Source organism: Nocardia carnea NBRC 14403 (assembly GCF_000308515.1).
Taxonomy (GTDB): domain Bacteria; phylum Actinomycetota; class Actinomycetes; order Mycobacteriales; family Mycobacteriaceae; genus Nocardia; species Nocardia carnea.
This window is the reverse complement of sequence record NZ_BAFV01000051.1, coordinates 56,099-113,769: the sequence shown is the minus strand read 5'-3', so window position 1 is coordinate 113,769 and position 57,671 is coordinate 56,099. Positions and strand designations below refer to the sequence as shown.

The window sequence follows — 57,671 nt, the reverse complement described above, 5'->3', positions numbered from 1 at the left end:
GCGCAGTGACGCTTCGACCTCAGCGGTACCGCGGGTCTTGAGCCCACAATCCGGGTTCACCCAGAGCCGTTCGGCGGGAACGGCTTTCAAAGCCGCCCGGAGGGCGGTGGTGATCTCCTCGGTGCTCGGCACCCGGGGGGAGTGAATATCGTAGACACCGGGGCCGACCCCCGCAGCGAAGCCGGCGGCATTCAGGTCGTCGAGAACCTCCATATGCGACCGTGCAGCCTCGATCGAGGTCACATCCGCGTCCAGGCCGGCGATCGCATCGATCACCTCACCGAATTCCGAGTAGCACAGATGGGTGTGGATCTGGAGGGAATCGGCGACCCCGGAGGTCGCCAGCCGGAACGCGCCGACCGACCATTCCAGGTAGTCCGGCTGGTCGGCGGTGCGCAGGGGCAGCAGCTCGCGCAGTGCCGGTTCGTCCACCTGGATGATCCGGATGCCCGCGTTCTGCAGGTCGACGGTTTCGTCCCGGATGGCCAGCGCGACCTGGCGCGCCGATTCCGCGAGCGGCTGGTCGTCGCGGACGAAGGACCAGGCCAGGATGGTGACGGGTCCGGTGAGCATGCCCTTCACCGGTTTGCCGGTGAGCGATTGGGCGTAGCCGATCCAGTCGACCGTCATCGGTGCGGGCCGGGAGACGTCGCCGAACAGGATCGGCGGGCGCACGCAGCGGGTGCCGTAGGACTGCACCCAGCCCAGTTCGGTGGCCGCGAAACCGTCGAGCTGTTCCGCGAAGTACTGCACCATATCGTTGCGTTCGGGTTCGCCGTGCACCAGCACGTCGAGCCCGAGCTGCTCCTGCAGGGCGATGACCTCGGCGATTTCCGCCCGCATCCGGCGCTCGTATTCGGTCCGGTCGATCTCGCCCTCGCGGAGCTCCGCCCGGGCCAGCCGGATCGCGGTGGTCTGCGGGTAGGAGCCGATCGTGGTGGTGGGCAGGGCAGGCAACTGCAGCCGGTCCTGCTGCAGGGACCGGCGCTGAGCGGCCGGGCCACGTTCGGTGGCGTCCGGGCCGAGAGCGGCCAGGCGGGCCCGAACCCGGGAGTCGGCGATTCGCGGATCGGACCGGCGGCTCGCGATCGCGGCGCGGGCCTGCGCGAGTTCGGCCGCCACGGCCTGGGTTCCGGTGTTCAGCCCCGCGGCCAGCACCCGGACCTCCGCGACTTTTTCGGTGCCGAAGGCAAGCCAGGAGCGCAGCGCTTCGTCGAGGTGTGTTTCCACGGCGAGGGTGTAGGGCACGTGCAGCAGGGAGCACGAGGTCGAAACCGCGACCGATTTCCCACTGCCGAGCAGCGTGGCGAGGGTGGACAGGGCGTGGTCCAGGTCGGTGCGCCAGACATTACGGCCGTCGACGACACCGGCGACCAGCGTTTTACCCGCCAGAGCAGGAACGGCGGCCGCATCGTCGACCGTACCGCCGGCGACCAGGTCGATCGCGAGTCCTTCCACATCGGTTCCGGCGAGGGCTCCCAGCGCGGGTCCGGGGCTGCCGAAGTAGGTGGCGACCAGGACGGCCGGGCGGTCGGCCGGTTCCGTCAGCTCGGCGTAGACCTGCCGGACCACCGCGAGTTCCTCCGCGGTGAGGTCGGTGACCAGGGCGGGTTCGTCGAGCTGTACCCAGGTCGCGCCCGCCGCGGCGAGCAGTCCGAGCAGGTCCCGGTAGAGCGGGACCAGCTCACCGACGCGGTCCAGTGCGGCGGTGCCCACCGATTTCGAGAGTTTCAGGAAGGTGATCGGGCCGATGACGACCGGACGCGCCGGAACACCGAGTTCGATCGCTTCGCGCAGTTGCGCCAGCAATTCGCCGGGGTGCAGCGAGAAGGCGGTGTGTGGACCGATCTCGGGGACCAGGTAGTGGTAGTTGGTATCGAACCATTTGGTCATCTCGAGTGGTTCCACCGAATCCGTACCGCGGGCCGCGGCGAAATAGCGGTCCAGCGGGTCGGCGATATCGGCGACCCGCGGCGGCAACGCGCCCAGCAGTGCGGCCGTATCGAGCATCTGGTCGTAGTAGGAGAAGGTGCCGACGGGGATCGAATCCAGGCCCGCGGCCTGGAGCTCGGCGTACTGGTCGCGGCGCAGGGCCCGCCCGGTCTCGTGGAGACGGCCGGCGTCGATACGCCCGGCCCAATAGGATTCGGTCGCGCGTTTGAGCTCCCGGCGCGGCCCCACCCGGGGCAGGCCGAGAACCGTTGCGGTGAACGGATTGTGCGAAATAGCAGTCACGGTGTTCTCCAGTGCTGACGTTCGACCGGCCATCGCCTTACGCGGGTGCACGGACACCACTGAAAACCCGGACCGCCGCGCGCGGCGGGAGCGTTTCAGCACTGGTGGACCGCGGCGCCCAATCCTCGAGGCGGTGGCCACCGGATACGGCGTACCCGGTACAACCGGCAGGTCTTCGGACTCGCGGGCTCCGGCCCATCGGCCGACCTACTGGCCGTCGCTTCCCGGGCTGTGCGCCCAGTGCTGATGACGGCGTTCGTTCTCGCTCACCGCTGCGGGACAGTTCCGGATTTCCACCGGATTCCCTCTCACCCGCTCGTTGCGGGTTTCGACGCCGGGGCGATCGTCCGGGGCTCCGGGTCGACCGGCCGGCGAACCAGCTGCGTCATCCACCATAGCCCGCCCGCCGTGCCGAGCGGCCGCGCCCGCCGATACGGCGCGCGGCTCCCGGCTTGCCGAGCGGTGTGTTGCCCTGCTGCGAAGATTGCCCGGAGTTGGCCCACTGCGGGTAACCGCACAATCGCCCGTGGTCGCCGGTGAGATGTGACGGCAGGGTGACCAAGGTTTCGCAACCGTGCAATGCCCCGTTGTGAAGATTCTGCGAAGTGGACTTCGGTGTCGATCCTGGATGTGGCGCCGGGTACGTTGGGTCAATGTTCTCGAAAGTCTTGGTTGCCAACCGCGGCGAGATCGCCATCCGAGCCTTCCGCGCGGCGTACGAGCTCGGTATCGGAACGGTTGCCGTCTTCCCGCACGAGGACCGCAATTCGGTCCACCGCCTGAAGGCGGACGAGGCATACGAGATCGGCGAAGAGGGGCATCCCGTCCGGGCCTATCTCTCGGTCGACGCGATCATCGAGGCGGCCAAGACCGCCGGTGCCGATGCGATCTATCCGGGATACGGGTTCCTCTCCGAGAATCCGGATCTGGCTGCCGCCTGTGCGCGCGAGGGAATCACCTTCATCGGTCCGTCGTCCGAGGTCTTGGAGCTCGCGGGTAATAAGGCGCGGGCGATTGCGGCGGCGAAGGCGGCCGGGTTGCCGGTCCTGAATTCCAGTGCGCCTTCCGCGGATGTCGGCGAACTGCTCGCGGCGGCCGAGTCCATGGAGTTCCCGGTTTTCGTGAAGGCCGTCGCCGGTGGTGGTGGTCGCGGTATGCGCCGGGTGCAGGCGCGTGAACAGTTGCGGGAGTCGATCGAGGCGGCCTCGCGGGAGGCCGAATCCGCGTTCGGCGATCCGACGGTGTTCCTGGAGCAGGCGGTGGTCAATCCCCGTCATATCGAGGTGCAGATCCTGGCCGATACCCACGGCAATGTGATGCACCTGTTCGAGCGGGACTGTTCGCTGCAGCGGCGGCACCAGAAGGTGATCGAGCTGGCGCCCGCCCCGAATCTGGATCCCGAACTGCGGGACCGGATCTGCGCCGACGCGGTGGCGTTCGCGCGGCAGATCGGTTACAGCTGTGCGGGTACCGTCGAATTCCTGCTCGACGAACGCGGGAACTATGTCTTCATCGAGATGAACCCCCGGATCCAGGTCGAGCATACGGTGACCGAGGAGATCACCGATGTGGATCTGGTGCAGTCGCAGCTGCGGATCGCGGCGGGGGAGAGCCTGGACGATCTGGGCCTGAGCCAGGACAAGGTGACCATTCGCGGCGCGGCGCTGCAGTGCCGGATCACCACCGAGGACCCGGGGAACGGTTTCCGCCCGGATACCGGCCGGATCACCGCCTACCGCACGCCCGGCGGTGCCGGGATCCGGCTCGACGGCGGCGCGAACCTCGGCGCCGAGATCGGCGCCTATTTCGATTCGATGCTGGTGAAGCTGAGCTGCCGCGGCCGGGATTTCCCGGCGGCGGTGGCCCGGGCGCGCCGCGCGCTGATGGAGTTCCGGATCCGTGGTGTCACCACCAATATCCAGTTCCTGCTGGCCGTGCTCGACGACCCCGATTTCAAGGCCGGGCGGGTTACCACGTCGTTCATCGACGAGCGTCCCCAGTTGCTGTCCTTGCGCGAACCCGCCGACCGCGGCACCAAGATCCTGAACTATCTGGCCGATGTCACGGTGAACAAACCGCACGGGGCGCGCCCGACGGCGGTGTATCCGCACGACAAGCTGCCGGCGATCGACCTGTCGGTACCGCCGCCGGATGGCTCCCGGCAGAAGCTGCTGACCCTGGGCCCGGAAGGGTTCGCGCGAGCCCTGCGTGAACAGAAGGCCGTGGGCGTCACCGACACCACGTTCCGGGACGCCCACCAGTCGCTGCTGGCGACCCGGGTGCGGACCAACGGCCTGCTCGATGTGGCGGGGCACGTCGCCCGGCTCACCCCCGAACTGCTCTCGGTCGAATGCTGGGGCGGCGCGACCTACGATGTGGCGCTGCGCTTCCTGTACGAGGACCCGTGGGAGCGGCTGGCCGCCCTGCGTGAGGCCATGCCGAATATCTGCCTGCAGATGCTGCTGCGCGGCCGCAACACCGTCGGCTACACGCCGTATCCGGAGCGGGTGACCCGGTCATTCGTCGCCGAGGCCACCGAAACCGGGATCGATATCTTCCGGATCTTCGACGCACTCAACAATGTCGATCAGATGCGTCCGGCGATCGACGCGGTCCGCGAAACGGGTACCGCGGTGGCCGAGGTCGCGCTGAGCTACACCGGGGATCTCAGCGATCCCGACGAGAAGCTCTACACCCTGGACTACTACCTGAAACTGGCCGAGCAGATCGTCGACGCGGGCGCGCATGTGCTGGCGATCAAGGATATGGCCGGTCTGCTGCGGGCCCCGGCGGCGGCGAAACTGGTGACGGCGCTGCGCAGCAATTTCGATCTGCCCGTCCATGTGCACACCCACGACACCCCGGGCGGTCAGCTCGCGACCTATCTGGCGGCGTGGCAGGCCGGCGCCGACGCGGTGGACGGTGCCTCCGCGGCGATGGCCGGCACCACCAGCCAGCCGGCGCTCTCCGCGATCGTCGCGGCCGCCGCGCACAGCGAGCACGACACCGGCCTGAACCTGGGCAATGTCTGCGATCTGGAGCCCTACTGGGAGGCGCTGCGCAAGGTGTACGCCCCGTTCGAGTCGGGGCTGCCCGCCCCGACCGGACGCGTCTACACCCATGAGATCCCGGGCGGCCAGCTGTCCAACCTGCGCCAGCAGGCCATCGCGCTCGGCCTGGGCGACCGCTTCGAGGAAGTGGAGGCGAAATACGCCGCGGCCGACCGGCTGCTGGGCCGGTTGATCAAGGTGACCCCGTCGTCGAAGGTGGTCGGTGATCTCGCGCTGTCGCTGGTCGGCTCCGGTGTCGAGGTCGACGATTTCGCGGCCGATCCGGGTCGCTACGACATCCCCGATTCGGTGATCGGTTTCCTGCGCGGCGAACTCGGGACCCCCGCCGGGGGCTGGCCCGAACCGTTCCGGGAGAAGGCCCTCGCCGGACGCAGTGCCGCCAAACCGGAGACGCCGTTGACGGCCGCGGACGAGGCCGGGCTGGCGGGCACCTCGCAGGAGCGCCGCGCGACTCTCAACCGGTTGCTGTTCCCCGCGCCCACCGCCGAATTCCTCGCTCACCGCGAGAAGTACGGCGATACCACGGGACTGTCGGCGAATCAGTTCTTCTACGGCTTGCGGCACGGCGAGGAGCACCGGGTTCAGCTGGAGAAGGGCGTCATCCTACTGATCGGGTTGGAGGCCATCGCCGAACCCGACGAACGCGGTATGCGCACGGTGATGTGCATTCTCAACGGGCAGCTGCGCCCGGTTTCGGTCCGGGACCGGTCCATCGCCAGTGAGATCCCGGCCGCGGAGAAGGCCGATAAGAACAATCCGCACCATATCGCCGCGCCCTTCGCCGGTGTCGTCACCCTGACCGTCGCCGAGGGCGATCGGGTTGCCGCGGGCGATACGATCGCGACCATCGAGGCCATGAAGATGGAGGCCGCCATCACCGCGCCGCGCGGGGGAGTGGTGGGCCGGGTGGCCATCACCCAGGTACAGCAGGTCGAGGGTGGTGACCTGCTGATCGAACTGGGCGGACGCGAATCCGAATGACCCGGATCGTCGCCGGAACGGCAGGCGGTCGGCGCCTGCGGGTGCCGCCCGCCGGGACCCGGCCCACCTCGGACCGGGTACGCGAGGCGCTGTTCTCCTCGATCGAGGCCCGGATGGACCTGGACGGGGTCCGGGTTCTCGATCTCTATGCGGGGTCGGGTGCGCTGGGGCTCGAGGCGTTGTCCCGCGGCGCCGAGACCGCGTTGCTGGTCGAATCGGATCGGCGGGCGGCGGCGGTGCTGCGCGGCAATATCTCGGATCTGGGGTTGACCGCGGCTCAGGTCCGGGTCGGTGCGGTAGCGCAGGTGCTGGCGCAGGCCGGTGCGGGCGATTTCGATCTGGTCTTCGCCGATCCGCCCTACGATCTGCCCACCGCGGCCGTCGAGGGGGATATCGGCGCGCTGGCGGCCCACGGCTGGCTGGCCGAGGACGCGCTGCTGCTCATCGAACGATCCATCCGTTCGGCGGAGATCGCGTGGCCCGCGGGTTTCGCCGGGCGCGCGCCGAAACGGTACGGGGAAACCCGGATCGAGTCCGCCGAATACATCGGCACCGGCACGGTGGATTCCGCCCTACCTGCTAGCGTTTGAGCCATGGCAGGAGCATTGTGCCCGGGCTCGTTCGATCCGGTGACCAACGGCCACCTCGATGTGTTCCGCCGGGCGGCGGCCCAGTTCGACGAGGTCGTCATCACGGTCAATGTGAACAAGAAGAAGCAAGGCATGTTCAGTGTCGAGGAACGCATCGAAATGTTGCGCGACGCTACCGCTGATCTGCCGAACATCCGGGTCGCGTCGTGGGCCGGCCTGACCGTCGATTTCGCCCGGGAACAGGGGATCTCCGCGATCGTCAAGGGTCTGCGCGATGCCGGTGACTTCGGGTACGAACTGCAGATGGCGCAGATGAACAAGAAGCTCGCCGGGGTGGATACCTTCTTCATCGCCACCAACCCGGCGTTCAGCTATCTGTCCAGCTCACTGGTCAAGGAAGTGGCGGCCTTCGGCGGCGATGTCAGCGATATGCTGCCGCCGCTGGTGCACAAGCGCCTACTGGACCGGCTCGCCGAGCGCGCCGGCTGATTCCTCCCGGGCGGCGCTCACTTCCCGTGCCCGCCGTAGTGGCCCGAACACCAGGCCGCGCAGGGCCAGGAAACGCAGACCGCCCACGGCGGCGCTGATTGCCAGTACGGCCGCGGCCTGCGCCGGTTCGGCCATTGTGGGAGCGAGAACTTCCAGCGCGGCGAGGGCCGCCGTGCTGATTCCCAGGCCCAGCAGCGCCAGGCCGCCGCCCTCCCATTGTGCGGTGAACCAGCCCACCCGCTCGGCTGCGTGGAAGGTGAGGCGGCGGTGCAGTTCATTGGCCAGGATCGTGCTCACCACCGAACCGGCAACATTGGCCAGCAGGGTGCCGGCGCCGGTCAGGCTGAGGAAGAGCAGCACGTAGGAGATATTGCTCAGACCGCCGACCAAGGCGAACCGGATCAGCTGCGGAAATGCCCGGTCGCCGCGCAGATACCGGAGCAGGCGCCGCTGCCAGGCCACCGGGTCGATCTGTTCCGGCCATTCGATATCCAGGTCCCCGGCGGACAGTGCCCCGGACGAGGGCAGCTGCAGGATGGTCATGGGCGGTTCCGATCGGGCAAGGGTCAGGTGGTCCATCGCGGCGCGATGCGACTCCCTACGAATTTAACACCAAGCGGAGACCGCGTCTCCAGTTGATCCCCGGAAGTCTGTGGATATCCCCCTGGAAGTAGCGACACACCGAAAGTGGGCTCGGCTCAGCCGACGGGCCGGGGCACACTGGGAACGGCGTGATATTTCGCCGATCGTCAGCAGGAGGGCACTGAGCATGTACCGGGTATTCGAGGCGCTCGACGAACTGGTCGCCATAGTCGAGGAGGCACGCGGGATACCCGCGACGCGCAACTGCATCGTCCCGCGTCCGGAAACGCTCGACCTGCTCGACGATGTGCGTGATGCGCTGCCGGCCGAGATCGACGATGCCCAGGATGTGCTCGACCATCGCGACAAGATCGTCGACGACGCCCGCGGCCTGGCCGAGGAAACCGTCCGTAGCGCCGACGAGCAGGCCACCACCACCGTGGCCGACGCCCGCGCCGAGGCCGACCGGATCCTCGCCGAGGCGAAAGCGCATGCCGACCGGATGGTCGCCGAGGCCACTGCGCATGCCGACCGGATGGTCGATACCGCCACGAACGAAGCTCAGCGCCTGGTCGCCGACGCCAAGGCCGAATACGAATCGGTCACCGGCCGGGCCCGTGCCGAAGCCGACCGGATGACCGAGGCCGGCCGGGCATCTTACGATCGCTCGGTGGCCGACGGCCAGGCCGAACAGCGGCGCCTGGTGGAGGAAACCGAGGTCGTGCGGACCGCGCACGCGGAATCGGCCCGGCTGATCGATACCGCGCAGGCCGACTCCGACCGGATGCGCGCCGATTGCGACCACTATGTCGACAGCAAACTCGCCGAACTCGAAGAGACTCTCGGCGGCGCCCTGCGCACCGTGGGCCGCGGCCGCCAGCAGTTGCGCAACGGTTCGGGGGTACCGGACTACGCGGCGGAGTTCCGCCGCTAGCCACCGGACGATTTTGCAGGTAACCGCCCGTTTCGCGTACTGTGGTGTGGTTGCCCGCCGGAATCCGGCCAGTACCTGATACCCCGAACGACCCAGTGGAGTGTTCTTCGATGCCTGCCGATACAACCGCGCGCTCGCGTTCCGGTGCACACCGTGCACACGACGCGGGTTTCGTGCTGGATGTCCGCAGCCTCGGTCGCGCCCCGGGATCCATGCGCGAACTGCGGCGAACCGTCACCACCTCCGAACGGCTCGGCCTGGACCTGATCGCCGTACCGGCCGGTTCCGAGGTCGAGCTGGATCTGCGTCTGCAGTCGGTCTCGGAGGGGGTGCTCGTCACCGGAGCCGTCACCGCGCCGGTGGCCGGTGAATGCTCGCGCTGCCTGGAACAGTTCACCGATTCGGTCGAGGTCTCGCTGACCGAACTGTTCGCCTACCCGGACAGCACCACGGATCAGACCGCGTCCGACGACGAGATCTACCGGATGGACGACGACCTCATCGACCTCGAACCCCTGATCGTCGACCAGCTCGGCCTCGAATTACCGCTGCAGCCGCTGTGCACTCCCGACTGCGCGGGACTGTGCCCGGAATGCGGGGTTCGGATGGCGATTGCAGGATCCGATCACGGGCATGAGATACTGGATCCCCGCTGGGCCGGGCTGGCGAAATTCGCCTCCGGATCGCCCGGCAGCGGCAGCCCCGACAAGGGTGCGGCCACCGGAGACCATTCCGCAGACATTGCACGTAACAGCACAGAGGAGAAGTAGTCGTGGCCGTTCCCAAGCGCCGGATGTCCCGTTCCAATACCCGGTCTCGGCGCAGCCAGTGGAAGGCCGTTGCGCCTACGCTGATCACCTGCCCGAACCGGGCCTGCGGTCAGAAGACCCCGCCGCATATCGCGTGCCCCTCCTGCGGTACCTACAAGGGCCGCCAGGTCGCCCCGGCCGTCTGATCCCCGGTCGACCATTGACCGCGGGCAAAGACGAACCCGGCGAGCGGCCGGATCAAGCGAGTTTGCTCGCCGCCCTGGGTGTCGAGATACAGCCCGAGCTGCTTCGTCTCGCATTGACCCATCGCTCGTACGCGTACGAAAACGGTGGGCTGCCGACCAATGAGCGGCTCGAATTCCTCGGTGACTCCGTCCTCGGACTGAGTATCACCGAACGGCTCTATCACGAGCACCCGGAGAAATCCGAGGGCGAACTGGCAAAGCTGCGCGCGAGTGTGGTGAATATGCACGCACTCGCCGAAGTGGCGCGAAAGCTGGGCGAGGGCGGTCTGGGTACGCATCTGCTGCTCGGCAAAGGTGAGGAACTCACCGGCGGCCGGGACAAACCCAGCATCCTGGCCGACGGGATGGAGTCGCTGCTCGGTGCCGTGCATCTCGAGCACGGTATCGATGTGGCGCGTGAGGTCGTGTTGCGGCTGTTCGCCGAACTGCTCGAACGCGGTCCACGGATGGGCGCCGGACTGGATTTCAAGACCAGCCTGCAGGAACTGACCGCCGAGCGCGGTCTGGGCGTGCCCAGCTACGAGATCACCTCCACCGGGCCCGACCACGACAAAGAGTTCACCGCGACCACCGTGATCGCCGGCGATGCCTACGGGCAGGGGATCGGACGGTCGAAGAAGGAAGCGGAGCAGAAGGCGGCGGGCGCCGCCTACCGCGCATTGACCGGCGAATCCTGAGGTGCCCGAGCTTCCCGAGGTCGAGGTCGTTCGCCGCGGCCTGGCCGAACATCTGTGCGGCCGGACCGTGGAATCGGTCACCGTCACGCATCCGCGTTCGGTGCGCCGGCATGTGGCCGGTGCCGCCGATATGGCGGCCCAGCTGACCGGTCTGACGGTGGACGCGGCCCGGCGCCGCGGTAAATACCTGTGGCTGACCTTCGACGAACCCGCAGGTGATCCTGCTGACATCGCGCTCGTTGTCCACCTGGGGATGAGCGGGCAGATGCTGGTGCAGCCGGCCGGCGCGCCGGTCGAGAAGCATGCGCATATCCGGGCGACCCTCGACGACGGCCGGGAGTTGCGGTTCGTCGATCAGCGCACCTTCGGTGGCTGGGTGCTGGCACCGCTGGTGGAGGTGGACGGTGCTCTGCTGCCCGATCTGCTGGCCCATATCGCCCGCGATCCGCTCGATCCGCGTTTCGATGCCGAGCGGGTGATCGCCGTGCTGCGGACCAAGCAGGCCGAGATCAAACGGGTACTCCTGGACCAGACCGTGGTCTCCGGTATCGGCAATATCTACGCCGACGAGGCACTGTGGCGGGCGCAGGTCCACGGTGGCCGGACGGCGGCCGGACTCACCCGTCCGGTGTTGCGGCGGCTGTTGAGCGAGGCCGCGGCGGTGATGAACGATGCGCTGGCCGCGGGCGGCACCTCGTTCGACGCACTGTATGTGAATGTCAACGGCGAATCCGGCTATTTCGAGCGAGCCCTGGCGGTGTACGGGCGCGGTGACCGGCCCTGCCCGCGCTGCGGTGCGGTGATCGTCCGGGAGAAGTTCATGAATCGCTCGTCCTTCTCGTGTCCCCGGTGTCAGCCTCCGGCGCGCCGCCGCAAAACCACGGTGTAGATCTCTCGCGGCGGCGCCCGGCGACGGGTTACGGTTTTCTCGGCCAAGATCGTCGACCGGTCGGCCTGGGAAGGACGCCATGCGCAAGCTCACCTACTTCGTCGCCGCCACGATCGACGGGTTCATCGCCACCGAAGACGGTGCCGTCGATTTCTTCCCGGTCGGCGGCGACCACAGCCGCACGATCACCGCGCAGTATCCGGAGACCGTGCCGTCCGAAGTACGGCGGACACTCGGTATCGGCGCGCGCAACGCCAACTTCGACACCGTGATCATGGGCCGCAGAACCTACGATTTCGGGGTGCGCACCGGGACGACCAATCCGTACGCGCATCTGCGCCAATTCGTGGTGTCCACCACGCTCACCGCACCTCCCGATCCGGCTGTGGAACTCATCGGCGCCGACCCCCTGGCCCGAGTGCGTGAACTCAAACGCGAGCAAGGCCCCGGCATCTGGTTGTGCGGCGGCGGTCGGCTGGCCGAGGAGCTGCTGCCCGAGATCGATCAGATTTTCCTCAAACTGCATCCGATCGTGCTCGGGCGGGGACGGCCGCTGTTCGGCAGTGGTCCGCGACTGCCCGAGCCCCTGGAATTCCGTGTCATCACCAGCCAGGTCTTCGACGACGGGGTGGCCTTCGTCAAGTACGGAAAGGCCCGCTGACCGGTGTCCGGCGACGCGCCCGAAACCACCGGACGGCCCGCGCCGGGGCCGGTGGCGGCGTTGCGCGAAATCGGGTTCTGGCTCGAACGGGGTCGCGAGAAAACGCATCGGGTCAAGGCGTACCGGCGGGCCGCCGATATCGTCGCCGGTCTCGGCGACGAGGAGATGCGGCGGCGCCGGACAGCCCGGAATTGGCAGGAGCTCGCCGGGATCGGCCCGAAGACCGCGGCCGTGATCGAGGAGGCCTGCGAAGGCGTCGTCCCGGGGTACCTCGCCGAGTTGCGGGCCGCGGCGCGGCCGATCGGAGCCGCGGGCGCCGAGCTGCGCACGCGGTTGCGCGGTGATCTGCACACTCATTCGGACTGGTCCGACGGGGGAAGCCCGATCGCGGAGATGATGGGTTGTGCGGCTGCTCTCGGACACGAGTACTGCGCGCTGACCGATCATTCACCGCGGCTCACCGTCGCGAACGGTCTTTCCGCGCAACGGTTGCGCCGCCAGCTCGACGTGGTCGCCGAAGTGAACGCCGAACTGGCCCCGTTCCGGGTACTCACCGGAATCGAGGTCGATATCCTCGACGACGGCAGCCTCGACCAGGACGCCGATCTGCTCGCCGAACTCGATATCGTCGTCGCCAGCGTGCATTCCCGGCTACGCGACGACCGCGACACGATGACGCGGCGCATGGTGTACGCGGTGGCGAACCCGCATGTGGACGTCCTCGGGCACTGCACCGGACGGCTGGTCGAGGGCGGGCGGGGGACGCGGCCCGAATCGGATTTCGACGCCGAGATCGTCTTCGAGGCCTGCCGCCGCTACGGTACGGCGGTCGAGATCAACAGCCGGCCGGAGCGGCAGGATCCGCCGGAGCGGTTGATCCGGCTCGCGCTCGAGATGGGATGCGAATTCGCGGTCGATACCGATGCCCACGCGCCGGGGCAGCTGGACTGGCAGGGGTACGGGTGTGCCCGCGCTGTGGCCTGTGAGGTCGCGCCGGACCGGATCATCAATACCCGGTCGGTGGACGAGCTGTTGGAATGGACGCGGTCGGGCGGCGCCTGAGCCGCTGATAATACGTGTGCCTGGGTCGCCGACCATTCGGTCAGGTGTCTTGGAGGCCTTGTGGCCGAGCTGCGTGGCCTGTCGGTGCCGACCGCGATAATGCTCCGTATGCGGGAATTGTCACTGCGCACCTTGAACCGGACCCTGCTGGTACGCCAGCATCTGGCGGCCCGGACGGACCTCACGCCCTACGAGCTGATCCGGCATCTGGTCGCAGTGCAGGGGCAGGAACCGAATTGGCCTTATATCGGGGTGTGGTCGCGGTTGGCGCGGTTCGATCATCAGGAACTCGCCGCGCTGATGCACGACCGGAAACTTGTCCGGTCCACCACGATCCGGCGCACCGTACATCTGAGCACGGCGGAGGATTTCCGCTGGTTGCGTCCTACAGTTCAGGCGTATATCGCGGGGGCGCTCAATACCGCCTACTACCGCGAGGAGATCGACGGTATCGAGTTGTCCGAGTTGGCCGCGGCCGGCCGGGAAGTGCTGGCGGGCCGGCGGATGTCGCGCGGTGACCTCGGAAGGCAACTGGCCGAGCGTTTTCCGCAGCGCCATACGCGCAGGCTGGCGGAGGCGGTCGAGGTACTGGTGCCGATGGCGCACGGGGCCGAAACGGGGGAATGGGGGCGTTGGCGCAACCGTTATGTCACCGTCGGGCCCGCCGAGGAGTGGATCGGCGCACCGCTGGGTCCGGCCGATCCGTCGACGATGATCATGCGTTACCTCGCGGCGTTCGGCCCGGCGAGCGTTGCCGATATCCAGGCCTGGTCGGGTCTCACCCGGCTCGGCGAGGTCGTCGAGCCGCTGCGTCCACAGCTGCGGGTGCTGCGCAGTGCTGAGGGAGCGGAACTGTTCGATCTGCCCGACGCACCGCTCGCCGATCCGGAACTGCCTGTGCCGGTGCGTTTCCTGCCCGCATTCGACAATGCGCTGCTGGGTTACCGGGACCGGCGGCGGATCATCGCCGAGGAAGACCGGCGGCGGACCTCCCGGGAGGCCTCGGCCGGGGTTCCGGTGTATCTGGTGGACGGTTTCGTGCACGGCAGGTGGTCGCTGCAGGATTCGGCACTGCACATCGAGCCCTGGTACGGGTTCACCGCGGACCAGCGCGCGCTCGTCGAGGAGGAGGCCCGGCGGCTGCTGGCATTCGTTACCGACGACGGTGCCGGGGATATCGTCGTCGCCGGCTGAGCGAGGTCAGGGCGTCGGGTGGGTGGTGGTATTCCGCTGGGCCCCTTCGATTTCCGGTCATGTTATCGGCGGAGCATTTCCGGTGGATCGATCGCCCAGACCCTCGATAGATGAGTTGGCCGGCGTAGAACACCTCCTAACCGCCACGGCATCAGGTGTTCCGCGTCGGGGTGCACCGGCGGTCCGGTGCTGTGGAGTCCGCGCCCGCGCTGAAAGGGCGAGTGTCCGGGAGGCGAATCCGCGCGGTGAACGGCGTATCGATGCCGAGGCGCGAACACATCCGCCCGACGGTCGATGACGCTCTGGTGAATGGTGTGCGAACACCCGCCGGGCCGAGGAGATTTCGCCGTACGGTTGGCCGAAGATTGGGACAAATAGCGCGATTCGGGGTGGTAGCGGCCGGTGGGTGAACTTCTGTTCGGTTTTGTGCTCCCGGTCGCCGGTATCGCGATCCCGGTGGGCGCCTTCGTCTGGGAATTCGTTTTCGTCGGCCGGAAGCGGCTCGGCTGGCGGGTGCAGATGGATACGCCGGTCACCGGTGAAGCGGAATCCGGGCACGCCGGGGCCCTGCGACAGTTACGGCAGACCGCCGAGGGGGCCGAACGTAACCTGCAGGATCTGTCGGTGGTGCTGGTCCGGATCGAAAACCACGGCGCCACCACCATCGATGCCACCGACTATGTGACCGGACAGAACGGCCAGGCCGGATTACATCTGCACTTTCCGCAGCGGCGGGTGATCGGGATGGCGGTCACCGAGCTGAGCAATCCGGGGCTGGCCGTCTGTTTCGAACCGGATTCGGGCTTCGGTCACCGTGAACTGGCGGGCCAGGATATCGGTGTCATCGATCTGCCGAAGGTCCCGCTGAACCGGTCGGACCACTACAAGATCCTGGCGACCCTGGAACGGACCGCCGGCACCGGCGACTACCCCGAGCCCACGATGCAGGGCGTGGTCACCGGCGGCGGGATCACCAAGACCCAGGGCCGTTCCGGGGCGTCGCTGCTCATGCTCGTGCTGATCGGGTTCCTGGTCACCGTCATCGCGGCGATGACGGTGCTCGATATCGTCGAATCCGAGGCCGCGCCGAGTGGTTGCGCCACAGGACGGCTCACCGTGGTGGGTTCGACCGCCTTCGCGCGGGTGGTCGAGGAGGCGGGCGAACTCTACGAACGTACGTGTCCGGGTTCGGATATCAGCTACGAATTCGAGGGCAGTGAACGCGGGATGACGCGGGTCGACGACGCACGCGGTGCCGACGGCACGCTGCTGGCGATCGGTGATGCACCCAAGGGCGCGGACTTTCCCGCATTGGTACAGCGGCCGCTGGCGCTTTCGCTGTTCACCGTGGTCGTGCACCCGGAAACGGGGGTCAGCGATCTCACGGTCGAGCAGATCCGGGATCTGTTCCTCGGCAGGGTCACCAACTGGCGGGCAGTCGGCGGCGCCGATCTGCCGGTGCGGGTCGTCAATCGCTACGCCGGATCCGGGACCCGCTGGAATTTCGAGACCCGGTTGCTGGAGACCGGGCAGCCACCGGAACCCGGTATCACCTGCAACGAGCTCGCGCGCAGCAGCGAACCCGGGCGCTGCCAGACCTTGACCACCGGCGATGTCCTCGGCGAGGTCGCCGGGATACCGGGCGCTGTCGGATACAGCGAAGCCGCGGACGCCGCGGATACCGCAGGCCTGGTGCGCGTGACAATCGGTGGCCGGCCTGCGACGCGAGAGGCGGCGGGGGAGCAGAGCTACCCGTTCTGGGGCGTGGAGTACGCGTACTCCTACGGCGATTTCGCGCCCGGATCCATCGGTGCGAGCTTCGTGCGCTTCCTGCTGCGGGAGGGCGGTCAGGACGTAATCCGCCGCTACGGGAATCTTCCTTGTGCGGAGCTTGCCGATACCTCGCGATGTCACCCGTATCGGTGACCAGGAGTGCGGTCCGCGTGTGATCAGGGGGCTGAATTCCCGGCGTAAAGATCGCGCAAGCAACGGGTTTCCGGGCTGTCCGGAGGGGTAGTTTTCCAGCGCATCGCCCGTGAGTACGGAAGGACTGCCATGTCCCTGCTGACACCGACGTTGATCGCCGGATTCATCGTCGGTCCGCTACTGCTGCGGCTTCTCGCCGTGATGCTGGAGGACCGGCCGAAGCGGCCGGTCCGGGTGACTGCGCGGCGTTCGCGCCGGGGCTGATCCGCGCCGGTCACGGACGGGTGCGCGCGGCTCGGACGGTGGGTGGCAGGATCGCAACCATGGCTGATGACACCACCACTGCGGCCGCCGCCGCGGCGCCGGCCGGCGCACCCTCGGGCCCGACCACACTGTGGGTGGAGCGTACGGGGACCAGGCGCTATACCGGGCACAGTTCACGCGGCGCGGAGGTTCTGATCGGGTCCGAAAGCGTTCCCGGCGTGTTCACACCCGGTGAACTCCTGAAGATCGCGCTGGCCGCATGCTCGGGGATGAGCTCGGATTTCCCGCTGTCGCGCCGACTCGGCGACGACTACGACGCCACGATCCGGGTTTCCGGTGCCGCGGACCGCGAGAACGAGGTGTATCCACAGCTGGACGAGGTATTCGAACTCGATCTGAGCGAACTCGACGATGCCGCCCGCGAGCGGCTGCTGGTGACGGTGCAGCGAGCGATCGACAAGGTGTGCACCGTGGGCCGGACATTGAAGGCGGGTAGCAAGGTGACGCTGTCCTTCGAGATCGATACCGTCGACTGATCATGGCGGGCGATACGGCGGGGCAGCAGTCGGCGAACGATCCGGTGCGGCTCAGCGCGTGGGTGCACGGATACGTGCAAGGCGTGGGTTTCCGCTGGTGGACCCGTTCGCGGGCATTGGAGCTCGGGCTCACCGGGCATGCCACCAACGCGCCCGACGGCAGGGTGCACGTGGTGGCCGAAGGGCCACGCCGCGTGGTGGCCGAGCTGTTGGCGCTGCTGCGTTCTCCGGCGGCGCCCGGCCGGGTGGATCTGGTGGTGGAGAACTGGGAGCCGGTCCGGGGCGGGTTGCAGGGTTTCGTGGAGAGATAGGGGCTCGTCGGCTGCTCGGCTGGGGGTGCTTTCCGGGCCGGTGCTGCTGCCACATGGGTGAGCGGCCGATGGCCGAGTCCATGTGGTGGCCCCTCCGCGCGGTGGCCGAGCTGTTGGCGCTGCTGCGTTCTCCGGCGGCGCCCGGCCGGGTGGTTCTGGTGGTGCAGAACTGGGAGCCGATCCGGGGCGGGCTACAGGGTTTCGTGGAGATAGGGGCGGTCGGCTGCTCCGCGAGGCGGTGCTTGCCGCGCCGGCCCTGCCGCCACATATGTGAGCGGCCGGGGCCTCCGTCGGGCACAGCGTCGACCCCGTACGTCGATTGTGGTGCCGGGGATCGCTTGCCGCTGCTCCTGCTGTCCATGGCCGGGCCTGTTCGGATCATTCCGAGGTAGCGGGTGTGTGTCGGACAGAGGCCCGAACCCCCTTGACATTCCACAGTGGGAGTAGCACTCTGGTTTTATTCCACAGTGGAGTGTGGTCTGATGTGTAAGGGGAGCGCTATGGAGATCTCGGCGGGCATCCGCGCCTCGGATGCCGAACGTGATCGATTCGTGCGGGAGCTGGGCCGGCATCTGGGCGACGGCAGGCTGGATCTCGCCGAATACGACGAGCGGGTAGCGCAGGTGTACCGGAGCGCGACCCGCGAGGAACTGCAGGGTGTGCTCGCGGACCTGCCCGAGTTGAAGGCGCCCCCCGGCCCGGACTCGTCCCCGCGGCGATCGCGCTCGCGGTTCCCGATCTGGCAGCGGATCGAGGGCAGCGCGTGGCTGGGTGTCAGTGTGCTGGTACTGGTGATCTGGGCGGCGATCTCGCTGGGCGTCGGAGCGTTCACCTACTTCTGGCCCATATGGGTCATCGGCCCGTGGGGCGCCGTGCTGGCAGTGCGCGCGGCAACCGGAATCGAGGCCGGCAGCTGCCATCGCCGAAAGGTATAACGCCCGGTAGCCTCGGTGGTATCCGGTCGGCGGAACCACCGGGCTACGGTGCGGGCCGCTCTCGGCAACCACACCGCCACCACCCGCTGCCGATCGGCCACCTCCGGTGCGCCGGATGGGTTTATCTCGCCGCGGGCCTATAGCATGGCTGATCGGCCTGAGCGAGGCGGACAGTACGTGGAGGCGGAAAGGGTCGTCGGCGTTGCATCTGAAGAGCTTGACGTTGAAGGGGTTCAAATCCTTCGCGTCCGCGACGACACTGCGGTTCGAACCCGGCATCACCTGCGTCGTAGGTCCGAACGGTTCCGGTAAATCCAACGTCGTCGATGCGCTCACCTGGGTGATGGGCGAACAGGGCGCCAAAGCATTACGCGGCGGCAAGATGCAGGATGTCATCTTCGCCGGTACCTCCGGCCGTGCCGCGCTCGGGCGGGCCGAGGTCACGCTCACCATCGACAACTCCGACGGCGCGCTGCCGATCGATTACGCCGAAGTCTCCGTCACCCGCCGGATGTTCCGCGACGGGGCCGGCGAATACGAGATCAACGGCAACTCGTGCCGGTTGATGGATGTCCAGGAACTGCTCAGCGATTCCGGTATCGGCCGCGAAATGCATGTGATCGTCGGCCAGGGACAGCTCTCGGCGATCCTGGAATCGCGACCCGAAGACCGGCGCGCCTTCATCGAAGAAGCAGCGGGCGTCCTCAAACACCGCAAACGTAAAGAAAAAGCCGTCCGCAAACTGGACGCCATGCAGGCCAACCTGGCCCGCCTCACCGATCTCACCACCGAACTGCGCCGCCAGCTCAAACCGCTGGGCCGCCAGGCGGAGGTGGCGCGCCGCGCCCAGACCGTCCAGGCCGATCTGCGCGACGCCCGGCTGCGATTGGCGGCCGACGATCTGGTCACCCGGCGGGCCGAGCTGCAAAGCCAGCAGAGCAAGGAAGCCTATGCGCGGGAACAACAGATCACCGTGCAGAGCGAACTCGACGCGGCCAATGCGGCCCTGGCCCAGCAGGAGTTCGAACTCTCCCGGCTCACTCCCGGCGCCGAAGCGGCGGGCCAGCTGTGGTTCCAGCTGTCCGCGCTGGCCGAACGCGTCAATGCCACCACCCGGATCGCGACCGACCGCGCTCGCCATCTCGATACCGCCCCCGCGGCGAATACCGGCCGCGACCCCGACCAGCTCGAAGCCGAAGCGGACCGGGTGGAAGCCGAGGAGGCCGAACTCCGGGAAGCCGTCGAGATGGCCACGGAGACCCTCGAAGCCGCCCGCGACGGGCTCGCCGAACGCGAACACGAGGCCAAGGCGGCCGAACAGGCGCATCTGGCCGCCGTCCGGGCCATCGCCGACCGCCGCGAAGGGTTGGTCCGGTTGTCGGGGCAGGTCGAGAACCTGCGCACCAAAGCCCAAGCCATCGATACCGAGATCGTTCGCTCGAGCACCGCCCTCACCCAGTCGCGGACCCGAGGCGAGGAAGCGCAGCGCGAATACGACGCCGTGCAGGACGAACTGGCCGAACTCGACGCCGGGGAAGCCGGGCTCGATGCCCAGCACGAACATGCTGTCGAGGCGCTCGACCTCGCCGATCACCGGGTCACCGAACTGCGTGCCGAGGACCGCGACGCCGGGCGGCGGGTCGCCTCGCTGACCGCGCGGATCGAAGCGCTCGGCATGAACCTGGCCAGCCGCGACGGCGCGGCCTGGCTGACCGAGAACCAGCCGGCCGGGCTCCTGGGCCCGCTGTCCGAACTGCTCGGCGTGCACGCCGGGTACGAGGCCGCGGTCGCGGCGGTGCTGGGACCGGTCGCCGAGGCGGTGGTCGCCGATACCGGTGATACCGCGGTCAGTGCCGTGCGGGCGCTCGGGAAGGCCGATGCCGGCCGGGCCGCGCTGGTCTACGAGGGTGTTGCTGCCGATACCGGGATCGACGAGGCCGAACTGCCCGGCGGGGCGCGCCGGCTGGCCGACGTCGTGAATTACCCCGATTCGCTGCGTGCGGCGGTGGTCGCGCTGACGAGCCGGGTCGTGGTCGTCGACGATCTGGACCGTGCCGCGGAAGTACTGGCCGCACGTCCGGAGCTGCGGGTGGTGACCCGGGAAGGCGATCTGGCCGGAACCGGCTGGCTGATCGGCGGATCCGATCGCGCACCGAGCCGCCTCGAGATCCAGGCCGAAATCGATACCGCCGAAGCCGAACTGCGGGCCGCGCAGCGGCATGCCGAGGAACTCGAAGCGAGCCTGTCCGGGGCGCTGGAGGAACAGGCCGACCGCAAGGACGCGGTGGACCAGGCGCTGCTGGCGCTGCACGAATCGGATCAGGCGCTCAACAGCATCTACGAACGGCTCGGCCGGCTCGGTGCGGCCGCGCGGACGGCGAATACCGAATCCGAACGCCTCATCGAACAGCGGGCCGCCGCCGAGACCTCGCGGGAAGAAGCAGTCGCCGCGCTCGCCGACCTGGAGGACCGGCTGCACCGCGCCGAACTGGAACAGGCCGATACCGACGGCGATGCGGCCGGCGCGGCCGGTACCGAGGCCGCCGCGCTGGCCCGGGAAGAAGCCGCCGCGGCGCTGGCCGAGGCCCGGGCCATGGAAGTGGAGGCCCGGCTGGCGGTGCGGACCGCCGAGGAACGTGCCGAATCCGTGCGCGGTAAAGCGGAAACGTTGCGCCGATCCGCCCGGACCGAACGCGAGGCCCGCGCCCGCGCCGAACGTGCGCAGGCCGCCCGCCGGCGCGCGGCCCAGGTGGCCGCTGCGGTCGCCGAATCCGGTGCGGAACTGTCCGCCGAACTGGAGCAGGTCGTGGCGGCTGCCGCCGCCCGGCGTGACGATCTCGTGCGCCGGCGCACCGAATGCGCGACCTCGGTCGACCAGATCAAGGAGCGGGTGCGGGCGTTGAGCACCCAGCTCGGGCAGCTCACCGACGCGGTGCACCGCGACGAGGTCGCCAAGGCGCAAGCCGCGCTGCGGATCGAACAACTCGAGGCGAATATCGGCGAGCAGTTCGGTATCGCGCTCGACGATCTGATCGCCGAATACGGACCCGATATCGCGCTCCCGCCCAGCGAGCTGGAACTACGCGAATACGAGCAGGCCAAGGAGCGCGGGGAGCAGGTCACCGCACCGGCGCCGATGCCGTTCGACCGGGCTTCGCAGGAGCGGCGCGCGAAACGGGCCGAGAAGGATCTGGCGACCCTCGGCAAGGTGAACCCGCTGGCGCTGGAGGAGTTCGCCGCCCTCGAGGAGCGCTACAACTTCCTGGCTACCCAGCTCGAGGACGTCAAAAAAGCCCGCCAGGACCTGCTCGACGTGGTGGCCGAGGTGGACGACCGCATCCTGCAGGTCTTCACCGACGCCTACGCCGATGTGGAACGGGAATTCGTCCAGGTCTTCTCGGCGCTCTTCCCGGGCGGCGAAGGCCGGCTGCTGCTCACCGATCCCGGCAATATGCTCACGACCGGTATCGAAGTGGAGGCGCGGCCGCCCGGAAAGAAGGTCAAGCGGCTGTCGTTGCTGTCCGGTGGCGAGAAATCGCTGACCGCGGTGGCCCTACTGGTCGCCATCTTCCGTGCGCGGCCCTCACCGTTCTATGTCATGGACGAGGTGGAGGCCGCGCTCGACGACACCAACCTGCGCCGCCTCATCGGACTGTTCGAACAGCTGCGCGAGAAGAGTCAGCTGATCGTCATCACCCACCAGAAGCCCACCATGGAGATCGCCGACGCCCTCTACGGCGTCAGCATGCGCGGCGACGGCATCACCCAGGTGATCTCGCAGCGCCTGCGCGGGCAGAACGTGGCACCCGCGGGCGCACCGACGTGATTCCGCCGGGGAGCGTGACGGTCGGGCTGCGACTCACCCGGTACCGCGTCGGGGCCCGACAGCGGTATGGGTGGTCTCCGGTTCACGCCGGTTGCCAGTAACCCGGCAAGGGCGTGGACGACGCCCGTCGCCAACTCCCCGTGGCGCCGTGATCGCGCCGCCTGATGATCAGCGATCCCGGACGATGAATCCGGCATCGGTCCACAGAAGGATCCGAGCATCGCGGTGCAGCGAGAACTCGAGGAAGTGTTCGACGGTTTTCTTCGCCCCCATAGCGGCGCTCTACTGCCGGCGCGCGGCAGCGACAGCGCGTTGTCTCACAGCAGGTCGCTGACGTCGTCGGGTACGTCGACCGCGTATTTTCGCAGGATTTCCATCGATATCACTTCCAGGGCATTCTCATGGGTCGCCGCCAGTATCACCGGCGCGGCGACACCGTCCTCGTGCGCGTGTAACCAGCGCACCGCCACCACACACCATCGGTCGCCCGGCTGCAGGCCGGGAAAATTGTTCTCCGGACGCGGTGTGCTCAGATCGTTGCCGATGGATGCCTGGTGCTCCAGGAACTCGGCTGTGACGACCGTGCACACGGTGTGGCTGCCCAGATCCTCCGGGCCGGTGCTGCAGCAGCCGTCCCGGTAGAACCCGGTCAGAGGATCGGTGCCGCACTCTTGTAGCGGACCCCCAAGCACGTTTCGATCGGTCACATCGCCGATCCTATTGGCCTGTAGCGAGAACTTCCGCAGGACAAGAAATCTCACCCGTCGTGTTCGCGGGGCTGAGCAGGGAATGTGCAGCGTATGGGAGGGCGGGCTCGGGTCCGGCCGCCGCGCGGGCCGGGCGGGGTCGGCGGGGGCCCGCACCGGCTCTGCAAGGATGGGCGGTGTGAGTGCGCAAGCCTGGATTCTGATCGCAGCCATCGCCGCCGTACTGCTGGTCGCGCTCGTGGCCGGCTTCGTCCGGTACAAACGCGGCCGGGTCTCGCTGACCCCGCCGGCGGAGAAAGGGGAGCTGGCCGACCGGTCCGGTGGGTACCAGGCGGCCGGCGGTTTCAGTTTCAGTCAGGGCGGGCAGGGAGCCACCGCGGCACCCGCGCGCCCGAGTCCCGCTGAGCGGACGGATACCGAGGGTCAGCCACATATCGGTGACGACGCCGCGATCCCCCGGGACGCGCCCCGCCGCGGTATCACCGATGTCCCGCTGCCGGATACCGCCGACACCGCAACCACCACCGCGCCGGAAGCGCCGGGCGGGGGTACCGCTGCTCCCACTGCACCACCGGAACCCGAGACGGCCCTGCCGCCGGAAACCGGAACGACCGCGGCACCCGGGACCGGAAAGCCCGGGGCTCCCGCAGCGGAGACCACCGCGCCCGGCGAAACCGGAACCTCCGCGCCCGCGGAATCGGCGACCTCCACGGCGCCGGCGACCGAGACGTCCGCACCGACGACGGACGAGACGTCCGCACCTCCTGCGGCCGATACAACCGTTCCGCCGTCGGCAGAGACGCCGGCAGACACGACTGCGCCGCCCGCGGCGGAGGCGCCGGCGTCCGCCGAACCCGGGACAACCGTGCCGGGGGCCGGTGGTGCGGCTGCCGCGGCGAGCGCTGCCGCACCGGATACCGAGACCGCACCTCCCACGGAACCCGCCACCGGCGAAGCTCCGCTGGTGGCTCCCGATACCGCGGCCGGCGCCCATCTCGTCCCCGAAGTCGAGGAGATCGAACCGACCTCCGGCCGGTTGACCCGGCTGCGCGGGCGGCTGTCGCGGTCGCAGAACGCGGTCGGCAAAAGCCTGCTGGGTCTGCTCGGTGGTGGCGACCTCGACGAGGAATCGTGGGAAGAGGTCGAGGACACGCTCGTCCTGGCCGATATCGGCACGGCCGTCACCACCGTCATCGTGGAGCGGCTGCGGGAGGAAATGGCCGCACGGAGCGTGCGCACCGCCGATGAGGCGCGGGCGGTGTTGCGCGATGTGCTGATCGAATCGCTGCGGCCCGAACTCGACCGTTCCGTACGCGCCCTACCGCATCCCGATCACCCGTCGATCCTGCTCGTCGTCGGGGTCAACGGCACAGGTAAGACCACGACCACCGGCAAACTCGCCCGCGTGCTCGTCGCCGACGGCCGCCGGGTGCTGCTGGGTGCGGCCGATACCTTCCGGGCCGCCGCGGCCGACCAGTTGCAGACCTGGGGTGAGCGGGTCGGTGCGGATACGGTCCGCGGCAAGGAGGGCGCCGATCCCGCCGCGGTGGCCTTCGACGCGGTGGCCTCCGGTATCGACTCCGGCGTGGACGCGGTACTCATCGATACCGCCGGCCGCCTGCATACCAAGACCGGGCTGATGGATGAGCTCGGCAAGGTGAAACGGGTGGTGGAGAAGAAGGCCTCGGTGGACGAGGTACTGCTGGTGCTGGATGCGACCGTCGGCCAGAACGGGCTCATGCAGGCCCGGATCTTCGCCGAGGTGGTCGATATCAGCGGTGTGGTGCTGACGAAGCTCGACGGCACTGCGAAGGGCGGGATCGTCTTCCAGATCCAGCACGAACTCGGGGTCCCGGTCAAACTCGTCGGTCTCGGCGAGGGGGCCGACGATCTGGCTCCGTTCGAACCGTCGGCGTTCGTGGACGCGCTGCTCGGTTGATCCCGGTCGCCCGGCGGCGTCCAGCAGGCCTGACAGAGGGCCGGTCGCTGCCGGGTGGAGCGACCTCACAAACCGCGGTGAACAGCAGGTACGGCGGCGGCAACACACTCGAAACATGACTGCGTGATCCATTCACGTAGGTGAAACACCGGAGCGTCACGGATGAAACACCGAATGAGCACCCTTCATTAGCGGGCCCGAAGTCGCGCAGGCGGCGGGCCGGAAGATGAGGGAGGTAACTGGTGGAAACCGTGATCGGGACGCCCAATGCCGGCGATACCGCGTGGATATTGACGAGCGCCGCGCTCGTACTGCTGATGACACCCGGCCTGGCGTTCTTCTACGGCGGTATGGTCCGGAGCAAGAACGTGCTCAACATGATCATGATGAGCGTCAGCGCGATGGCTGTCGTCGCCGTGCTCTGGGTGCTGTTCGGCTTCTCGGTCGCGTTCGGGACCGACAAGGGCGGGTTGATCGGTGACCCGGGCCAGTTCTTCGGCCTGAAAACGCTGATCGCCGGATTCGGCGACGAATCGGCGGGTGTCCCGCTGTTCGGGACCATCCCGGCGACCGTCTTCGTCGCCTTCCAGGCGATGTTCGCGATCATCACCGTGGCGCTGATCTCCGGTGCGGTCGCCGACCGGCTGAAGTTCGGGGCGTGGCTGGCGTTCAGCGCCATCTGGGTCACCCTGGTGTACTTCCCGGTCGCGCACTGGGTCTGGGGTGGCGGCTGGATCATGGAGAAGGTCGAGGCCATCGACTTCGCCGGTGGTACCGCCGTGCATATCAACTCCGGTGCCGCCGCGCTCGCCCTGGCGATCGTGGTCGGTAAACGCGCCGGCTGGCCCAAGACGCCCTTCCGGCCGCACAACCTGCCGTTCGTGATGCTGGGTGCCGCGCTGCTGTGGTTCGGCTGGTTCGGCTTCAACGCCGGTTCCGCGGCGGCCGCCGACGGTGTCGCCGGTGCCGCCTTCATCACCACTCTGGTCGCCACCGCTGCCGCGATGATCGGCTGGCTGGTGGTCGAGAAGATCCGTGACGGTAAGCCCACCTCGCTGGGCGCCGCCTCCGGTATCGTCGCCGGTCTGGTCGCCATCACCCCGTCGTGTACCTCGGTCAACGTGCTGGGGGCCCTGGCCATCGGCGTGATCGCCGGCGCGGTCTGCGCACTGGCGGTGAGCCTGAAGTTCAAGTTCGGTTACGACGATTCGCTCGATGTCGTAGGTATCCACATGGTCGGCGGTATCCTCGGCACGGTGCTGATCGGCTTGTTCGCCGCTCCCGAAGCGCCCGCGGGTGCCGCGGGCCTGTTCTACGGCGGTGATCTCGAGCTGCTGGGCCGGCAGACGCTCGGTGCGGTTGCCGTGCTCGCGTATTCCTTCGTGATCGCCTTGGCGATCGCGTACGCGATCAAGTTCACGATCGGTCTGCGTGCCGACGCCGAAGCGGAGTCCACTGGTATGGACGACTCCGAACACGCGGAGACCGCATACGATTTCGCTGCACTGGGTGGAACCGCTCGTTCGGCCGGCAAGGAGGCATGAACCCCATGAAACTGATCACCGCAATCGTCAAACCGTTCACGCTCGAAGACGTCAAAACAGGCCTGGAGCAGGCGGGCGTATTCGGTATGACCGTGAGCGAGGTCCAGGGCTACGGCCGGCAGAAGGGCCATACCGAGGTCTACCGCGGCGCCGAGTATTCGGTGGATTTCGTCCCGAAGGTACGGGTCGAGGTCGTGGTGGACGATGCTTCGGTGGACCGGGTCGTCGATCTCATCGTCGATGCCTCGCGCACCGGCAAGATCGGCGACGGCAAGGTCTGGGTCAGTCCGGTCGAGACGATCGTCCGGGTGCGTACCGGCGAACGCGGCACCGACGCTCTATAGACCTGCCGCGTCGGCAGCGCGCGAGAATGCACCGCGCGCGTGTATGTAAACAACGACAGCGGCCCCGCTCCCACCGTTTCCGGTCGGGGCGGGGCCGCCTGTGTGACGGGTGGTGGTTCGGTTGGATGAAGACCGGCAGAAAAGGGAGCAGAGGCGGGTCGGCGCCGGACCGACCGGTAAAGCCGTGGAACTGTCGAACGGCGCCGCCGACCTGGTCCGCGCCCGCGACCAGCTACTCGGCGGTGGGCAACCCCGGCATCCGCGCTTGGATGCCGAATCACTGCGGTCGGCGCTGGTCGACCTGTACGAGCTGTGGCTGACCAGCAAGGGCACCGAGGTCGGGATAACCCCGGACAGCGGCCTGGCGATCATGGCCGTGGGCGGGCTCGGCCGGCGCGAGATGCTGCCCTACTCCGATCTGGATCTGGTGTTGCTGCACGAAGATATGGATCCGAAGCGGGTCGCCGAAATCGCCGACCGGCTGTGGTATCCGCTGTGGGACGCCCACATCAAACTCGACCACAGTGTGCGCACGGTACCGCAGGCGTTGAAGGTGGCCGCCGATGATCTGGTCGCCGCGCTCGGGATGCTCGATGCCCGCCATATCGTCGGCAACCCCGAACTCAGCGACCGGATCATCGCCGGTATCCGCAAGGACTGGCGCCGCGGTATCCGCGGCCGCTACGACGAACTACTCACCGGTGTCCGCGTCCGCTGGGACCGCAGCGGGCAGATCGCCCACCGCACCGAACCCGATCTGAAGAACGGTCGCGGCGGGTTGCGCGATATCCAGCTCTTGGATGCGCTGGCCATCGCACAGCTCACCGATGCCATGCCGGGGCTCGGTCCGGAGACGCCGGGCGGTGGCCTGGCCCAGGCACATCGCCGGCTCCTGGACGTCCGCACCGAACTGCACCGGGTGGCGGGCCGGGCCCGGGACCAGCTGCGCGCCCAGGATGCAGACGAGATCGGTGCGGCCCTGCGTATCGGTGACCGGTTCGATCTCGCCCGCACCCTCAGCGACGCGGCCCGCACCGTCGGCTATTCGGTGGACGTCGGGTTGCGTACCGCCGGTAACGCGTTGCCGCGGCGTGGGCTGGCGCGGCTGCGGCGGATGCCGGTGCGGCGGCCCCTGGACGAGGGTGTGGTCGAACATGCGGGTGAGGTGGTGCTCGCCCGGGATGCCCGGCCGCAACGCGACCCCGGCCTGATCCTGCGGGTGGCGGCGGCCTCCGCGCAATCGGGTCTGCCGATGTCGGCGACCACCCTCAACCGGCTGGCCGAGGACGCCCCGGAACTGCGGGAGCCGTGGCCGAAAGACGCTCTCAACGATCTGCTGGTGCTGCTCGGTTCCGGCCGCGGGGTGATCGACGCGGTGGAGGCGCTCGACCGTACCGGCCTGTGGGGCAGGCTGCTTCCGGAATGGGGTGCGGTGCGTGACCTGCCGCCGCGCGACGCCCTGCACGTCTGGACCGTGGACCGCCATTCGGTGGAGACCGTCGCCTACGCGAGCGCCGCGAGCACCCGGGTCGCCCGGCCCGATCTGCTGGCGCTCGGTGCGCTGTTGCACGATATCGGCAAGGGCCGCATCGAGGACCACTGTGTGGTCGGCGCCGAACTCGCCACGCAGATCGGCCGCCGCATGGGGCTGTGGCCCTCGGATGTGGAAATCCTCAGCGCCTTGGTACGCCACCATCTGCTACTGCCCGATGTGGCCACCCACCGTGATATCGACGATCCGGCCACGGTGCAGTACGTGGCGGAGGCACTCGAATACGATCCGCGGCGGCTGGAACTGTTGCATGCGCTGGCGGAAGCGGATTCGCTGGCCACCGGACCGGGTGTCTGGGGGGACTGGAAAGCGACGCTGATCGGCGAACTGGTCCGGCGCTGCCGGACCGTGATGGCGGGCGAGGAGCTGCCCGAGCCCGAACCCATACCGCAGGAGCTGCTCGCCCGCGCCGCCGCCGGTGGAGTGCACGTCGAATTATCCCAGGGCGACGGTAAATACACCTACCTCGCCACCGTGATCGCCCCGGATACCCCCGGTTTGCTGGCCGATACCGCCGGTGTGCTGGCACTGCATTCGCTGCGGGTGCTGTCGGCGTCGATCGGCGCCGCGGGGGAGTCGGCGATCAACACCTTCGTCGTGACACCGGCCTTCGGGTCACCACCGGACGCCGGGCTGTTACGCCAGGAACTCAAACGCGCGATCGCCGGTGATCTCGATGTGCGCGCCGTTCTCACCGCGCGGGAACGTGATACGCCCGCCGCGGCCCGTCACGCCCGGGCCGAACCGTGGTTGTTGTGGACACCGACCCAGGCCGCGGGCCAGTTCATCCTGCAGTTACGGGCGGAAGACCGCATCGGCTTGCTGTGCCGGTTGTCCGCCGTACTGTCGGGCGCGGGCGCCGATGTGCGCTGGGCCAAGGTGGTGACCATGGGATCGTTCGTGGTCGATGTCTTCTGTGTGGAATTGGGCGACGACTCCGGTCCGCAGCGGCGGTCGGCCATCGAAACCGCGATCCTGGCGGAGGTTCCGCAGCCGGCGCCGCGCAAAACCCCGGAGCAGGAACGGACCTGAGCGCCGAGGCCGCCCGCCCACGACCGGGGCGGGCGGACGGCAGGTCCTGTGTCCAAGGTCACCATTGAGCGTCGATTGCCCTCCAGTTGCCAACAGGTCCTGAGCCACGCGAGATCCGGCCCCTACGATTCGGGAGTCAGCTGTCGCGCTCATGAGGGGAGCAGGTCGGTGGCAATCCAAGTGGTGACCTCGTCGATCATGACCAGCGATATGACCCCTCATATCGCCCGATGCGTGGGCGACGCCTACTGGGTGGTGACCTGGCTACCCGGGCGAACACTCACCGAACCCCAGGCGATGGCCGCGATGACCGTGGCCGCCGCCGTCGCGACCGTCGGCGTCCCGCCGGACGACGACTGGTCGCAACTGGATTCCCTGGCCCGCGGACTCGGCCTCACCGGCCGGGAAGCGGCCTATCTGGTCGCCGTGGAACAGCACGACTACCAGCGCGGTTTCTCCACCCCCGCGAGCTGAACCCTCCGGCGCCGTATTCTCGAGTGCGGTGCCGGTTTCTCTTCTCGGGTGCAGGGCCGGTTTCTCGAGTACAGTGCGGGCACCGACGGTGCGAGCGGAGTCACGCCGCGACGCCCGCTAGTCTGGGACGCCCATTACCCTGGGACTCAGTGACGTCACTCGAGATCAGGAGCGCGCCAGGTGTTCGAATCTTTATCCGACCGGTTGACCGGTGCCCTGAAGGACCTTCGCGGTAAGGGACGCCTGTCGCCGGCCGATATCGACGCCACCTGCCGGGAGATCCGGCTGGCTCTGCTGGAGGCCGATGTCGCGTTGCCGGTGGTCCGCGGGTTCATCTCCCGGATCAAGGAACGCGCGAAGGGCGCCGAGGTTTCCGCGGCGCTGAATCCGGCCCAGCAGGTCGTCAAGATCGTCAACGAGGAACTCGTCGCCATCCTCGGCGGCGAGACCCGGCGCTTGACGCTGGCCAAGACGCCGCCGACGGTGATCATGCTCGCCGGCCTGCAGGGCGCCGGTAAGACCACCCTCGCCGGCAAGCTCGCCAAATGGCTGCGCGATCAGGGCCACCAGCCGCTGCTGGTGGCCTGCGACCTGCAGCGTCCCGGCGCCGTCACCCAGTTGCAGGTGGTGGGCGAACGCGCCGGTGTCCCGGTGTTCGCGCCCCACCCCGGCACCTCCATCGGTGGCGGTGAGAACGCGCTCGGGGTCACCGCGGCCGATCCGATCGCGGTCGCCGAATCCGGCGTCGCCGAGGCGCGCGCCAAACAGTACGACGTGGTGATCGTCGACACCGCCGGCCGGCTCGGTATCGATTCCGAACTGATGGCGCAGGCCGCCGGAATCCGCGACGCGGTGAAACCCGACGAAACCCTGTTCGTCCTCGACGCCATGATCGGCCAGGACGCCGTCTCCACCGCCGAAGCTTTCCGCGACGGCGTCGGCTTCACCGGTGTGGTGCTCACCAAACTCGACGGCGACGCCCGCGGTGGCGCCGCGCTGAGCGTGCGCAACGTCACCGGCGAGCCGATCATGTTCGCCTCCACCGGTGAGAAGCTCGAGGATTTCGACGTCTTCCACCCCGACCGGATGGCGAGCCGCATCCTCGGGATGGGCGATGTGCTCACCCTCATCGAACAGGCCGAGCAGGTCTACGACGCGCAGCAGGCCGAGGAGGCCGCGCGCAAGATCGGCAGCGGTGAACTCACCCTAGAGGATTTCCTCGATCAGATGCTGGCGATCCGGAAGCTGGGTCCCATCGGCAACCTGCTCGGGATGCTGCCGGGTGCCGGGCAGATGAAGGACGCCCTCGCCCAGGTCGACGATAAACAGCTCGACCGGGTCCAGGCCATCATCCGCGGTATGACCCCCGCGGAACGGGACAACCCGAAGATCATCAACGCTTCCCGGCGGTTGCGGATCGCCAACGGCTCCGGGGTGCAGGTCTCCGATGTCAACCAGCTGGTCGACCGGTTCTTCGAGGCCCGCAAGATGATGACCGCGATGGGCCGGCAGATGGGGATGCCGGGCGGTAACCGGCGCACCAAGAACAAAAAGGGGAAGAAGGGCAAGAAGGGCGGTCGCGGGCCCACCCAGCCGAAGATGCGCGGCGGCTTCCCGGGGATGCCCGGTATGCCCGCGGGCGGGGCCGGTATGCCGGACCTGTCGAATATGCCGCCCGGCCTCGATCAACTGCCGCCCGGGCTGGAGAACTTCGATCTGTCCAAGTTCAAGTTCCCGGATAAGTAGCGCGGCGGTAAACCGTCGACGCGACGCCGCCCCCCTTTTGCGAAAGGTTGGGCGGCGTCCGCGTATCCGGGGGTGTGGCTGCCATGCAGTCGGCGACCGGATACCCGCCGCGGTAGTAACGGCATTACCGCCTGTGGGATCGCGGAATGATCCATCTCCCCTGAGCGATTTCGCGTGCTCAGGGGAGATTCCGGCTCAGTGCTTGCGTCGGCGGGCCAGTAGCAGCGCACCGGCGAACGCCGCCACCGCCACCACCGCGGCGGCCGCAATGGCAACCCACACCAGCGGCGATATCCCGCTGTCGGAGGTTTCCCCCGCTTCCTCGGCCGAATCGCCGGCGGCCACCTGCTTCGATTTCTCGCCGAATGTTCCCTCGGCCGCGGTATCGCCGTCCGCGTACTGCGGTCCGGGTTCGGGCTCACCGGTGACCGCGACCTCCAGTTCGACCGGCACGGGTGCGACCGCGCGGGTGCTGTGGATCGTCGGGCTCAGTTTCACCGCGATGTAGTGCCAGCCCGCCACGGCCTGGCCGGCGACCTCGCCGCGTTCTTCTCGATTGAGATAGCGGACCGGGACCGTCGCCAGCGCCGGATCGTTGACCGGCAGGATCCGCTCCGTGCCCGCGTAGGAGGTGGTGCTGGAGTCGAGCTCGCCGCGGTACGGGTTGTAGAGCGTGGTCGCGATATTCGAGGTGTACTCGCTGCCTTGCTCGGCGCTGTCGCCGAATCTCACCCGGTAGGCCAGCCCCTGGCCCCAATCGACCTTCACTCGGTAGAAGACGAACTCACCCCGCTGCACGGTATCGGTGTAGCGGCCGGTCCCGGGCAGATCTGCCGCGACATTGAACGATCCGCCGCCGGTCACCGGGGCCGGGGTGCCGTCGGGTGCGGTGAACTCCACCGCGGTCGGCCGGGCCGCCGGGCCGGGATCGGTGACGCCCGGCTCCACTCCGACCGACAGTTCCACCGGCAGCTGGGCCGGTGCATTGTCTGCGACATGACCCCATTCCAGTGCGAAGTAGTATCGGCCCCCTCCTCGGCACTTATCGGTGCTGAAGCTGCCGGATTCAGGTTCGGCAGCACCGGCCCAGACGCTGCTGACCGTCAGGGCCACACCATCGGTCGACCGGGTCGCCTGAGCGAACTCGAAGGCATTGCAGTCGTGCCCGTCGTTGCCGTAGACACGGATATCGAGCCTGTTGTTCGATGACACCGCATCGTCGCCACGCGGAAACGACACAGTGGCGCTGAAATAGGCCGTGGCAGCGTCGGGCACATCCACCGCGTAGTACTGCTTGTTCTTCGGCTTCAGTACATCGAGGTGCTGGCCGGGCTCTGCGACGGGGGCTTCACGGTATTCCGGTGTGCCGGCGATCGGGGTGCCCACCGGGGCATAGCTGCGCAGGGCGACGGCACTGACCCGGGGTAGCACCTGTTCGAGTGCCGCGCCGTCGGCGGCATCGGTGTAGGTGCCGCCGGTGGTCTGGGCGATACAGGTCAACTGTGCGCGCGAAGCATCGTCGACGCCGAAACCGATGGCGTGCATCACGATTTCGTTGCCCTGGGCGCTGAGTTCGCGGGCGACATCGCAGGGATCCGGTGGTGCGCAGGTGTCGAGGCCGTCGGAGACCAGCACGATCGAGCGCGGTCCCTCCTGCGGCAGTGCCGCGGCGGCCGCCCGAAGCGATGCACCGATCGGTGTGTACCCGCGCGGAACGATCCCGTCGGTGGCTGCGGTCAACGCCGGTTTGTCGATGGTTTCGGCCGGCTGCAGGATCTGCACGTCCTGGCAGCCCGCGGCCTTCTCCGCGTCCGAATTACCGGTGCCGGTGCCGTAGGCCGAGAGGCCGACCTTTGCGTTGTCCGGCGCCGCGGTGACGAAACTGCGGACCGCATTCTTGGCCGCGTCCATCTTGGTGCCGCCGCTGGGATCGGCCGCCAGCATCGAACCCGACGCATCCAGTACCAGCATCGTCGGGGCGTATTCGGTCCCGGCCTGTGGCGACTGCTGCGCGAGTGCGGGCATGGCGACCGGCACCGACGCGATCACTGCCGCGGCCGCCGCGGCGAGGACTCTGTTCAGAAACAACACGCTGTCCGTACTCTCGATCGTTGCCGTCGCGCGGACAGCGCGACCCAGCGGACACTACGCACGCGTGTCGCGGCCCGCTACCGGGCGGCAGGATTGTCCAGCGGTCCGGCGTCCCCGGTCGGCAGGCCGGGCCGGGCGCCGGAGGCGCGACGGAACGGGCACGATTTCGGGCTCGGACCTGCATCTGGCAGAATGGTCGATCGTCCTTCCGGACAGTGTCAGCCCGTCTCCGGTTCCGTACCGCGCGGCGGTCACACACTCCATTCGCAAAACCGGGCTCGCGAACCGCGTGAGTCGCTGAATTGCGCCGTGACCACAATGAAAGGCAGATCAGCAGATGGCTGTTCGCATCAAGCTCACCCGTATGGGCAAGATCCGCAACCCGCAGTACCGCGTCGTCGTCGCGGACGCCCGGACCCGCCGTGACGGCCGGGCCATCGAGTCCATCGGCAAGTACCACCCCAAGGAAGAGCCCTCGCTGATCGAGATCGATTCCGAGCGCGCCCAGTACTGGCTGGGTGTCGGCGCGCAGCCGACCGAGCCCGTGCAGCGGCTGCTGGAGATCACCGGCGACTGGCAGAAGTTCAAGGGCCTGCCGGGCACCGAGGGCACCCTCAAGGTCGCCGAGCCCAAGCCGTCCAAGCTGGACCTGTTCAACGCCGCGCTGGCCGCTGCCGACAACGAGCCGGTCACCGAGGCCGTGACCCCGAAGAAGAAGGCCAAGAAGGACAAGGAAGAGGGCGCCGCCGAGGCGACCGAATCCGCCGAGGCTGCCGAGTAATGAGCGTCGTCGTCGCCGATGCCGTGGAACATCTGGTCCGCGGTATCGTCGCCAATCCCGATGACGTACGCGTCGAGCTGATCACCGGCCGCCGCGGGCGCACGGTCGAGGTGCACGTCCACCCCGAGGACCTGGGCAAGGTCATCGGCCGGGGCGGCCGCACCGCGACCGCGTTGCGCACGCTCGTCGCCGGTATCGGTGGCCGCGGTATCCGGGTCGACGTGGTCGACACCGATCAGTAGATGGAACTCGTAGTCGGCCGGGTCGCCAGATCGCACGGCGTGCGTGGCGAACTGGTCGTCGAGGTACGTACCGACGAACCGGAGGCGCGTTTCGCGCCCGGCTCGACCCTGCGGGGCCGGGCGGCCCGGTCGAAAGAGGTGCGGAATTTCACCGTGGAGTCGGCCCGGGAACATTCGGGCCGGCTGCTCGTGCAACTTGCCGGTGTCACCGATCGCGGCGCCGCCGACGCCCTGCGCGGCACCTTGTTCCTGGTGGACAGTGAGGATCTGGGGTCGGCGGCGGATCCCGAAGAATTCTACGATCACGAACTCGAGGGTCTGCGCGTCGAACTCACCGACGGTTCCGCTGTCGGCACCGTGACCGACGTGCTGCACTCAGCGGCAGGTGAACTGCTGTCGGTCCGCGCCGCCGGCGACGGCCGCGAAATCCTGATTCCGTTCGTCACCGCCATCGTGCCTACGGTGTCGATCGCCGATGGGCTGATCGTGATCGACCCGCCCGAGGGCCTGCTGGATCCGGAATGAGGCGGTCGTCGTGAAGCTCGACGTGATCACCATCTTCCCCGAATACCTGGAGCCGCTGCGCACCGCGCTGCTGGGCAAGGCCATCGACAAAGGCCTGCTCTCGGTCGATGTCCACGATCTTCGCCGCTGGACCCACGATGTGCACAAATCGGTCGACGATTCGCCGTACGGCGGCGGCCCCGGCATGGTGATGAAACCCACGGTCTGGGGGGCCGCGCTCGATGAGGTCTGCCCGGACGACGCCCTGCTCGTCGTCCCGACACCGGCCGGGGTGCCCTTCACCCAGGACACGGCCGCCCGCTGGTCCGGCGAGCGGCACCTGGTCTTCGCCTGCGGCCGGTACGAGGGGATCGACCAGCGAGTATTCGACGACGCGGCCCGGCGGGTGCGCGTCGAAGAGGTCAGTATCGGCGACTACGTACTGATCGGCGGCGAGGCCGCGGTGCTCGTGATGACCGAGGCGGTGGTCCGGTTGATCCCCGGAGTGCTCGGCAATCAGCAGTCCCACGAACAGGATTCGTTCTCCGACGGACTGCTGGAGGGTCCCAGCTATACCCGCCCGGTGTCGTGGCGGGGACTCGAGGTCCCGCCGATCCTGCTGTCCGGTGATCATGCGAAGGTCGCGTCCTGGCGCCGGGAACAAGCGTTGATCCGTACCCGGGAACGTCGCCCGGATCTGCTGCCCGGACACGACTGACGGACACCGGTCGTGGACGCCGGGGAGCGGCGGCGGCGGCTCGGACCACACCACCGGTCGCACTCGCCGTTCTCGCCGCGCGTCATCGGCCTGGCTTCGATCTTCCCGTCCCGCCCGGCGACCGCATCATCGCGGATGGAACCCACCCCCGGCCATCGGCTCGCTACGGTGGCGCCGGCGGTACCCGTGCGAAAGTGATTCGGTCACTGAGTCGACGTCGACGCGTCGTCCGCCGCAAGGGTCAGCTCCCTGTGGATGCGTCGGGCAGGTTGGTAGCGCAGCATTTGATATGCGCTGCACGGTGGAGCTGTGCGGGTGCAGTCGACAGGGCACCGCTGGTTCGCACAGGGGAGCGAGGGTGACGATGCCGTGTCTGCGGCTGTGTCGATGGGCCGAGGGCAGGGCTCGGAATCACGGGATGAGGCCGAAGCGGCGCGCGGCGACCACGGCTTCGTGCCGGGACCGGGCGTCGAGTTTGTGCATGGCGCTGCGGAGATAGCTCTTGACCGTTTCGGGCCCCAGTGAAAGGCGGTGGGCGGCCTCCTGGTTCGAGCATCCCAGCGCGACCTGCACCAGCACATCGATCTCCCGTCGCGAGAGCTGGGGCGACTCCGCGGCGGGCGGACCCGACAGGGCCCTGGCCAATTTGTCGCCGATCCCTCGCAGGGCCGCACCCAATTGTGCGTCGGCGGAGCTGTCCGCGAGGGTATGGAGTTCTGCCTGGGCGGCGCGGATCTCCTCGGCGAGCGCCCCGCCGGTAGTGGGCGACGGCGCCGCCGCGTCCAGCAACCGCAGCCGCCGATCGACCTCGTCCCGGATCATGATCTCCGACGCCAGCCGGTGCCCGGCCTGGAGCAGTGCTTCCGCAGTACGGCCGCCGATCGGGCCGGGACCACGCAGCGCCGCGTACAGCACGGCGCGCGACCGGTCATCCACGACCACGGGCACTGCCAGCACCGAACGGATTCCCTCACCGAGCACCGGGCCGTCGTAGTGATGGGTGATCGACAGCGCGCGGCGATAGTCGGTCACCGCCGCGGGCCGCCGCGAATCGAGGACCTGACCACCCAGACCGGATGCGCGCCGGACAGACAACCCGCGCAGCCCGTTGGTGCGGACCCCGCAGAACTCGGTGAGCAGCAGCGTATCGGCCTGAACTTCGCCACCGAACAGCACCGGAACCCCGGTGACAGCCGCCAGTCGGCGGATTTCGGCGCGCAGCGCGTCACTGTCCCGGGGGCGTAGCAGCGCGGGGTCCGCGGTCATGGAGGTTCACCCCTTTTCGGGGGTAGTGCCGACAAACTGTGACCTACATCCTATTGCAACACCGGATCGATGAACCGAGGAGATGCGAGATGGGTGCCGACCCGAATACGCGGGTGCGTGAACTGCTGGACACCTACGACCGCGGTGATGCCTGCGCAGCCGAATTGCTCTGCGACCGGCACCCGGCCGACGCCGTCGCCTTCACGGTTGTCGAGAGCGACCTCTCGTCGGTCGATCTGACCTACGGCGAGCTGCGTGAACGTTCCGAACGGTATGCGGCTGCGCTGGCCGGCCTCGGGATCGGACCGGGCGATCGGGTCGCGACGCTGATGGCGAAATCCGCGGATCTGGTGGCGGTGCTGCTGGCCGTCTGGCGCCGCGGCGCAGTCCATGTCCCGTTGTTCACCGCCTTCGCCCCACCGGCGATCGCCTTCCGGTTGCGCGCCGCCGAAGCCGCCGTCGTGATCACCGACCCGGATCAGGCCGGCAAGCTGGCACCGGGCGGGGATATGCCCGCGGATCCGCCGTGGCGCACCGTCGTCACCGGTCAGGACGATATCGCGGGTGCTGTGCGGCTGGACGATATCCCGGCGAAGGACACCGGCGCACCGCCGGCGACGGTGGGCGGGGACGGTCTGCTGGTCCAGTTGTTCACCAGCGGCACCACCGGCACACCGAAGGGTGTGCCGATTCCGGTGCGTGCACTGGCCTCCTTCCACGCCTATCAGGAATTCGCACTCGATGTGCGTCCCGACGATGTCTTCTGGAACGCCGCGGACCCCGGTTGGGCCTACGGTCTCTACTACGCCATCCTCGGACCGCTGGCGTCGGGTACCCGGAGCCTGTTGCTGCACGCCGGCTTCTCCCCGGAGCTGACCTGGCAGGTGCTGGACCGGTTCGGGGTCACCAACTTCGCGGCCGCGCCGACGGTATACCGGGCGCTGCGGGCCGGATCCGACGGGCAGTCGGCCCGTTTGCGCCGTGCATCGTCGGCGGGGGAGCCGTTGACACCCGAGGTGGTCGCCTGGTCGGCCGAGGCGCTCGGTGTCGCGGTCCGCGATCACTACGGCCAGACCGAACACGGCATGGTCATCTGCAATGCCTGGCACGACGACCTGAACGCGGTCGCGCCCGCCGGGTCGATGGGCCGTTCCCTACCGGGCTGGGCCTGCACCGTGCTCGCCGACGAGGCAGATATCGAAGCCCCGCCCGGACAGCTCGGCCGGATCGCCATCGATACCCAGCACAGTGCCCTGCTGTGGTTCGTCGGCTATCTGGGCGATCCCGAACGCTCCGCGCAGCGCTATACATCCGACAGCCGCTGGTACCTCACCGGCGACGCCGGTTCCCGCGACAGCGAGGGTTTCTTCCACTTCTCCGCCCGCGACGACGACGTGATCATCATGGCCGGCTACCGGATCGGCCCCTTCGAAGTGGAAAGCGTGCTGGTCCTGCACTCCGATGTCGCCGAGGCCGCGGTCGTCGGCCTGCCGGACGAGCTCCGCGGCGAGGTACTGGAAGCGTTCGTGGTACTGCGCGACGGGGTTACGGGCACCGACGCACTGGCCGAAGAACTGCAGACCCTGGTCAAGAAGAAATTCGCCGCGCACGCCTACCCGCGGCGCGTGCATTTCGTCACGGACCTGCCCAAGACGCCCAGCGGCAAGATCCAGCGTTTCCTGCTCCGGGATCAGGGACGGACCGAGGCCGGTCAGCGGTAGCGGCACCGGCCCGGTGGTGCAGGACCGGGCCGGGTTCGCCTGTCACCAGGCGCAGGTAGTGTGCGGGTCGTGACGACAGCGCCAGAGACCTCGGGTCCCGACACGATCCAGACAGACTCGACCGCCACCACCGGTACCGGCCCGGCCGTTTCCGGCACCGTGACCCGGCGCATCGCCGACGAACTGGCGGTGCGCGAGAACCAGGTCGCGGCCGCCGTCGAACTACTCGACGGCGGGTCCACGGTGCCGTTCATCGCGCGCTATCGCAAAGAGGCCACCGGCGGCCTGGACGACGCGCAGCTGCGTACTCTCGAAGAACGCCTGCACTATCTGCGTGAACTCGACGAACGCCGTGCCACCGTGATCGAATCCATCCGCAGCCAGGGCAAACTCGACGAAACCCTGCACCGGCAGCTGCTGCTGGCCGAGACCAAGGCCCGCCTCGAAGATATCTACCTGCCCTATAAACCCAAGCGCCGCACCAAGGCTCAGATCGCCCGTGAGGCCGGCCACGAACCCGTCGCGGACGCCCTGCTCGGCGACCCGGCCACCGATCCGGCCGATTACACCGCCGAACAGCTCGACGGCGCGCGGGCCATCCTGGTCGAACGGTTCGCCGAGGATGCCGATCTCGTCGGTGAACTCCGGGAACTGATGTGGACCCGGGGCCGGGTCACCGCGACGGTGCGCGCCGGGAAGGAAGAGGACGGCGCGAAATACGCCGACTACTTCGACTTCGCCGAGGAATTCACCGCCCTGCCCTCACACCGGATCCTGGCGCTGTTGCGTGGTGAGAAGGAAGAGGTGCTCTCCGTGCACCTCGACCCGGAGCCCGCGGATTCCGAACTCGAACCCGGTGAGCGCAGCGTCTACGAGGCGCGGATCGCGCAGCGGTTCTCCATCGCCGCCCAGGGCCGCCCCGCGGATTCCTGGCTGCTGGATACGGTGCGCTGGGCCTGGCGGACCAAACTGCAGATCAGTCTCGGTATCGATACCCGGATGCGGTTGCGGCAGGCTGCCGAACGCGATGCGGTCGAGGTATTCGCCGCCAATCTCCGGGATCTGCTGCTGGCCGCACCGGCCGGTACCCGCGCCACCATGGGCCTGGACCCGGGCTACCGCACCGGTGTGAAGGTCGCGGTGGTCGACGGTACCGGCAAGGCCGTGGCGACCGAGGTCATCTATCCGCACAAACCGCAGAACCAGACCGAGAAATCGCTGGCGGTCCTCGCCGCCCTGGTGGAGCGGTTCGGGGTCGAGCTGATCGCCATCGGTAACGGCACCGCCTCCCGGGAAACCGATGCGCTGGCCGCGCAGTTGATCGAACGGATTCCGGAGAACAAACCGACCAAGATCGTGGTGTCCGAGGCCGGCGCCTCGGTGTATTCGGCCTCCGCCTATGCCTCCCAAGAGCTTCCCGATATGGATGTCTCGCTGCGCGGCGCGGTATCCATCGCCCGCCGATTGCAGGATCCGCTGGCCGAACTCGTCAAGATCGAACCGAAATCCATCGGAGTGGGGCAGTACCAGCACGATATCTCCGAAACACTGCTGGCCCGCTCGCTGGGCGCAGTGGTCGAGGATGCGGTGAACGCGGTCGGTGTCGATGTGAACACCGCCTCGGTTCCGCTGCTGTCCCGGGTTTCCGGTATCACCGGTTCGGTCGCGGAAAGTATTGTCGCCCACCGTGATCGCAACGGCCCCTTCCCGAGTCGCACCGCGCTGCTCGACGTTGCGCGGCTGGGCCCCAAGGCGTTCGAGCAGTGTGCCGGCTTCCTGCGGATCCGCGGCGGTGTCAACCCGCTCGATACCTCGGCCGTGCATCCGGAGGCCTATCCGGTGGTGCACCGGATCCTCGAATCGACCGGTAGCGAGATCGCCGAGATCATCGGTAACGAATCCGTGCTGCGCGGTCTGCGTCCCGCCGAATTCACCGACGAGACCTTCGGTGTGCCGACCGTCACCGATATCATCGGCGAACTGGAGAAACCCGGCCGCGACCCGCGGCCGGAATTCAAAACTGCCGAATTCGCCGCCGGCATCGAGAAGGTCGCCGATCTGCAACCCGGAATGGTGCTCGAGGGCGTGGTCACCAATGTCGCCGCGTTCGGTGCCTTCGTCGATGTGGGCGTGCACCAGGACGGGCTCGTCCACGTCTCCGCGATGTCGAAGAATTTCGTCCGCGATCCGCGCGAGGTCGTCAAATCCGGTGACGTGGTCAAGGTGAAGGTGCTCGAGGTCGATACTGCGCGCCAGCGGATCGGGCTGTCGTTGCGGCTCGACGACGAACCCGGCGCTGGTAAACCGGAACGCGGCCAGGGGGCCGGTGGTGACCGCGGCCGCGGTTCCGGCGGACGTGACGACTCCGGCCGCTCCGGTGGAGGAGATCGTGGCGGACAGGGCCGGGGCGCGAAGAACCGTGCGGGCCAGGGTAATGCGGGCGGACGCGCCGGTGGTCAGGGCGGCGGCCAGGGCCGTGGGGGCGATCCGGCCCGCAATCGGGGCCAGGGCCGCGGCAATCGGCGCGATAATGCACCTGTGAACGGCGCCATGGCCGACGCGTTGCGGCGGGCGGGGTTCGGAAAGTAACGCCTTGCGCCAGTGAAGGGGGCCGGTATGCGGCAGTGGTGGTCCGAGGACGTCATCGCCGCGGGCCGGCTCCCCCTGCTGTGTTTCCTGTTCGGTTTCATCGTCGGGTTCCTGGTGATCCGGGTCAGTGTCCGGCTGATCCGGGCGCAGGTGCGCTGGTGGCCCGGAAATCTGAAACCCGGTGGTGTGCACATCCACCACATGGTGTTCGGGGTGGTGCTGGTCCTGATCTCGGGGATCGGGATGATTGCCACCGCCGACGCAGGTGCAGGCCCGGCGGTCGCGGCCGGGCTGGCAGCATCGTTCGGGGTCGGTGCGGCACTGGTCCTCGACGAGTTCGCGCTGCTCTACTACCTGCGCGACGTCTACTGGGAGAAACAGGGCCGCACCTCGGTGGACGCGGTTTTCGTCGCGCTCGCCGTGACCGGCCTGCTACTGCTCGGTTTCCACCCGCTGTGGCTGCTCGAGATCAACGGGCTGCGCGATCATCCGGGCGCGTGGGTGCGGGTGCTGGTCATCGCGTTCGCGCTGGGGAACCTGGCGTTGGCCGCCGTGGTGATCGCCAAGGGCAAGATCTGGACCGGCCTGTTCGGCATGTTCTTCCTGCCGTTGCTGGTGGTGGGGGCGTTGCGGCTGAGCCGGCCCGGGGCCCCGTGGGCGCGTTGGCGCTACGGCAGCCACCGGCGGCGGTTGATGTACCGGGCGATCGTGCGCGAACGGCGGTACCGCCGCCCGGTGATCCGGGCGAAGATCTTCGTCCAGGATCTGATTGCCGGAAAACCGGATGTCGAGCACGTCCGGTCGGCGGCGGAGGAAGAACTGAGCCGCCGGGTGGTTCCCGCGCCGCCCGCACCGCACCGGCACCATCCGCTGTTGCACGATCTGAACCGCTGGGCGCACGGTGGTGAGACGGAAAGCACCAAGGAACCCCGCGACCCACAGGCCGCACCGGGGCCCGTTTCCGGAAGTGATCCCTGATCTGGCACAATGCACGGGTTGCCCTGGTCGCATTCGGCCCGGCGCATCCCATATTCGGAGCACGAACCGGTCGAGCGCCCGCGCCGCCAGGTTCCTCTGTTCGCGCGACCATCAGAAGGATGATCATGAACACCCTTGATTTCGTCGACGAGAGCTCGCTGCGCAGCGATGTCCCCGACTTCCGTCCGGGCGACACCCTCAATGTGCATGTGAAGGTCATCGAGGGCTCCAAGGAACGTATCCAGGTCTTCAAGGGCGTCGTCATCCGGCGCCAGGGCGGCGGTATCCGCGAGACCTTCACCGTGCGCAAAGTGTCGTTCGGTGTCGGCGTGGAGCGCACCTTCCCCGTGCACAGCCCCACCATCGATCACATCGATGTGGTGACCCGCGGCGATGTCCGCCGGGCCAAGCTGTACTACCTGCGGGAGCTGCGCGGTAAGGCCGCCAAGATCAAAGAGAAGCGCTGACCTGCCCTTGATCGCCGACACCCGCGCGCCGCGATGCGCGCCGGTGACCTCGGCGAACGGCATAAGTAGCCCGGTACCGCGTAACCACTGCGGTGCCGGGCTACGCTGTTCGCGTGGCAGACGAGAGTTGGTCGAGATCGGGGTCGGATCCCGCGGACGGGCAGCCCCGCAGGCGCCGGGCGCGGCGGGCCGTCAAAGCGAAGAAGCAGCGGCCGTTCTGGCAGGAACTTCCCATCCTGCTGGTGATCGCGGCGGTAATCGCCGCTCTGATGGTGACTTTCGTCGGCCGTCCCTACGTGATCCCTTCCCAATCCATGGAGCCGACCCTGCACGGCTGCGCCGGGTGCACCGGCGACCGGATCTATGTGCAGAAACTGAGCTACTACTGGAGCGATCCGGAGCCGGGTGACGTCGTGGTCTTCGTCGGGCCGCCCTCCTGGAACGGGCACTACCGTTCCATCCGCTCGGACAACACGGTCATCCGTGGCGTACAGAACTTCTTCTCGTTCTTCGGACTGGTACCGCCCGACGAGAACGATCTCGTCAAACGCGTTATCGCTGTCGGCGGACAGACGGTGGAATGCTGTGACGACCAGGGTCGCGTGATGGTCGACGGGCAACCCCTCGATGAACCCTACGTCGAAGACGATTACCCGTGGACCCCCGGTCAGGCGAACGCCGCCTACCCGGTGGGCCGCGTTTTCGGGCCGGTGACCGTACCCGAGGGCAATCTGTGGGTGATGGGCGACAACCGCAACGAATCCGCGGATTCCCGGGCGCATATCGGTGACGAATTCCAGGGCACCGTGCCCGTCGACAACGTCCGCGGCAAAGCGGTGATCAAGATCTGGCCGCCGGGCCGGATCGGCCCCATCGATGGAACGAACCCGCAGGAGAATTGAGTCGGGGCGGATCGAGTTGGCTGCGAGTACGCGTATGAAACCCGTACGAGAACAGAATTGGCCACCGCGGGTGGTGATGCGCCGGGCCGGTGGGCTGCGGACGCTGGAGTCGGCACTGCACCGCTGTGGGCTGGGACCGGTCGCCGGAGTCGACGAAGCGGGGCGCGGGCCCAGCGCGGGACCCCTCGTCGTGGCTGCCTGTGTGCTCGGATCCCGTGCACACGATGCGCTGGCCGGGCTCGACGATTCGAAAAAACTCAGCGAGGCGACCCGTGAGGCCCTGTACCCGGTCATCACCCGGCTCGCGGTGGCGTGGTCCGTCGTGGTGATTCCGGCGGCCGAAATCGACGCCATCGGGATCCATGTGGCGAATATCCAGGGGATGCGCCGGGCCGTCGCCGGACTCGGGCGAAGCCCCGGCTATGTGCTCACCGACGGGTTCCGGGTACCGGGACTCCCGGTGCCGTCACTACCGGTCATCGGCGGGGACGGCACCGCGGCGTGTATCGCCGCGGCCAGTGTGCTGGCCAAGGTCACCCGCGACCGGATGATGGTCGAACTCGATCAGCGCGTGCCCGGATACGGGTTCGCCGAACACAAGGGTTACAACACCACCCGGCATATCGAAGCGCTGCGGCGGCTCGGGCCGTGCCCGGAACATCGCAGGTCATGGCGCAATGTACGGGACAGCGAGGTCGCGCTGACACCGGCCGGCGAAATACTGGCGGAGGTCACCGCCGGGGCCGGCGGAGCCGCCTGACCGAACGGTACAGCGGCCCGGCCACCTGTTGTCGCGGCCGGTTACGCCCCGGCGCCGAGGGGCGGCAGACCGGCCCACGGTGACATGCGCAGGCGGCATGAGCGATGATGACAACACACGCATGGCGGCGAGAAGGAGGACGTTCCACCCGATGAGTGCCGAGGACCTCGAGAAATACGAAACCGAGATGGAGCTCTCGCTGTACCGGGAGTACAAGGACATCGTCGGTCAGTTCTCGTACGTGGTGGAAACCGAGCGCCGTTTCTATCTGGCCAACTCCGTGGAACTGCGCCCGCAGAACGCCGACGGCGAGGTGTACTTCGAAGTCCGGATGAGCGATGCCTGGGTCTGGGATATGTACCGGCCGGCGCGGTTCGTCAAACACGTCCGGGTGATCACCTTCAAGGATGTCAACATCGAGGAGCTGGAGAAACCGGACCTGCGGCTTCCGGAGTGATCGGTCTCCGGTCCCGTTCCGCCGGCCCGAGGCCGGGCCGGCCGTTTCGCTCCGGCGACTGGAGCCGCCCGACCGGGTCGTGCGATCAGGTTCCGGCGCGTACACGGTCCGGGCTGATCCGGACGGTGCTGCCGCGCCAGATGTTCCACCTCGGCGATCACCGCCGGTGATCCAGGCCCTCTGGAAGGACGCCCGCCGGCGGTATTCTTCGCGGTGCTCGTGAATCCCGTATTCGGCCACGGAGTCCGGCCTGTATCGGCCGGTATTTGTCCACAGGGTTCGGTTGTCCACAGGTTCGCTGTTTTCCCAGGTCGCCGATCCGCACCGCGGCGGGCACCCGCCGATGCTGAGCGGGTGGCACACAACACGGCGCTCGGCGCGCAAGGGGAGGAACTGGCGGCGCGGTATCTGCAGGCCGCTGGGATGGAGATCATCTGCCGTAACTGGCGCTGCCGGTACGGCGAACTGGACCTGATCGTCCGCGATGCGGGCATCACCGCATTCGTCGAGGTGAAGACGAGGTCGGGACTCGGATACGGGATACCGGCCGAAGCCGTCACCTACGAGAAACAGCGGCGGATCCGCCGGCTGGCGCTGCTCTGGCTCACCGAACAGGACGGGCCGTGGCAGCGCATCCGGTTCGATGTGGTCTCGGTCCTGCTGTCGCGGACGGCGGAACCCGTGATCGAGCACCTCGAGGCGGTGTTCTGATGCCGCTCGGCCGGGCCTGCTCGATCGCCGTCCGCGGGATCGACGGACAGGTCGTGGAGATCGAGGCCGATATCGGGCAGGGGCTGCCGTCGGTGCACCTTGTCGGCCTGCCGGATACCTCGCTACAGGAATCCCGTGACCGGGTAAGGGCGGCCGTGGCCAATACCGGCGAGAAATGGCCCGACGGGCGCGTGATCCTGGCGCTCTCCCCTGCAACACTTCCGAAAGTCGGCTCCACGTACGACCTGGCGCTGGCCGTCGCTGTGCTGGACGCGGCCGATATCGTGCCCTCTGCCAAACTCGCCGGTACGGTCTTGCTCGGCGAACTCGCTCTCGACGGCCGGTTGCGGCGGGTCCGTGGGGTTCTGCCCGCTGTGCTCGCGGCGCGGCGAGCAGGCCGGAAAACCGTGATCGTTCCCGAGGAAGCGTTGTGCGAGGCAGGTCTGGTTGCGGGAATCCGGGTCCTGGGCGCGCCCACATTGCGCGCCACCCTCGATTGGTTACGCGGGGAGCGGGAGCTTGCGGAATCACCGGCCCCACCGCCGCATCAGGCATCGCCGGTGGGCGATCTGCGCGATGTCGCGGGGCAGCACGAGGCGCGGTGGGCGCTGGAGGTCGCCGCGGCGGGCGGGCATCATCTGCTGCTGACCGGTTCGCCCGGTATCGGCAAGACCATGCTCGCACAGCGGTTGCCGGGCGTGCTGCCGCCGCTGTCGGAGAACGAGGCGCTGGAGGTCACCGCCATCCATTCGGTGGCCGGCACCCTCTCCGAGGAACAACCGCTGATCACCACACCGCCGTTCGTCGCACCCCATCATTCGACGTCGGTGAGTGCCATGGTCGGCGGTGGGTCGGGTTCGGCGCGGCCCGGCGCGGTCAGCCGCGCCCACCGGGGCGTGTTGTTCTTGGACGAATGCGCCGAGATCGGCGCCAAGGTGCTGGAGGCGATGCGCACCCCGCTGGAGGAGGGAGAGGTCCGGATCGCCCGCCGCGACGGGGTGGCGCGTTTTCCGGCCCGGTTCCAGCTGATTCTGGCGGCCAACCCCTGCCCCTGCGCCCCCGCCCGCGATGTGGACTGTATCTGCGCGCCGCTGGCCCGGCGTCGGTACCTGGGTAAATTGTCCGGTCCTCTGATGGACCGGATCGATATCTGGATGCAGATGCACCCCATGTCGTCCGCCGGGCTGGCCGCCGCGGAATCCGAGGACAGTGCGATGGTCCGCACAAGGGTCACGGCCGCCCGCTCCGCCGCGGCGGCTCGCTGGCGGGAGTTCGGCTGGCGGACCAACGCCGAAGTACCGGGCCACATCCTGCGGCGGCAATTTCCGTTACCCGCCGAGTCCACGGCATCAGTGGAAGCGGCGCTGCGGCTGGGGCGGATCTCGGCACGGGGAGCCGACCGCGCGCTGCGGGTCGCCTGGACGGTGTGTGATCTACGCGGCGGCGATGTGCCCACGGCACACGATGTCATGCAGGCACTCAACTTCCGGCAGCGAGGAACACAGTGACGGCCGGGCAGCCCGGCTCGCCGGCGGCGCAGGGGGCTGTCGGTGAGCCCGGCAGCAGACAGCTCGCGTGGGCCTATCTGTCCCGGGTGGTTCTGGGGCCGTGCCCGGCGCTCACCGCGCTGATCGAATCCGTCGGTGTGGTGGAGGCGGCACGAGCGGTCCGGGAACGGGATCTGCCGCAGGTTCTGCACGCCGCGACAGCGGTACGCCGTGCGGAAGACCGGGCGGCCCAGGATCTGGAGACCATCGGTGGGCTGGATGGCCGCCTGGTCACGCCCGACGATCCGGAATGGCCGGCCTGGCGCATGCTGGGCCTGTCGCAGCTACCGCCGGGACGCGAATCCGACGGCGCCGTACCGCTGGTGTTCTGGGTGCGCGGAACCCGCGATCTGACCGAGCTGACCGAACGGTCGCTGGCGGTGGTCGGTGCCCGTTGCAGTACCGGATACGGTGATCGGGCCGCCGGAGCGCTGGCCGGGGACCTCGCGGCCCGCGGCTGGACCATCGTCTCCGGTGCGGCCTTCGGTATCGACGGTATGGCCCACCGCGCGGCTCTCGCTGTCGGCGGCGCCACCATCGCCGTCCTGGCCTGCGGTGTGGACCGGCCCTATCCCGCCCAGCACGATCGCCTGCTCGACCGGATCGCCGAAACAGGTCTGGTGGTCAGCGAATATCCGCCGGGCACCACCGCCCGCAAACATCATTTTCTGGCCCGGAACCGGCTCATCGCGGCTCTGTCCGACGGTGTGCTCGTGGTCGAAGCGGGGGTGCGCAGCGGTGCACGCAACACGGTGAAGTGGGCTCGTCGTATCGGCCGTCCCGCGATGGCGGTCCCCGGTTCGGTGGATTCCGCAGCGTCCGCCGGCTGCCACCGGATGATCCGAGACGGGGAAGCGGTGCTGGTCAGCAGTGCGGAAGAGGTACTCGCCGACGCCGCACCGCTACACCTACCGCCGGTCGGCGACTCGGAACCACCGGCCGTACACCAGCTCACCCCGGCACAGTCGTCGGTGTACGCGGCTCTACCCACAACCGGGGGTCGCTGGCCACATGAACTATGCGGCCCCACCGGGCTGGCCGTCGCCGAGATCCGGGCCGGCCTGGCGGCCCTCGATATGGCCGGGTTGGCCGGGAGCGGCGGGTCCGGCTGGTTCCGGTTACGCAATGGGCCGCGCACTCCGGCCGACCGGCCCGCGGACAGCGGCGAGTGAGCGACGGTGGCCGGCCCGGCGCGTGGGGTTGCGGAGCGGCGAGTCGCGGGCAACGGTGTGGTGGTGGCGGAACTACCCGAGGACCTCGAAGCTCTACTGATCGAATACGGGAGATACCTGGAACTCGGCCGTAATCGGTCGGCGCATACGGTGCGCGCCTATCTCGGCGATATCCGGTCGCTGCTGCACCATCTGCTCGGCCAGTCCGCCGATGCTTCGCTGCGCGAACTCGACCTGACCACGCTGCGGTCGTGGCTGGCGGTGCACGCGGAACAGGGCGCCGCGCGCACAAGTATGGCGCGGCGTGCCTCCGCGGCCCGGGCCTTCACCGCGTGGCTCACCCATACCGGCAGGCTCGACCGCGATCCGGGCCTGCGATTGGCCGCGCCCAAGGCGCATCGCAGCCTGCCCGCGGTGCTGGGGCAGGAACAGGCCGCCCGGATCATGTCCGCGGTGGAATCGGGTGCGGCCCAGCATGATCCGATGGCTTTACGAGACAGGCTGATCATCGAACTGCTGTATGCCACCGGCATCCGGGTCAGCGAGCTGTGCGGTCTCGATATCGATGATGTGGACCGGGAGCGCCGCGTCGTGCGCGTACTCGGCAAAGGGCGCAAGGAGCGGTCCGCGCCGTTCGGGCTGCCAGCCGACCAGGCGGTACACAACTGGCTGAATCACGGCCGGCCGATGCTGGCCACCCCGGATTCCGGTCGCGCTCTTTTGCTGGGTCGGCGCGGCCGGCGCCTCGACCAACGCCAGGCCCGGACCGTCGTGCATACGGCCATATCCGCAGTACCCGGCGCCGCGGATATGGGTCCCCACGGGCTCCGGCATACGGCGGCCACGCATCTGCTCGAGGGCGGTGCCGATCTGCGGGTGGTGCAAGAACTGCTGGGCCACGCCAGCCTGGCCACCACCCAGCTCTACACCCACGTATCCATCGAACGACTCCGTACAGCACACGACCAGGCGCATCCCCGGGCGTAAGAGTCGGTCGATCCTTGCGACCACTGCGTGGGGTGGCCGCCCGCCGGCCTCGGCGCCTATCACGGAGATCAGCTGCAGCACAACGATCCCGCCGGCGGCCGCGGCATCGGTGACGATCGGCGGGATCGGCTGGACCGGCTGATGTGGCTGGATCGGCCGAAATAGCTGGACCGGCTGGAGGGCTGGCTGGTTGGACGGGCTGGACCAGCAGGAGGGTCGGCCTGGTTGGACGAGCTGGAGGGCTGGACGGGCTGAACTGGCCGAATCAGTCTGTGGCCGGCGTGCCGGACCCCTGCGCTACAGGGTGGACGCGGCCCGCCAAGCCGATCGGGACCGACCTGGGGTGGTTTCGGTGTGGGGAATCGAGGGCGGGCTACGTGTAACCGCCCCGACGCTGACCCGCATCCGCGCCGGTTCGGAGCCGGAACAAGGCTCGGTGAACGCGCCTTCTACATTCCTTGGTCAGCTCGACATGCCGGAAACGGGGCGTGTACGTGGATTCGTGCGCAGCGCGGCGTTTACGCTGTCCAGCGGATCCGTTCAGCAGTGCCCGAAGGCGGATCGGGAGGTGAGCGTGCAGACCGCTACCAGTGCGGATACCCGATGAGCCCGGTACCGGAAGTGGCCGGGGAACCGGGTGCCGACGACGCGCCGGAGCCGGTGGTGGCTCCGATCGATTACCGGTTCACCCTCGCCAACGAGCGCACTTTTCTGTCGTGGATTCGTACGGCACTCGGGTTGCTCGCCGGCGGTGTCGCCGTGCACACCGTGGTGGTGGAGCAGTGGCCGTCGGATTTCCGTTCCGCGTTGGCGGTGAGCTGCCTGCTGCTGTCGCTGGTGGTGGCGGTCGGTGCTTTCCTGCACTGGCGGCGCATCCGGTCGGCAATGGACGAGGGCCGGCCGCTGCCCGGTACGGTGCTCGTCCCGGTACTTTCCGCCGGTACAGCCTTCGTGGCGGTACTCGCCTGCGTGGCAGTACTGCTGCACTGAGGTGTACTGATGCCCGATTCCACCGAGATCCGATTGGCTGCGGAACGCACCGCGCTGTCGTGGCGGCGAACGTGCCTGGGCACGGTGGCCGTCGCGCTGCTGCTGCTGCAAGCGGTGTTGCAGGCCGGCTGGGATACGGCCGCGCTGGCGCCCGGTATCGCCGGTGTGGTCCTGCTCATCGTCGCCGGTTTGGGTTACCGCCGAAATCTCCGGTTGCACCGAGGTGCGGGCGGCTCCGGCTCGACGACCATCCGGTGGACGACTGTGGCGGTCGTCGTCGCCGTCGGGTTCACGCTGGCCACACCCATTGCCGGCTGGCTGATTCCGTGAGTGCGTGCGGACCCCCAACCGTATTGCTTCCGGCTATGTCCCGTTGCCGTCGGCAATGCCGAATCCGTCGGTATCGGCGTTCGCCGAGCCGGAATCGGGCCGAGGGCCGCTGAGGCCGAGGCCGCGCTGGAGACTCCGGTCAGGCTGCTTGCCCACCTTCCGCGACTGGTTACTCCCCTGGGCGCACAGGTTTCAGGCGGATAGGAGATAGACGCAGCAGTCCGAGCGGATCCAGATACTCCCGCTTCGCCCGGCTGCTGTGCTCGCGGCGCACGCCCCAATGCAGACACGCTGTCGCACATCCTGCATGCCCCGCCTCCAGGACACCGATTGCGGTATCACGGGTGACCCGTCTGCCCACCGTGACCGTCGCCTCCACCGGTTCATAGGTCGTCCGCAGATCTCCTTCGTGGCGTATCGATACCACCGGTCTGCCGGCCACTTCGCCGGCGAAGACGACCACCCCCGGGCCGGCTGCGTACACCGGCTGTCCCGAGGTTCCGGCGAGATCGACACCGCGATGCCCGGGCAGCCAGTCCTGCTCCGGTGGGTCGAAGGGTCGTTCGACGGCGGGCCGCGGCCGCAGCGGCCAGGTGAACGGTTTGTCCGGGCTTGCTGCGGCCATACCGGTGGAGGCCAGTGCCATCAGCAGAACCAGGAGCGCGGAGACACAGCCCATACCGGGCCGGGCGTACCCCCTCCATACGCCCGGCCCGGCGGCGCTCCTATTTCCGGCCATTCGGGCACGGACAGGGCGGAGCGATCTTCGGCGCGAGCCGGATCAGTGTGCGGACCAGTTCACCCAACGCGGGAAGGACTGTGCAGGCCGACCCGGAGGCAGAACCGGCCGCCGAGTCGGCGGACCCGGGCCGGGGCGACGACCCGGACCCGGAAGCAGATCCCGACCTGCCGCATGCGGCGACCGCAGCCGGTGTGACGGTGACATCACCGGAGACGGCCGCGGGTTTCGGCCCATGTCCCGTCCGGTCGAGAGCTGTCGATGCTGTGCGTGCCGGCCCACCGTCGGCCGAGGAGCCCGGAGGCACGGAATTCGCACCCGGCGCCCCTGCCGAGCCGTGGCCGTCCGCGGTATCACCGGTGAACGACTGCGCAAGCACCACCGGCCCACCCGAGTAGGCCGCAGCTGTGGCGCCAGGAGCCAGCGGAAATGCGACGAGCACCGTGGTGAATGCGGCACCGAGCAGCACGTCCCACCGCCGGTTCCCCGCAACGGGTCGACGGTGCCGCGCTCGCACCGAAACCGAACGGGTGACCAGCTGTTTATCACCCACGGTCACCAACCGGATCACCGGGCTTCGCCCGACATCGCCCGGTCGCGCATAGCCGGCCTTCCGCCACGCCTGGGCCTGCGTCGTTCCGTCGTGCGCCATCGACGGGTGTCGCGGCGACCGCACAGCGATCTCTGCTGTCCCCGCCACGCTTCGGCGCCGGAACGATCGGCTCCGTGTGCCGGTGCGGTCTTCCGGGGCGGCACGCCGGATCGGGTTCCGGACCGGCGAGCGCCGGAATCGCCGGCCGGGTGTGATGCGTGACGGTGTCTCCGAAGGCAGCGGTGAGCCATCCGGCGGCATCGTGGGGGACCGGCGCCCGGGATCTGCACGCTGCGATCCGGCGGTGTCGAGCAGGACGGGGACGCGGTCGCGGTTCACGGGACCGATGACACTGTGGGCCATCCGGCGTTCGTATCGCCCGGCACGCCGTTCGATATCGCCGGGCCCCGCGGCGACCGCCTCCGGATTCCCGGCCCCGATCATCCGCGTCATGGTGCGCCTCCCGGTGGCGGAGGCCGCCGGGACCGTGCTCCGGACCGGACGATTCCGGCCGGACACCGTGGTGTCGCCACCGCCACGAGCAGATACTCCGGCATGAGTAGCTGCTCGTATTGCCGGCATGCCTCGGTGCCGTGCACGAGCGCGGACCGGGACGAAACGAGGCGCAGGGTGCGCAGTGGTGCTCGGCTCGGCCTCACACATCCCGCGCTCCGGCTCGTTACCGTTCGTCTCGGTGTCGGAGAGCGTCGGCGCGACGACGAGCCGGTCGGCACCCGTCGTCCGGTGGTTCTCGGCACACCGCAGGTGGCGTGCGAATCGCGGGCCGCGGCCGTGCCGGGTGCGCGCGGTGTGGCCGGGCACGCCTGTGTGGCGTCGCGGCTCCCCACATCCTCGGGTGCCCGCCGCCGGCGGTTCGTGCGATCTTCGCGGCCACGGTGGCAACGGCTCGCCGCTGTGTACGCCTCGTGCGGAGATCGGCCGGTCACGTAGCGCGATATAGGGCCAGCTGCGCGGCGCGGGCGGGAGTCCGGCCGGTGAAGTAGGGGTGTGGTCGGCAGTGTCGTAACGGCTCATAAGCTCAGCGTGCCCGCGGCGGAATCCGGCCGGAACCCGCAATTCCGGCATCTGTGGATAACCCGCCCCTGTGAACAAACCGCGCTTCAAAATGCCCGTCCGCAGCTCGCCGGAGGTACCCGTGCGACCGGCCGATTTCCGATTCTCGCAGCGCACGCCGTAAACTGGCCGAGCGGTCTGTGTTCGCAGGTTTCTGTGTGGCACCGGCCGACTTCGCGCACCACCGTGCTTGTTCATTACGGCGCTGCCCACCACACGCTCCGCGGGAGCCGACGGCCGGCAGTGCGATTCCGGAACAGGGGACATCTCGGCTGGTCCCGATCCACGATCGGGTCCGAGTGTTCTGTGGTGCCAGGGCAGCAGGCCGCCGGCTTGCTGCGACAACCGGCAACGAAAGAGAGATACGAGAGCAATGGCTGTCGTAACAATGAAGCAGCTGCTCGACAGCGGCGCGCATTTCGGGCACCAGACCCGTCGCTGGAACCCGAAGATGAAGCGGTTCATCTTCACCGACCGCAACGGCATCTACATCATCGATCTGCAGCAGACGCTGACCTACATCGACAAGGCCTACGAATTCGTCAAGGAGACCGTCGCCCACGGCGGCACCGTCCTGTTCGTCGGCACCAAGAAGCAGGCCCAGGAGTCCATCGCGGCCGAGGCCACCCGGGTCGGGATGCCCTATGTGAACCAGCGCTGGCTGGGCGGCATGCTCACCAACTTCTCCACCGTCCACAAGCGTCTGCAGCGCCTCAAGGAACTCGAGGCCATGGAGCAGACCGGCGGTTTCGAGGGTCGCACCAAGAAGGAAATCCTCATGCTCACGCGTGAGATGAACAAGCTGGACCGCACCCTCGGCGGTATCCGCGATATGCAGAAGGTGCCCTCGGCCATCTGGGTCGTCGACACCAACAAGGAGCACATCGCCGTCGGCGAGGCCCGCAAGCTGAACATCCCGGTCATCGCGATCCTGGACACCAACTGCGATCCCGACCTCGTCGACTACCCGATCCCGGGTAACGACGATGCGATCCGTTCCGCCGCGCTGCTCACCAAGGTCGTCGCCTCCGCGGTGGCCGAGGGCGTGCAGGCCCGGGCCGGCCGCTCCGGCGGCGACGACAAGCCCGAGGCCGGTGCGGAGCCGCTGCCGGAGTGGGAGCAGGAGCTGCTGGCGCAGGCCGCCCCCGGCGCCGAAACCCCGGCGGAGGCCCCGGCGGAGGCCCCGGCGGAGGCCCCTGCGGCGCCCGCGGAGACTCCGGCCGAGGCCTGAGTCGTCACCTCGTGTTCGGCCGGTGCTCACCGGCTACTGCTGAGATGAGCGCCGCCGGACCCGAATTTCCACAGCGGTGGTCACGGCTGTACGAGCCGTGACCACCGCTGACCGGTACCTGACTTTCTCGAAGGAGGCTCGCCCCCGATGGCGAACTACACCGCCGCTGACGTGAAGCGGCTGCGGGAGCTCACCGGCTCCGGAATGATGGACTGCAAGAACGCGCTGGTCGAAACCGACGGTGATTTCGACAAGGCCGTGGATTTGCTGCGCATCAAGGGCGCCAAGGATGTCGGCAAACGGGCCGAGCGCACCACCGCCGAAGGCCTGGTCATCGCCAAGGACGGCGTGATGGTCGAGATCAACTCCGAAACCGACTTCGTGGCCAAGAACGCGGAGTTCCAGGAGTTGGCCGATAAGATCGTCGCCGCTGCCGCGGCCGCCAAACCGGCCGATGTGGATGCGCTGAAGGCCGTGGCTCTCGACGGCTCGACTGTCGACGAGGCGCTGCAGGCGCTGGCCGCCAAGATCGGCGAGAAGCTGGAACTGCGTCGCGTCGTCTCCCTGGACGGCCCGGTCGCCACCTACCTGCACAAGCGGGCGTCGGATCTGCCGCCGGCCGTCGGCGTGCTCGTCGAGTACACCGGTTCCGGTGACGCCGCCGCGGAGGCCGCTCGCGGTGCCGCCATGCAGGTCGCCGCGCTCAAGGCCAAGTACGTCACCCGCGACGAGGTCCCCGCCGATCTCGTCGAGAACGAGCGCCGGATCGCGGAGCAGACCGCCCGCGAAGAAGGTAAGCCCGAGGCCGCGCTGCCCAAGATCACCGAGGGTCGCGTGAACGGCTACTTCAAAGACGTCGTGCTGCTCGAGCAGCCGTCGGTCACCGATAACAAGAAGACCGTGAAGGCTCTGCTGGACGAAGCCGGCGTCACCGTCACCCGGTTCGCCCGGTTCGAGGTCGGCCAGGCCTGATCTGTTTCGCACGAACCCCCGTCGCATACGCTGCGGCGGGGGTTTGCTGCTGAGCGGGCGCTTTCCGGCCTCGCCCGCCCCGTCGTACGGTCGCGCAGCGGCGTAGGGCAGGATAGAGGCCGCCTGTATTGGCCTATGCCACGTAGCCGCGCGCCGCGCCCGGTCCAGTCGGAAGCGGGCGGCACCGGTTCCCCGGCGGCCCCGCACCATGAACACTATCTACCGAGCACCGCCGATCGCCGAAGGAGACGCCAGCCGATGACGCACCCCGGGACCGACCGCCCAGGATATCGCCGGGTACTGCTGAAACTGGGTGGTGAGATGTTCGGCGGCGGCACGGTGGGGCTGGATCCCGATATGGTGCAGACCGTCGCGGAGCAGATCGCCGAGGTCGTTTCCACCGGGGTGCAGATGGCGGTGGTGATCGGCGGCGGGAACTTCTTCCGCGGTGCCGAGCTCGAAGAGCGCGGTCTCGAACGCGCGCGGTCCGATTACATGGGCATGCTCGGCACGGTGATGAACAGTCTGGCGCTGCAGGATTTCCTGCAGAAGCAGGGCATCGACACCAGGGTGCAGACCGCCATCACCATGGGGCAGGTCGCCGAGCCCTACCTGCCGTTGCGTGCCAAGCGGCATCTGGAGAAGGGCCGGGTGGTGATTTTCGGCGCCGGGATGGGGATGCCCTACTTCTCGACCGACACGACGGCCGCCCAGCGGGCGCTGGAGATCGGCGCCGAGGTGGTGCTGATGGCCAAGGCCGTCGACGGAGTGTTCGACGCCGATCCGCGGCTGGATCCGGACGCGAGCATGTTCCACGAGATCACCCACAAGGAAGCCATCGAACGCGACCTGAAGGTCGCCGATTCGACGGCGTTCAGTTTGTGCATGGACAACCAGATGCCGATGCTGGTGTTCAATTTGTTGACCAAGGGCAATATTGCCAGGGCGGTGGCCGGTGAGAAGATCGGCACATTGGTTCGATCCTGATACCGCGGGCCCGCGGGTCATGACGATGACGACGCAGTGGAGGAACGGTCGTGATTGAAGAAGCGCTCTTCGACGCCGAGGAGAAGATGGAGAAGGCTGTCTCGGTGGCGAAGGACGATCTAGGCGGCATCCGGACCGGGCGCGCGAACCCGGGGATGTTCTCCCGGATCGTGGTCGACTACTACGGATCGCCCACCCCGATCACCCAGATGTCGAGTATCACCGTCCCGGAACCGCGGATGGTGGTGGTGAAACCGTACGAGCAGGCACAGCTGGGGCCGATCGAAACCGCGATCCGCAATTCCGATCTGGGCGTGAACCCGACCAACAACGGCGATATCCTGCGGATCTCGATCCCGCAGCTCACCGAGGAGCGGCGCCGCGAACTGGTCAAACAGGCCAAGCAGAAGGGCGAGGACGCCAAGGTCTCGATCCGGAATGTGCGTCGTAAGGCCATGGACGAACTGGGCCGGATCCAGAAGGACGGCGAGGCCGGTGAGGACGAGGTCGGCCGGGCCGAGAAGGAACTGGACAAGACCACGGCCAGATATGTCGGTCAGATCGACGAGCTGGTGAAACACAAGGAATCCGAACTGCTCGAGGTCTGATCCGGGGTTTCTCTGCTCGGCACGAGCGGTGGGTGCCGTGTGGGAACGGTGCCGGATCGGCGCCGTCACGGCGGGCCGATGGCCCGGGAATTGACGCACAATGAGAACAGCGGAGCGGCGACGCCCGCTTCGGGTGGGAACGAACGGAACGACGACGAGTTGAGCGACGGGACAATCGTGGCCGAGAAAGCCGCCGCGACCGGTGCGGCCCGACCGCAGCCGCCGGCCGAGGGCATATCCGAATCGACACCGGCGCCCGCCGGTGCGTCCGCAGACGCCCCGGCGGCCGGTACGCCCTCGGGTGCCGTGCCCCCCGATATGCCTACCGGTGGCGCCGTACCGGCCACACCCGGTGGGTCCGGGTCGTCCGGTACATCGTCGGACGCTGCGTCGACCGGGACGCCTTCCGGTGCTGTCCCGGTCGGTGCACCTGCCGCGACAGGTGCCACGGGCAATACCTCTGCGGACCCGGCGCCGCGGCGGTCCCGGGCCGGGCGCAACCTTCCCGCAGCGCTCGCCGTCGGTCTGACCCTCGGGATCTCGTGCATAGCGGTCCTGCTGTTCGCCCCCGAAGCATTCATCGGTGTCGTCGGCGTCGCAGTCGGTATCGCCACCTGGGAGGTGGCGAAACGACTCCGCGAAGCGGATGTGCTGGTACCGCGCACACCGCTGATCGCCGGTGGTCAAGCGGTATTCTGGCTCGGCTGGCCGTTCGGTGCGAGCGGGGTGGCCGGAGCCT

51 protein-coding genes and 1 riboswitch (2 of these 52 running past the window's edge) are annotated in these 57,671 nt (G+C 68.3%); of the genes, 45 read left to right on the top strand and 6 right to left on the bottom strand.

Going from position 1 to position 57,671, the window contains the following annotated elements; genetic code table 11:
* Positions 1-2,268 carry the 5' portion of a 5-methyltetrahydropteroyltriglutamate--homocysteine S-methyltransferase gene (gene metE / locus ON22_RS17795; RefSeq protein ID WP_051157743.1) on the bottom strand. Its footprint begins 33 nt before the window's first position, so only the first 2,268 of its 2,301 coding nucleotides appear in the window; the start codon lies at positions 2,266-2,268; the stop codon falls past the left edge of the window.
* A 116-nt stretch (positions 2,269-2,384) separates the two neighbouring features.
* A riboswitch (cobalamin riboswitch) is annotated at positions 2,385-2,567 on the bottom strand.
* A gap of 321 nt (positions 2,568-2,888) precedes the next feature.
* On the opposite strand from metE, the gene ON22_RS17790 reads away from it, so the two are divergent.
* Genes ON22_RS17790 through coaD form a run of 3 tightly spaced genes read left to right on the top strand, consistent with a single transcriptional unit; the run spans position 2,889 to position 7,366 of the window.
* Positions 2,889-6,287 carry a pyruvate carboxylase gene (locus tag ON22_RS17790; RefSeq protein WP_033241353.1) on the top strand — a complete coding sequence of 1,133 codons (3,399 nt, stop codon included), beginning with the start codon at positions 2,889-2,891 and terminating at the stop codon, positions 6,285-6,287.
* On the top strand, positions 6,284-6,877 hold the full coding sequence (rsmD, locus tag ON22_RS17785; RefSeq protein ID WP_033241354.1) for a 16S rRNA (guanine(966)-N(2))-methyltransferase RsmD: 594 nt from the start codon (positions 6,284-6,286) through the stop codon (positions 6,875-6,877). The genes ON22_RS17790 and rsmD overlap by 4 nt, the downstream gene beginning before the upstream one ends.
* A gap of 3 nt (positions 6,878-6,880) precedes the next feature.
* Positions 6,881-7,366: a pantetheine-phosphate adenylyltransferase gene (gene coaD / locus ON22_RS17780; RefSeq protein WP_033241355.1), complete on the top strand. Its 486-nt coding sequence runs from the start codon at positions 6,881-6,883 to the stop codon at positions 7,364-7,366.
* Here the strand turns inward: coaD and ON22_RS17775 are convergent.
* Positions 7,334-7,909: a GtrA family protein gene (locus ON22_RS17775; RefSeq protein WP_081595649.1), complete on the bottom strand. Its 576-nt coding sequence runs from the start codon at positions 7,907-7,909 to the stop codon at positions 7,334-7,336. The two genes, coaD and ON22_RS17775, sit on opposite strands and share 33 nt — an antisense overlap.
* A 226-nt stretch (positions 7,910-8,135) precedes the next feature.
* Between ON22_RS17775 and ON22_RS17770 the strand changes: the two genes are divergently transcribed.
* The 14 genes from ON22_RS17770 to smc all read left to right on the top strand — a co-directional run bounded on the left by ON22_RS17770 (position 8,136) and on the right by smc (position 22,178).
* The gene (locus tag ON22_RS17770) at positions 8,136-8,882 is read left to right on the top strand and encodes a DivIVA domain-containing protein (RefSeq protein ID WP_033241356.1); all 747 of its coding nucleotides are present in this window, start codon (positions 8,136-8,138) and stop codon (positions 8,880-8,882) included.
* 110 nt (positions 8,883-8,992) lie between these two features.
* Positions 8,993-9,652: a YceD family protein gene (locus tag ON22_RS17765; protein WP_033241357.1), complete on the top strand. Its 660-nt coding sequence runs from the start codon at positions 8,993-8,995 to the stop codon at positions 9,650-9,652.
* 2 nt (positions 9,653-9,654) lie between these two features.
* Positions 9,655-9,837 carry a 50S ribosomal protein L32 gene (rpmF, locus tag ON22_RS35740; RefSeq protein WP_081595648.1) on the top strand — a complete coding sequence of 61 codons (183 nt, stop codon included), beginning with the start codon at positions 9,655-9,657 and terminating at the stop codon, positions 9,835-9,837.
* A gap of 14 nt (positions 9,838-9,851) precedes the next feature.
* Complete coding sequence (gene rnc / locus ON22_RS17760; protein WP_033241358.1) at positions 9,852-10,574, top strand: ribonuclease III; 723 nt, start codon at positions 9,852-9,854, stop codon at positions 10,572-10,574.
* Position 10,575: 1 nt separating this feature from the next.
* Positions 10,576-11,463: a bifunctional DNA-formamidopyrimidine glycosylase/DNA-(apurinic or apyrimidinic site) lyase gene (mutM, locus tag ON22_RS17755; protein WP_033241359.1), complete on the top strand. Its 888-nt coding sequence runs from the start codon at positions 10,576-10,578 to the stop codon at positions 11,461-11,463.
* A gap of 79 nt (positions 11,464-11,542) precedes the next feature.
* Positions 11,543-12,124, top strand: a complete 582-nt coding sequence (locus tag ON22_RS17750) for a dihydrofolate reductase family protein (protein ID WP_033241360.1) — start codon at positions 11,543-11,545, stop codon at positions 12,122-12,124.
* A gap of 3 nt (positions 12,125-12,127) precedes the next feature.
* The gene (locus ON22_RS17745; protein WP_051157742.1) at positions 12,128-13,186 is read left to right on the top strand and encodes a PHP domain-containing protein; all 1,059 of its coding nucleotides are present in this window, start codon (positions 12,128-12,130) and stop codon (positions 13,184-13,186) included.
* A 108-nt stretch (positions 13,187-13,294) separates the two neighbouring features.
* The gene (locus tag ON22_RS17740; RefSeq protein WP_033242197.1) at positions 13,295-14,380 is read left to right on the top strand and encodes a winged helix DNA-binding domain-containing protein; all 1,086 of its coding nucleotides are present in this window, start codon (positions 13,295-13,297) and stop codon (positions 14,378-14,380) included.
* Between the two features lie 402 nt (positions 14,381-14,782).
* Positions 14,783-16,306 carry a PstS family phosphate ABC transporter substrate-binding protein gene (locus tag ON22_RS17735; protein WP_033241361.1) on the top strand — a complete coding sequence of 508 codons (1,524 nt, stop codon included), beginning with the start codon at positions 14,783-14,785 and terminating at the stop codon, positions 16,304-16,306.
* Between the two features lie 129 nt (positions 16,307-16,435).
* Positions 16,436-16,570 (top strand): hypothetical protein, encoded by a 135-nt coding sequence (locus ON22_RS38025; protein WP_255218538.1) that lies wholly within the window; start codon positions 16,436-16,438, stop codon positions 16,568-16,570.
* A 59-nt stretch (positions 16,571-16,629) separates the two neighbouring features.
* Positions 16,630-17,106, top strand: a complete 477-nt coding sequence (locus ON22_RS17730) for an OsmC family protein (RefSeq protein WP_033241362.1) — start codon at positions 16,630-16,632, stop codon at positions 17,104-17,106.
* Between the two features lie 2 nt (positions 17,107-17,108).
* Complete coding sequence (locus ON22_RS17725; protein ID WP_033241363.1) at positions 17,109-17,417, top strand: acylphosphatase; 309 nt, start codon at positions 17,109-17,111, stop codon at positions 17,415-17,417.
* A gap of 500 nt (positions 17,418-17,917) precedes the next feature.
* Positions 17,918-18,352 (top strand): DUF1707 SHOCT-like domain-containing protein, encoded by a 435-nt coding sequence (locus ON22_RS17715; RefSeq protein WP_033241365.1) that lies wholly within the window; start codon positions 17,918-17,920, stop codon positions 18,350-18,352.
* Between the two features lie 202 nt (positions 18,353-18,554).
* Positions 18,555-22,178, top strand: a complete 3,624-nt coding sequence (gene smc, locus ON22_RS17710; protein WP_033241366.1) for a chromosome segregation protein SMC — start codon at positions 18,555-18,557, stop codon at positions 22,176-22,178.
* A 317-nt stretch (positions 22,179-22,495) separates the two neighbouring features.
* Here the strand turns inward: smc and ON22_RS17705 are convergent, their stop codons facing one another.
* Positions 22,496-22,885: a DUF2237 family protein gene (locus tag ON22_RS17705; protein WP_033241367.1), complete on the bottom strand. Its 390-nt coding sequence runs from the start codon at positions 22,883-22,885 to the stop codon at positions 22,496-22,498.
* Between the two features lie 178 nt (positions 22,886-23,063).
* On the opposite strand from ON22_RS17705, the gene ftsY reads away from it, so the two are divergent.
* The 6 genes from ftsY (at position 23,064) to ffh (ending at position 31,516) form a co-directional block, all read left to right on the top strand.
* Positions 23,064-24,824 (top strand): signal recognition particle-docking protein FtsY, encoded by a 1,761-nt coding sequence (gene ftsY / locus ON22_RS17700; protein WP_033242198.1) that lies wholly within the window; start codon positions 23,064-23,066, stop codon positions 24,822-24,824.
* A gap of 254 nt (positions 24,825-25,078) precedes the next feature.
* Positions 25,079-26,368, top strand: coding sequence for an ammonium transporter (locus ON22_RS17695; protein ID WP_081595655.1), 1,290 nt, complete (start codon positions 25,079-25,081; stop codon positions 26,366-26,368).
* A gap of 5 nt (positions 26,369-26,373) precedes the next feature.
* On the top strand, positions 26,374-26,712 hold the full coding sequence (locus ON22_RS17690) for a P-II family nitrogen regulator (RefSeq protein ID WP_033241369.1): 339 nt from the start codon (positions 26,374-26,376) through the stop codon (positions 26,710-26,712).
* A gap of 112 nt (positions 26,713-26,824) precedes the next feature.
* Positions 26,825-29,296, top strand: a complete 2,472-nt coding sequence (locus tag ON22_RS17685; protein ID WP_425339822.1) for a [protein-PII] uridylyltransferase — start codon at positions 26,825-26,827, stop codon at positions 29,294-29,296.
* A 168-nt stretch (positions 29,297-29,464) separates the two neighbouring features.
* The gene (locus ON22_RS17680) at positions 29,465-29,770 is read left to right on the top strand and encodes a hypothetical protein (protein WP_033241370.1); all 306 of its coding nucleotides are present in this window, start codon (positions 29,465-29,467) and stop codon (positions 29,768-29,770) included.
* Positions 29,771-29,950: 180 nt separating this feature from the next.
* Positions 29,951-31,516 (top strand): signal recognition particle protein, encoded by a 1,566-nt coding sequence (ffh, locus tag ON22_RS17675; RefSeq protein ID WP_033241371.1) that lies wholly within the window; start codon positions 29,951-29,953, stop codon positions 31,514-31,516.
* A 195-nt stretch (positions 31,517-31,711) separates the two neighbouring features.
* Here ffh and ON22_RS17670 read toward each other — a convergent pair whose 3' ends face one another.
* Positions 31,712-33,604, bottom strand: a complete 1,893-nt coding sequence (locus tag ON22_RS17670; protein WP_231507912.1) for a vWA domain-containing protein — start codon at positions 33,602-33,604, stop codon at positions 31,712-31,714.
* 340 nt (positions 33,605-33,944) lie between these two features.
* Here ON22_RS17670 and rpsP point away from each other — a divergent pair, with 340 nt between their 5' ends.
* From rpsP to trmD, 4 genes are read left to right on the top strand one after another with little or no spacing between them, the layout of a single operon-like run.
* Complete coding sequence (gene rpsP, locus ON22_RS17665; protein WP_033241372.1) at positions 33,945-34,388, top strand: 30S ribosomal protein S16; 444 nt, start codon at positions 33,945-33,947, stop codon at positions 34,386-34,388.
* Positions 34,388-34,630: an RNA-binding protein gene (locus ON22_RS17660; protein WP_033241373.1), complete on the top strand. Its 243-nt coding sequence runs from the start codon at positions 34,388-34,390 to the stop codon at positions 34,628-34,630. Before rpsP ends, ON22_RS17660 begins: the two co-directional genes overlap by 1 nt.
* Positions 34,631-35,155, top strand: a complete 525-nt coding sequence (rimM, locus tag ON22_RS17655) for a ribosome maturation factor RimM (protein ID WP_033241374.1) — start codon at positions 34,631-34,633, stop codon at positions 35,153-35,155. It abuts the gene before it with no gap.
* Positions 35,156-35,165: 10 nt separating this feature from the next.
* A complete protein-coding gene (gene trmD, locus ON22_RS17650; protein ID WP_033241375.1) occupies positions 35,166-35,852 on the top strand; it encodes a tRNA (guanosine(37)-N1)-methyltransferase TrmD in 687 nt (228 codons plus the stop codon).
* Between the two features lie 411 nt (positions 35,853-36,263).
* Here the strand turns inward: trmD and ON22_RS17645 are convergent, their stop codons facing one another.
* Positions 36,264-37,118, bottom strand: coding sequence for a helix-turn-helix transcriptional regulator (locus tag ON22_RS17645; protein WP_033241376.1), 855 nt, complete (start codon positions 37,116-37,118; stop codon positions 36,264-36,266).
* Positions 37,119-37,207: 89 nt separating this feature from the next.
* On the opposite strand from ON22_RS17645, the gene ON22_RS17640 reads away from it, so the two are divergent.
* The 13 genes from ON22_RS17640 to ON22_RS17580 all read left to right on the top strand — a co-directional run bounded on the left by ON22_RS17640 (position 37,208) and on the right by ON22_RS17580 (position 50,729).
* Positions 37,208-38,839 (top strand): AMP-binding protein, encoded by a 1,632-nt coding sequence (locus ON22_RS17640; RefSeq protein ID WP_033241377.1) that lies wholly within the window; start codon positions 37,208-37,210, stop codon positions 38,837-38,839.
* A 105-nt stretch (positions 38,840-38,944) separates the two neighbouring features.
* On the top strand, positions 38,945-41,428 hold the full coding sequence (locus ON22_RS17635) for a Tex family protein (RefSeq protein ID WP_051157751.1): 2,484 nt from the start codon (positions 38,945-38,947) through the stop codon (positions 41,426-41,428).
* Positions 41,429-41,455: 27 nt separating this feature from the next.
* On the top strand, positions 41,456-42,406 hold the full coding sequence (locus ON22_RS17630; RefSeq protein ID WP_231507913.1) for a hypothetical protein: 951 nt from the start codon (positions 41,456-41,458) through the stop codon (positions 42,404-42,406).
* A gap of 125 nt (positions 42,407-42,531) precedes the next feature.
* Entirely contained in the window at positions 42,532-42,873 is a 342-nt protein-coding gene (gene rplS / locus ON22_RS17625) for a 50S ribosomal protein L19 (protein WP_030521783.1), read from the top strand.
* A 113-nt stretch (positions 42,874-42,986) separates the two neighbouring features.
* Positions 42,987-43,775, top strand: a complete 789-nt coding sequence (gene lepB, locus ON22_RS17620; RefSeq protein ID WP_033242203.1) for a signal peptidase I — start codon at positions 42,987-42,989, stop codon at positions 43,773-43,775.
* 34 nt (positions 43,776-43,809) lie between these two features.
* Positions 43,810-44,535, top strand: a complete 726-nt coding sequence (locus ON22_RS17615) for a ribonuclease HII (RefSeq protein WP_051157740.1) — start codon at positions 43,810-43,812, stop codon at positions 44,533-44,535.
* A gap of 151 nt (positions 44,536-44,686) precedes the next feature.
* Positions 44,687-44,992, top strand: coding sequence for a DUF2469 domain-containing protein (locus ON22_RS17610; protein WP_011210678.1), 306 nt, complete (start codon positions 44,687-44,689; stop codon positions 44,990-44,992).
* Between the two features lie 354 nt (positions 44,993-45,346).
* Complete coding sequence (locus ON22_RS17605) at positions 45,347-45,703, top strand: YraN family protein (RefSeq protein WP_033241378.1); 357 nt, start codon at positions 45,347-45,349, stop codon at positions 45,701-45,703.
* Complete coding sequence (locus ON22_RS17600) at positions 45,703-47,211, top strand: YifB family Mg chelatase-like AAA ATPase (RefSeq protein WP_033241379.1); 1,509 nt, start codon at positions 45,703-45,705, stop codon at positions 47,209-47,211. Before ON22_RS17605 ends, ON22_RS17600 begins: the two co-directional genes overlap by 1 nt.
* Positions 47,208-48,422, top strand: a complete 1,215-nt coding sequence (gene dprA, locus ON22_RS17595) for a DNA-processing protein DprA (RefSeq protein WP_081595645.1) — start codon at positions 47,208-47,210, stop codon at positions 48,420-48,422. The genes ON22_RS17600 and dprA overlap by 4 nt, the downstream gene beginning before the upstream one ends.
* Positions 48,423-48,485: 63 nt before the next feature.
* On the top strand, positions 48,486-49,409 hold the full coding sequence (locus ON22_RS17590) for a tyrosine-type recombinase/integrase (RefSeq protein WP_033242206.1): 924 nt from the start codon (positions 48,486-48,488) through the stop codon (positions 49,407-49,409).
* A gap of 603 nt (positions 49,410-50,012) precedes the next feature.
* Positions 50,013-50,399 carry a YidH family protein gene (locus ON22_RS17585; protein WP_081595644.1) on the top strand — a complete coding sequence of 129 codons (387 nt, stop codon included), beginning with the start codon at positions 50,013-50,015 and terminating at the stop codon, positions 50,397-50,399.
* 9 nt (positions 50,400-50,408) lie between these two features.
* Complete coding sequence (locus ON22_RS17580) at positions 50,409-50,729, top strand: DUF202 domain-containing protein (RefSeq protein ID WP_033241380.1); 321 nt, start codon at positions 50,409-50,411, stop codon at positions 50,727-50,729.
* Between the two features lie 169 nt (positions 50,730-50,898).
* Here ON22_RS17580 and ON22_RS17575 read toward each other — a convergent pair whose 3' ends face one another.
* Positions 50,899-51,408 carry a M23 family metallopeptidase gene (locus ON22_RS17575; protein WP_033241381.1) on the bottom strand — a complete coding sequence of 170 codons (510 nt, stop codon included), beginning with the start codon at positions 51,406-51,408 and terminating at the stop codon, positions 50,899-50,901.
* A gap of 2,099 nt (positions 51,409-53,507) precedes the next feature.
* Here ON22_RS17575 and rpsB point away from each other — a divergent pair.
* The 5 genes from rpsB to ON22_RS17540 all read left to right on the top strand — a co-directional run.
* Complete coding sequence (rpsB, locus tag ON22_RS17560; RefSeq protein ID WP_033241384.1) at positions 53,508-54,365, top strand: 30S ribosomal protein S2; 858 nt, start codon at positions 53,508-53,510, stop codon at positions 54,363-54,365.
* Positions 54,366-54,512: 147 nt separating this feature from the next.
* Positions 54,513-55,337, top strand: coding sequence for a translation elongation factor Ts (gene tsf / locus ON22_RS17555; protein WP_033241385.1), 825 nt, complete (start codon positions 54,513-54,515; stop codon positions 55,335-55,337).
* A 258-nt stretch (positions 55,338-55,595) separates the two neighbouring features.
* Entirely contained in the window at positions 55,596-56,324 is a 729-nt protein-coding gene (pyrH, locus tag ON22_RS17550) for a UMP kinase (RefSeq protein WP_033241386.1), read from the top strand.
* A 50-nt stretch (positions 56,325-56,374) separates the two neighbouring features.
* Entirely contained in the window at positions 56,375-56,932 is a 558-nt protein-coding gene (gene frr, locus ON22_RS17545) for a ribosome recycling factor (RefSeq protein ID WP_033241387.1), read from the top strand.
* 318 nt (positions 56,933-57,250) lie between these two features.
* Positions 57,251-57,671, top strand: the 5' portion of a protein-coding gene (locus ON22_RS17540; RefSeq protein ID WP_033242208.1) for a phosphatidate cytidylyltransferase. The gene runs 563 nt beyond the window's last position; only the first 421 of its 984 coding nucleotides appear in the window; it begins with the start codon at positions 57,251-57,253; its stop codon lies beyond the right edge, outside the window.

Bases quoted from the DNA above. Each gene is read 5' to 3' on its own strand.
- ON22_RS17790 (WP_033241353.1), top strand. From the start codon at position 2,889: ATGTTCTCGAAAGTCTTGGTTGCCAACCGCGGCGAGATCGCCATCCGA.
- rsmD (WP_033241354.1), top strand. From the start codon at position 6,284: ATGACCCGGATCGTCGCCGGAACGGCAGGCGGTCGGCGCCTGCGGGTG.
- coaD (WP_033241355.1), top strand. From the start codon at position 6,881: ATGGCAGGAGCATTGTGCCCGGGCTCGTTCGATCCGGTGACCAACGGC.
- ON22_RS17775 (WP_081595649.1), bottom strand. From the start codon at position 7,909: ATGACCATCCTGCAGCTGCCCTCGTCCGGGGCACTGTCCGCCGGGGAC.
- ON22_RS17770 (WP_033241356.1), top strand. From the start codon at position 8,136: ATGTACCGGGTATTCGAGGCGCTCGACGAACTGGTCGCCATAGTCGAG.
- ON22_RS17765 (WP_033241357.1), top strand. From the start codon at position 8,993: ATGCCTGCCGATACAACCGCGCGCTCGCGTTCCGGTGCACACCGTGCA.
- ON22_RS17750 (WP_033241360.1), top strand. From the start codon at position 11,543: ATGCGCAAGCTCACCTACTTCGTCGCCGCCACGATCGACGGGTTCATC.
- ON22_RS17740 (WP_033242197.1), top strand. From the start codon at position 13,295: ATGCGGGAATTGTCACTGCGCACCTTGAACCGGACCCTGCTGGTACGC.
- ON22_RS38025 (WP_255218538.1), top strand. From the start codon at position 16,436: ATGTCCCTGCTGACACCGACGTTGATCGCCGGATTCATCGTCGGTCCG.
- ON22_RS17730 (WP_033241362.1), top strand. From the start codon at position 16,630: ATGGCTGATGACACCACCACTGCGGCCGCCGCCGCGGCGCCGGCCGGC.
- ON22_RS17725 (WP_033241363.1), top strand. From the start codon at position 17,109: ATGGCGGGCGATACGGCGGGGCAGCAGTCGGCGAACGATCCGGTGCGG.
- ON22_RS17715 (WP_033241365.1), top strand. From the start codon at position 17,918: ATGGAGATCTCGGCGGGCATCCGCGCCTCGGATGCCGAACGTGATCGA.
- ON22_RS17690 (WP_033241369.1), top strand. From the start codon at position 26,374: ATGAAACTGATCACCGCAATCGTCAAACCGTTCACGCTCGAAGACGTC.
- rpsP (WP_033241372.1), top strand. From the start codon at position 33,945: ATGGCTGTTCGCATCAAGCTCACCCGTATGGGCAAGATCCGCAACCCG.
- ON22_RS17660 (WP_033241373.1), top strand. From the start codon at position 34,388: ATGAGCGTCGTCGTCGCCGATGCCGTGGAACATCTGGTCCGCGGTATC.
- rimM (WP_033241374.1), top strand. From the start codon at position 34,631: ATGGAACTCGTAGTCGGCCGGGTCGCCAGATCGCACGGCGTGCGTGGC.
- ON22_RS17645 (WP_033241376.1), bottom strand. From the start codon at position 37,118: ATGACCGCGGACCCCGCGCTGCTACGCCCCCGGGACAGTGACGCGCTG.
- ON22_RS17640 (WP_033241377.1), top strand. From the start codon at position 37,208: ATGGGTGCCGACCCGAATACGCGGGTGCGTGAACTGCTGGACACCTAC.
- ON22_RS17630 (WP_231507913.1), top strand. From the start codon at position 41,456: ATGCGGCAGTGGTGGTCCGAGGACGTCATCGCCGCGGGCCGGCTCCCC.
- rplS (WP_030521783.1), top strand. From the start codon at position 42,532: ATGAACACCCTTGATTTCGTCGACGAGAGCTCGCTGCGCAGCGATGTC.
- ON22_RS17615 (WP_051157740.1), top strand. From the start codon at position 43,810: ATGAAACCCGTACGAGAACAGAATTGGCCACCGCGGGTGGTGATGCGC.
- ON22_RS17610 (WP_011210678.1), top strand. From the start codon at position 44,687: ATGAGTGCCGAGGACCTCGAGAAATACGAAACCGAGATGGAGCTCTCG.
- ON22_RS17600 (WP_033241379.1), top strand. From the start codon at position 45,703: ATGCCGCTCGGCCGGGCCTGCTCGATCGCCGTCCGCGGGATCGACGGA.
- ON22_RS17585 (WP_081595644.1), top strand. From the start codon at position 50,013: ATGAGCCCGGTACCGGAAGTGGCCGGGGAACCGGGTGCCGACGACGCG.
- ON22_RS17580 (WP_033241380.1), top strand. From the start codon at position 50,409: ATGCCCGATTCCACCGAGATCCGATTGGCTGCGGAACGCACCGCGCTG.
- ON22_RS17575 (WP_033241381.1), bottom strand. From the start codon at position 51,408: ATGGGCTGTGTCTCCGCGCTCCTGGTTCTGCTGATGGCACTGGCCTCC.
- rpsB (WP_033241384.1), top strand. From the start codon at position 53,508: ATGGCTGTCGTAACAATGAAGCAGCTGCTCGACAGCGGCGCGCATTTC.
- tsf (WP_033241385.1), top strand. From the start codon at position 54,513: ATGGCGAACTACACCGCCGCTGACGTGAAGCGGCTGCGGGAGCTCACC.
- pyrH (WP_033241386.1), top strand. From the start codon at position 55,596: ATGACGCACCCCGGGACCGACCGCCCAGGATATCGCCGGGTACTGCTG.